Origin of the sequence: Enterococcus sp. 3G6_DIV0642, from assembly GCF_002140635.1 — a bacterium.
GTDB classification, from domain to species: Bacteria; Bacillota; Bacilli; order Lactobacillales; family Enterococcaceae; genus Enterococcus_D; species Enterococcus_D casseliflavus.
Genome location: NZ_NGLH01000001.1, coordinates 1,671,611 through 1,729,281, shown reverse-complemented (window position 1 = coordinate 1,729,281; position 57,671 = coordinate 1,671,611). Strand labels below are relative to the sequence as shown.

57 protein-coding genes (1 of these 57 cut by a window edge) are annotated in these 57,671 nt (G+C 40.4%); 11 read left to right on the top strand and 46 right to left on the bottom strand.

From position 1 onward, the window contains the following. The 9 genes from A5878_RS08215 to A5878_RS08175 all read right to left on the bottom strand — a co-directional run. Positions 1–225 carry the 5' end (the start) of an ATP-binding cassette domain-containing protein gene (locus A5878_RS08215; RefSeq protein ID WP_306297925.1) on the bottom strand. The gene continues 768 nt to the left of window position 1, outside the view, so the window shows 225 of its 993 coding nt (coding positions 1–225); the start codon lies at positions 223–225; its stop codon lies off the left edge, out of view. A 6-nt stretch (positions 226–231) separates the two neighbouring features. Then, the gene (locus tag A5878_RS08210; protein ID WP_060791898.1) at positions 232–1,128 is read right to left on the bottom strand and encodes an ABC transporter permease; all 897 of its coding nucleotides are present in this window, start codon (positions 1,126–1,128) and stop codon (positions 232–234) included. An 11-nt stretch (positions 1,129–1,139) separates the two neighbouring features. Then, the gene (locus tag A5878_RS08205; RefSeq protein WP_015509667.1) at positions 1,140–2,069 is read right to left on the bottom strand and encodes an ABC transporter permease; all 930 of its coding nucleotides are present in this window, start codon (positions 2,067–2,069) and stop codon (positions 1,140–1,142) included. A 61-nt stretch (positions 2,070–2,130) separates the two neighbouring features. Beyond that, the gene (locus A5878_RS08200) at positions 2,131–3,708 is read right to left on the bottom strand and encodes an ABC transporter substrate-binding protein (RefSeq protein ID WP_086295341.1); all 1,578 of its coding nucleotides are present in this window, start codon (positions 3,706–3,708) and stop codon (positions 2,131–2,133) included. Positions 3,709–4,386: 678 nt separating this feature from the next. Then, positions 4,387–5,115, bottom strand: a complete 729-nt coding sequence (locus A5878_RS08195) for a DUF554 domain-containing protein (protein ID WP_086295339.1) — start codon at positions 5,113–5,115, stop codon at positions 4,387–4,389. A 28-nt stretch (positions 5,116–5,143) separates the two neighbouring features. Then, positions 5,144–5,524: a RidA family protein gene (locus A5878_RS08190; RefSeq protein WP_086295337.1), complete on the bottom strand. Its 381-nt coding sequence runs from the start codon at positions 5,522–5,524 to the stop codon at positions 5,144–5,146. Positions 5,525–5,533: 9 nt separating this feature from the next. Further along, positions 5,534–6,235: a 4-carboxy-4-hydroxy-2-oxoadipate aldolase/oxaloacetate decarboxylase gene (locus A5878_RS08185; RefSeq protein ID WP_086295335.1), complete on the bottom strand. Its 702-nt coding sequence runs from the start codon at positions 6,233–6,235 to the stop codon at positions 5,534–5,536. Further along, positions 6,235–6,978: a PIG-L deacetylase family protein gene (locus tag A5878_RS08180; protein ID WP_086295333.1), complete on the bottom strand. Its 744-nt coding sequence runs from the start codon at positions 6,976–6,978 to the stop codon at positions 6,235–6,237. Before A5878_RS08180 ends, A5878_RS08185 begins: the two co-directional genes overlap by 1 nt. Before the next feature lie 54 nt (positions 6,979–7,032). Beyond that, entirely contained in the window at positions 7,033–7,986 is a 954-nt protein-coding gene (locus A5878_RS08175) for a catechol 2,3-dioxygenase (RefSeq protein ID WP_086295331.1), read from the bottom strand. A 336-nt stretch (positions 7,987–8,322) separates the two neighbouring features. Between A5878_RS08175 and A5878_RS08170 the strand changes: the two genes are divergently transcribed. The 3 genes from A5878_RS08170 to A5878_RS08160 all read left to right on the top strand — a co-directional run bounded on the left by A5878_RS08170 (position 8,323) and on the right by A5878_RS08160 (position 10,344). Beyond that, on the top strand, positions 8,323–8,976 hold the full coding sequence (locus A5878_RS08170) for a GntR family transcriptional regulator (RefSeq protein WP_074535900.1): 654 nt from the start codon (positions 8,323–8,325) through the stop codon (positions 8,974–8,976). A 137-nt stretch (positions 8,977–9,113) separates the two neighbouring features. Further along, positions 9,114–9,617, top strand: a complete 504-nt coding sequence (locus tag A5878_RS08165; protein WP_086295329.1) for a GNAT family N-acetyltransferase — start codon at positions 9,114–9,116, stop codon at positions 9,615–9,617. A gap of 226 nt (positions 9,618–9,843) precedes the next feature. After that, positions 9,844–10,344, top strand: a complete 501-nt coding sequence (locus A5878_RS08160) for a hypothetical protein (protein ID WP_010748304.1) — start codon at positions 9,844–9,846, stop codon at positions 10,342–10,344. A 174-nt stretch (positions 10,345–10,518) separates the two neighbouring features. Here the strand turns inward: A5878_RS08160 and A5878_RS08155 are convergent, their stop codons facing one another. From A5878_RS08155 to A5878_RS08090, 13 genes are all read right to left on the bottom strand, one after another. After that, entirely contained in the window at positions 10,519–11,208 is a 690-nt protein-coding gene (locus A5878_RS08155) for an ABC transporter ATP-binding protein (protein WP_086295327.1), read from the bottom strand. Positions 11,209–11,384: 176 nt separating this feature from the next. Further along, entirely contained in the window at positions 11,385–12,401 is a 1,017-nt protein-coding gene (locus tag A5878_RS08150; RefSeq protein ID WP_256925778.1) for a Tat pathway signal sequence domain protein, read from the bottom strand. After that, on the bottom strand, positions 12,398–13,501 hold the full coding sequence (locus A5878_RS08145; protein WP_086295812.1) for a hypothetical protein: 1,104 nt from the start codon (positions 13,499–13,501) through the stop codon (positions 12,398–12,400). The genes A5878_RS08150 and A5878_RS08145 overlap by 4 nt, the downstream gene beginning before the upstream one ends. 294 nt (positions 13,502–13,795) lie before the next feature. After that, a complete protein-coding gene (locus tag A5878_RS08135) occupies positions 13,796–14,830 on the bottom strand; it encodes an amidase family protein (RefSeq protein WP_086295324.1) in 1,035 nt (344 codons plus the stop codon). Between the two features lie 60 nt (positions 14,831–14,890). Next, the gene (locus A5878_RS08130; RefSeq protein WP_074535911.1) at positions 14,891–16,105 is read right to left on the bottom strand and encodes a phosphopentomutase; all 1,215 of its coding nucleotides are present in this window, start codon (positions 16,103–16,105) and stop codon (positions 14,891–14,893) included. A gap of 4 nt (positions 16,106–16,109) precedes the next feature. Then, entirely contained in the window at positions 16,110–17,264 is a 1,155-nt protein-coding gene (locus tag A5878_RS08125; RefSeq protein WP_086295322.1) for a YhfX family PLP-dependent enzyme, read from the bottom strand. A gap of 1 nt (position 17,265) precedes the next feature. Next, on the bottom strand, positions 17,266–17,619 hold the full coding sequence (locus A5878_RS08120; protein WP_086295320.1) for a PRD domain-containing protein: 354 nt from the start codon (positions 17,617–17,619) through the stop codon (positions 17,266–17,268). 105 nt (positions 17,620–17,724) lie between these two features. After that, a complete protein-coding gene (gene yhfZ / locus A5878_RS08115; RefSeq protein WP_086295318.1) occupies positions 17,725–18,648 on the bottom strand; it encodes a GntR family transcriptional regulator YhfZ in 924 nt (307 codons plus the stop codon). 4 nt (positions 18,649–18,652) lie between these two features. Continuing rightward, positions 18,653–19,756 carry an aminotransferase class V-fold PLP-dependent enzyme gene (locus tag A5878_RS08110; protein WP_086295316.1) on the bottom strand — a complete coding sequence of 368 codons (1,104 nt, stop codon included), beginning with the start codon at positions 19,754–19,756 and terminating at the stop codon, positions 18,653–18,655. Positions 19,757–19,766: 10 nt separating this feature from the next. Beyond that, a complete protein-coding gene (locus tag A5878_RS08105) occupies positions 19,767–20,639 on the bottom strand; it encodes a phosphotriesterase (RefSeq protein WP_086295315.1) in 873 nt (290 codons plus the stop codon). Between the two features lie 13 nt (positions 20,640–20,652). Beyond that, positions 20,653–21,969: a YhfT family protein gene (locus tag A5878_RS08100; protein WP_086292346.1), complete on the bottom strand. Its 1,317-nt coding sequence runs from the start codon at positions 21,967–21,969 to the stop codon at positions 20,653–20,655. Positions 21,970–21,993: 24 nt separating this feature from the next. After that, a complete protein-coding gene (locus tag A5878_RS08095) occupies positions 21,994–22,356 on the bottom strand; it encodes a DUF2620 domain-containing protein (RefSeq protein WP_074535920.1) in 363 nt (120 codons plus the stop codon). Positions 22,357–22,736: 380 nt separating this feature from the next. Next, a complete protein-coding gene (locus A5878_RS08090) occupies positions 22,737–24,770 on the bottom strand; it encodes a glycosyl hydrolase 115 family protein (RefSeq protein ID WP_179190660.1) in 2,034 nt (677 codons plus the stop codon). A gap of 430 nt (positions 24,771–25,200) precedes the next feature. Here A5878_RS08090 and A5878_RS08085 point away from each other — a divergent pair, with 430 nt between their 5' ends. Further along, positions 25,201–25,605 (top strand): hypothetical protein, encoded by a 405-nt coding sequence (locus tag A5878_RS08085; RefSeq protein ID WP_086295313.1) that lies wholly within the window; start codon positions 25,201–25,203, stop codon positions 25,603–25,605. Between the two features lie 18 nt (positions 25,606–25,623). Continuing rightward, complete coding sequence (locus A5878_RS08080) at positions 25,624–26,154, top strand: AAA family ATPase (protein WP_256925775.1); 531 nt, start codon at positions 25,624–25,626, stop codon at positions 26,152–26,154. 213 nt (positions 26,155–26,367) lie between these two features. On the opposite strand, the gene A5878_RS08075 is transcribed toward A5878_RS08080, so the two are convergent. The 3 genes from A5878_RS08075 to lepA form a co-directional block, all read right to left on the bottom strand. Beyond that, positions 26,368–26,619: a hypothetical protein gene (locus A5878_RS08075; protein WP_015509648.1), complete on the bottom strand. Its 252-nt coding sequence runs from the start codon at positions 26,617–26,619 to the stop codon at positions 26,368–26,370. 271 nt (positions 26,620–26,890) lie between these two features. Beyond that, positions 26,891–27,841, bottom strand: a complete 951-nt coding sequence (locus A5878_RS08070) for a zinc-binding dehydrogenase (protein WP_086295312.1) — start codon at positions 27,839–27,841, stop codon at positions 26,891–26,893. A 181-nt stretch (positions 27,842–28,022) separates the two neighbouring features. After that, a complete protein-coding gene (gene lepA, locus A5878_RS08065; protein ID WP_005226023.1) occupies positions 28,023–29,858 on the bottom strand; it encodes a translation elongation factor 4 in 1,836 nt (611 codons plus the stop codon). A gap of 145 nt (positions 29,859–30,003) precedes the next feature. On the opposite strand from lepA, the gene eis reads away from it, so the two are divergent. The 4 genes from eis (at position 30,004) to A5878_RS08045 (ending at position 32,883) form a co-directional block, all read left to right on the top strand. Further along, on the top strand, positions 30,004–31,218 hold the full coding sequence (gene eis, locus A5878_RS08060; protein WP_005226022.1) for an enhanced intracellular survival protein Eis: 1,215 nt from the start codon (positions 30,004–30,006) through the stop codon (positions 31,216–31,218). A 51-nt stretch (positions 31,219–31,269) separates the two neighbouring features. Beyond that, positions 31,270–31,755, top strand: a complete 486-nt coding sequence (locus tag A5878_RS08055) for a nucleoside 2-deoxyribosyltransferase (RefSeq protein ID WP_010748216.1) — start codon at positions 31,270–31,272, stop codon at positions 31,753–31,755. After that, entirely contained in the window at positions 31,756–32,421 is a 666-nt protein-coding gene (locus tag A5878_RS08050; RefSeq protein ID WP_005226020.1) for a hypothetical protein, read from the top strand. It abuts the gene before it with no gap. A 276-nt stretch (positions 32,422–32,697) separates the two neighbouring features. Beyond that, positions 32,698–32,883: a hypothetical protein gene (locus tag A5878_RS08045; protein ID WP_005226019.1), complete on the top strand. Its 186-nt coding sequence runs from the start codon at positions 32,698–32,700 to the stop codon at positions 32,881–32,883. A gap of 61 nt (positions 32,884–32,944) precedes the next feature. On the opposite strand, the gene lepB is transcribed toward A5878_RS08045, so the two are convergent. The 4 genes from lepB to clpB all read right to left on the bottom strand — a co-directional run bounded on the left by lepB (position 32,945) and on the right by clpB (position 38,943). Further along, positions 32,945–33,514 (bottom strand): signal peptidase I, encoded by a 570-nt coding sequence (gene lepB, locus A5878_RS08040; protein WP_060792036.1) that lies wholly within the window; start codon positions 33,512–33,514, stop codon positions 32,945–32,947. Positions 33,515–33,680: 166 nt separating this feature from the next. Further along, positions 33,681–34,634 carry an ABC transporter ATP-binding protein gene (locus tag A5878_RS08035; protein WP_086295310.1) on the bottom strand — a complete coding sequence of 318 codons (954 nt, stop codon included), beginning with the start codon at positions 34,632–34,634 and terminating at the stop codon, positions 33,681–33,683. Beyond that, positions 34,631–36,172 carry an ABC transporter permease/substrate-binding protein gene (locus tag A5878_RS08030; protein WP_086295308.1) on the bottom strand — a complete coding sequence of 514 codons (1,542 nt, stop codon included), beginning with the start codon at positions 36,170–36,172 and terminating at the stop codon, positions 34,631–34,633. The genes A5878_RS08035 and A5878_RS08030 overlap by 4 nt, the downstream gene beginning before the upstream one ends. A 167-nt stretch (positions 36,173–36,339) precedes the next feature. Then, positions 36,340–38,943 carry an ATP-dependent chaperone ClpB gene (gene clpB / locus A5878_RS08025; protein ID WP_086295306.1) on the bottom strand — a complete coding sequence of 868 codons (2,604 nt, stop codon included), beginning with the start codon at positions 38,941–38,943 and terminating at the stop codon, positions 36,340–36,342. Between the two features lie 309 nt (positions 38,944–39,252). On the opposite strand from clpB, the gene A5878_RS08020 reads away from it, so the two are divergent. Continuing rightward, positions 39,253–40,779 carry an ABC-F family ATP-binding cassette domain-containing protein gene (locus tag A5878_RS08020; RefSeq protein ID WP_010748209.1) on the top strand — a complete coding sequence of 509 codons (1,527 nt, stop codon included), beginning with the start codon at positions 39,253–39,255 and terminating at the stop codon, positions 40,777–40,779. A 38-nt stretch (positions 40,780–40,817) separates the two neighbouring features. Here the strand turns inward: A5878_RS08020 and A5878_RS08015 are convergent, their stop codons facing one another. The 12 genes from A5878_RS08015 to A5878_RS07960 form a co-directional block, all read right to left on the bottom strand. Then, positions 40,818–41,849 (bottom strand): lysylphosphatidylglycerol synthase transmembrane domain-containing protein, encoded by a 1,032-nt coding sequence (locus A5878_RS08015; protein WP_074535939.1) that lies wholly within the window; start codon positions 41,847–41,849, stop codon positions 40,818–40,820. A gap of 27 nt (positions 41,850–41,876) precedes the next feature. Further along, positions 41,877–42,149 (bottom strand): DUF1294 domain-containing protein, encoded by a 273-nt coding sequence (locus A5878_RS08010; RefSeq protein WP_010748207.1) that lies wholly within the window; start codon positions 42,147–42,149, stop codon positions 41,877–41,879. A gap of 33 nt (positions 42,150–42,182) precedes the next feature. After that, positions 42,183–43,091, bottom strand: a complete 909-nt coding sequence (locus A5878_RS08005; protein ID WP_086295304.1) for a diacylglycerol kinase family protein — start codon at positions 43,089–43,091, stop codon at positions 42,183–42,185. Between the two features lie 99 nt (positions 43,092–43,190). After that, positions 43,191–44,423 (bottom strand): peptidase T, encoded by a 1,233-nt coding sequence (pepT, locus tag A5878_RS08000; protein WP_005226010.1) that lies wholly within the window; start codon positions 44,421–44,423, stop codon positions 43,191–43,193. A gap of 11 nt (positions 44,424–44,434) precedes the next feature. Then, positions 44,435–45,553 carry a Nif3-like dinuclear metal center hexameric protein gene (locus A5878_RS07995; RefSeq protein ID WP_306297924.1) on the bottom strand — a complete coding sequence of 373 codons (1,119 nt, stop codon included), beginning with the start codon at positions 45,551–45,553 and terminating at the stop codon, positions 44,435–44,437. After that, the gene (locus tag A5878_RS07990; protein WP_086295301.1) at positions 45,550–46,245 is read right to left on the bottom strand and encodes a tRNA (adenine(22)-N(1))-methyltransferase TrmK; all 696 of its coding nucleotides are present in this window, start codon (positions 46,243–46,245) and stop codon (positions 45,550–45,552) included. Before A5878_RS07990 ends, A5878_RS07995 begins: the two co-directional genes overlap by 4 nt. A 95-nt stretch (positions 46,246–46,340) precedes the next feature. Beyond that, entirely contained in the window at positions 46,341–46,802 is a 462-nt protein-coding gene (locus A5878_RS07985) for a hypothetical protein (RefSeq protein WP_086295299.1), read from the bottom strand. 24 nt (positions 46,803–46,826) lie between these two features. Beyond that, positions 46,827–47,756, bottom strand: a complete 930-nt coding sequence (dnaI, locus tag A5878_RS07980) for a primosomal protein DnaI (RefSeq protein WP_086295297.1) — start codon at positions 47,754–47,756, stop codon at positions 46,827–46,829. Beyond that, entirely contained in the window at positions 47,756–49,132 is a 1,377-nt protein-coding gene (locus A5878_RS07975) for a replication initiation and membrane attachment family protein (RefSeq protein ID WP_086295295.1), read from the bottom strand. The genes dnaI and A5878_RS07975 overlap by 1 nt, the downstream gene beginning before the upstream one ends. Before the next feature lie 13 nt (positions 49,133–49,145). Continuing rightward, positions 49,146–49,616 (bottom strand): transcriptional regulator NrdR, encoded by a 471-nt coding sequence (gene nrdR, locus A5878_RS07970; protein WP_005226004.1) that lies wholly within the window; start codon positions 49,614–49,616, stop codon positions 49,146–49,148. 203 nt (positions 49,617–49,819) lie between these two features. Continuing rightward, entirely contained in the window at positions 49,820–50,473 is a 654-nt protein-coding gene (locus tag A5878_RS07965) for a FusB/FusC family EF-G-binding protein (RefSeq protein WP_086295293.1), read from the bottom strand. Positions 50,474–50,722: 249 nt separating this feature from the next. Continuing rightward, positions 50,723–51,061, bottom strand: coding sequence for a hypothetical protein (locus tag A5878_RS07960; protein WP_016609515.1), 339 nt, complete (start codon positions 51,059–51,061; stop codon positions 50,723–50,725). Between the two features lie 168 nt (positions 51,062–51,229). On the opposite strand from A5878_RS07960, the gene A5878_RS07955 reads away from it, so the two are divergent. Further along, a complete protein-coding gene (locus tag A5878_RS07955) occupies positions 51,230–52,009 on the top strand; it encodes an ABC transporter ATP-binding protein (protein ID WP_086295291.1) in 780 nt (259 codons plus the stop codon). A 174-nt stretch (positions 52,010–52,183) separates the two neighbouring features. Here the strand turns inward: A5878_RS07955 and coaE are convergent, their stop codons facing one another. The 5 genes from coaE to A5878_RS07930 all read right to left on the bottom strand — a co-directional run bounded on the left by coaE (position 52,184) and on the right by A5878_RS07930 (position 57,562). After that, positions 52,184–52,777, bottom strand: coding sequence for a dephospho-CoA kinase (coaE, locus tag A5878_RS07950; RefSeq protein WP_015509632.1), 594 nt, complete (start codon positions 52,775–52,777; stop codon positions 52,184–52,186). Continuing rightward, positions 52,774–53,616, bottom strand: coding sequence for a DNA-formamidopyrimidine glycosylase (mutM, locus tag A5878_RS07945; protein ID WP_086295289.1), 843 nt, complete (start codon positions 53,614–53,616; stop codon positions 52,774–52,776). The genes coaE and mutM overlap by 4 nt, the downstream gene beginning before the upstream one ends. 15 nt (positions 53,617–53,631) lie before the next feature. Then, entirely contained in the window at positions 53,632–56,277 is a 2,646-nt protein-coding gene (polA, locus tag A5878_RS07940; RefSeq protein WP_086295287.1) for a DNA polymerase I, read from the bottom strand. Positions 56,278–56,403: 126 nt separating this feature from the next. Then, the gene (locus A5878_RS07935; protein WP_086295285.1) at positions 56,404–57,096 is read right to left on the bottom strand and encodes a Bax inhibitor-1/YccA family protein; all 693 of its coding nucleotides are present in this window, start codon (positions 57,094–57,096) and stop codon (positions 56,404–56,406) included. After that, positions 57,089–57,562 (bottom strand): MaoC/PaaZ C-terminal domain-containing protein, encoded by a 474-nt coding sequence (locus tag A5878_RS07930; RefSeq protein WP_005225996.1) that lies wholly within the window; start codon positions 57,560–57,562, stop codon positions 57,089–57,091. Before A5878_RS07930 ends, A5878_RS07935 begins: the two co-directional genes overlap by 8 nt. Positions 57,563–57,671 lie beyond the last annotated feature (109 nt).

The window sequence follows — 57,671 nt, the reverse complement described above, 5'->3', positions numbered from 1 at the left end:
GTAAAGGGTCGAGCCTCCGGTTTGTCGTTGGAGCTGAATAATCGTGCGTCCAAAGGTCGATTTTCCACAGCCACTTTCACCGACGATGCCTAATGTTTCTCCTTCATATATATCGATCGTAAGATCTTTATTTGCTTTCACATAGTCTTTTCCCACCCCAAAAAAGTTTTTCTTCTTCACAGGAAAATACTTTTGTAGATTCTTGACGCGCATGATCGTGTCCATAACTGCTTACCTCTCTCTCATCTTCGGATCGATGGCATCTCGGATTCCGTCACCGATCAAATTGAAGGATAAAATGGTCAACATGATCGCGATCCCTGGATAAATCGTCAGGTAGGGATGTGTTCGGATATAGCCTCGTCCAAAATTTAACATCGTTCCCCATTCCGCAACGGAAGCCTCCATACCTAAGCCAATAAATCCTAAGCCAACAGCAGATAAAATTGCTGTGGCAACGCCCATTGATGAATGCACGATGACTGGTGAAAGGATATTTGGCAAGATGTGTTTAAAAATCAGCAATCCATTATTTGCGCCCAGCGCTTTTCCAGCTTCAATAAATTGCTTCTCTTTGACCGCCATCACACTTGCCCGAATAATACGAGCAAAAATGGGGATATTCGCCAACCCGATCGCCAAGATCATGTTCGGCAGACTGGATCCCAAAGAAGCCACGATGGCGATTGCCAACAAAATGGAAGGGATGGATAGTAAAATGTCACAAAAACGCATAATCAGCGTATCGATCCACCCTCTGAAATAACCGGATAAGACACCTAAGATGCCACCAAAAAAGAGTGCCAGTAACACCGCACAAACGCCTACAGTCAGCGATATTCTCGTGCCGTAAATCAAACGAGACAATACGTCACGTCCCAAGTCATCTGTCCCAAACCAATGAGAACGACTTGGAAATTGCAATGCATTGGCTAGATTTTGCTCCCTCATACCATAGGGAGCTATAAAGTCTGCAAAAATCGCAGTAATCGTCAGTAACGTGATAAATAGTAACCCAAACATTGCTCGGCGATTTGCTTTTAAGGAAAGCCAAATCTCTTGTTTCGATCCTTCTGGTACGCCTGCAAGTGCTTGCGTTTTCGCTATGGCCTTTTTTCTAGAAAACATGAGTTCCTCCCTTAATCATATGAGGTTTTAATTCGCGGATCGATATATGCATAGAGAATATCGACACATAGATTAACCATCGTAAAAATAAATGCAATAAATAAAACGCCGCCTTGGACGATCATTGTGTCTCTTGTACGGATCGCATTCACCATCAATGTCCCGATCCCATTGATACTAAAAACAGTCTCGGTCAATACAGCCCCACCTAATAAAGCCCCAAACTGCAAACCAATGACTGTCACTACGGGAATCAAGGCATTTCTTAAGGCATGATGGAACGTCACCTTTGAACCATTTACTCCTTTGGCTTTTGCCGTACGAATATAATCTTGGTCTAAAACGTCCATCATACTCGACCTTGTGATCCGGGCGATCGTGCCAATTGATGAGGAAGCCAATGCAAATACTGGCATGATCATTTGCTGCCAAGTATCAAAACCAGATGCTGGCAACCAGCCCAGGGTAGAAGTAAAAAGAATAATTAAAAGGAGTGCCTGCCAAAAGGTTGGCATAGAAACCCCAACTAGTGAAAGAAACATCACGAAATTATCAACCTTGGAATAAGGTCTCGAAGCAGAGATCACTCCCAGTGGAATACCAATCAGCGAGGCAAATAACACACTCCATACTGATAATTTGATTGTGTTGGGCAAACGGACTAGGATTTCATCCATGACCACCCGGCCAGAAACATACGATCTCCCAAGATCAAATTCGACAACAACATTTTTTATATAATGAAAAAATTGTTCGATAAAACTACGGTCAAGCCCCATTTGCACACGCATGGCCTCATATTGTTCAGGAGTCGCTCCTTCCCCCAACACCATCGTTACAGGGTCTCCAGGTGATAGATACATAATCGTAAATACAATAAAAGAGACGCCTAGCAGGATAGGAAACAACCACAGAATTCGTTTTACAATATATTGGAACATCTATTCATCTCCTCAAAATAAAGAGCCATTGCGGCTCTTTATTTTATACTCTCAATCCAATTTAGTTTTTTGACACCGTATCTAAGAAGTAACTTCCTGTTGGATGATGTTCGAACCCTTGCACCCAGTTGCGGATACCTGAAACATTTTCTCTGGTTTGTAAGTAAACCCAAGGCATCTCATCATTGATAATCTCTTGCGCCTCGTGATAATAGGCCAAGCGTTCCTCTTGGTCAGAAGTGCTACGAGCTGCATCAAGTAATTCATCTACCCGTTCATTATGATAGAACGTACGATTTCCAGCTTCGCCAAAGCTACTTGAATGGAACAGTGGATACAATCCATAGTCAGCATCTGTTGTGATCGTTGTCCAACCTAGTAAGAACATATCTGGTTCACCAGCTGCTGCAGCATCTAAAAATGCTCCCCACTCCATTTGGTTGACCTCAACAGTGATACCTAATTCTTCTAAAGCAGCGGAAACAACCTGCGAGACACGGATTCGTTCTTGATTGTTATCACCGACGTACAACGAAAGGGAGAACCCGCCATCTGGATAACCAGCTTCTGCTAATAGTTCTTTTGCTAATTCAACGTCATAAGGAGTAGCTTCCAAGTTTTCATTATATCCAAAAACCAATTCGTTGATCGGTCCACTCATTTGAGTCCCGATCCCCATATGAACCGTTTGGATAATCGATTCGACATCGATAGCATGGGCAATCGCGCGACGTACCCCTACTTCTTGCAACGGTGTATCATTTCGAACGTTGAAACCTAAGTATTCCGTTCCTAAATTTTCTGTCGCTAATAAAGTCAATTCATCGTTTTCTTCAACCTTTTCATTATCAGAAGGAGCGATATCATAAACAATATCGACGGTTCCTGACTCTAGTTCAATCAAACGAACACTTGAATCTGTAATTGTCCGAAACTCAATTCTTTCCATTCCCGCTGGCTCATCCCAGTGATCGTCAAATCGATCTAACGTCACGTGACTACCGGTTGCCCATTCAACAAATTCAAAGGGACCCGTTCCCACAACGCTGCTGATACCATAATCTTCACCAGCTTCTTCCACAGCTTTCTCACTCAAAATTCCAACCGCAGGATGTGCTAAATGAGTCAAGAAAGGCCCGAAGGCACCATTTGTCCCGATAAGGATCGTATGATCATCGATCACTTCGATCGTATCAGGATCGATCGAACCAATGATATGACTGATCGAAGGTGAGTCAACCGCCCGTCGAAGGGTGTAGGCAACATCAGAAGCTGTCATCGCTTCCCCATTATGAAAGACAACATCTTCTCGCAACTTGAACTCATAAAGGTTCTCTTCAATTTCTTCCCACTCTGTTGCTAACCCTGGCACTAACTCAAGATCGTTCGTCTGTTTGATCAGTGTTTCATAAATCTGTCTTGCTACCCTGGTAGTTGCTTGGTCGTTCGTTTGATGGATATCTAATGTCACTGGATCCGCACCTGATGCGACCACTAATACATTAGGATCAGAACTAGCTCCCCCTGACACATTCCCTCCCGAACTATCTGTTGGGTCTTGGCCTCCACTACCACAAGCACCTAATACCATCAGACTTGTTAACAATACGAGAGCCCAGCTTGTTTTCCTTTTTTTCATGTTATCCTCCATTTCGTCCCCTGTAACTTAAGGATTTTTTTTTGCGCTCTTCTTCATACCAGCAAATATAGAAATTAGACGCATTGGCGTGTAACTTGGATCGAAAACACATACGCTCGTCCTGTTTTCTATCAACTAACTATAAAAAATTTGCTCATAATGAAGAAGCTTTTATCTGAATGATGAAAATTTTCAGATAATAACAAACTTTAGCTTGGAAATGTGATAGATTTGTGATGAATACCTAAGAAAATTGTCATTTTGTTAGAATAAAATGAAGAATTGCGATTTATTATCATTAATTTGACTTTTTCTTATAAGCTTCCTCTTTTTTAGATGCCGTTTTATTCCTAATTCCCTTCTTTAAAATAGAGCGAACACTGATTCGTACAGAGAATCAGTGTCTTTAGCAAGACAAGAAGCTTTGCGAGTTTTTTTTCATCTCACCAGAACCCCGATCCCTCTAGACTATTTGGAAAAGCTGAAATCGCTATTCATTTGACAAGAACTGAACGAAAGAAGCGTTATGCAAACTTTCTTCAGTTATATTTAACTAACGCTCCTTTAATTGTCCAAACGATCCTTTTAAGTAGAAAAAAGTACAATGGGCAAAAATATGCCTCACTGTACTTTTTAGTAAAAACGATCACCCGAATCAGTTATTTCTAACAAGGACCATTAGATCAGTGGAACAATGAAGTTGGTCCAAAGATGACTGATAGGCATCGCTAAAATCATTGCTGGGATCATATCTGCTACTGGGAATTCTTTGACTTTCATCATCCGAAATCCAGTAGCGATCATAAGAAATGCCCCCGCCGCTCGAAAATCGTTGATCATTTCTGGCGTTGTCAAAGGTAAAATCTGTTTCGCCCCCAAAAACAACAGGAAAAAGATAATAAATTGCGGTAGAGCGATGATCGAAACCACATAACCTAAATTTGCAGCAAAAATCGCAGCAGTGAAAAGGTCCAGAATCGATTTTGAGATCAATATAGTGTTATCCCCTGTCATCCCAGCATCTAAAGAACCATATATGCCGGTTCCACTGGCACAAAATAAAACGATCGCTGTAGTTAACGCGGAGACAAACTCTTCTTGTGATAGTGTGCTTTCTTTGCTCTTTGCCATAGCAGCAATTGGTTTCTCCATCAAAGAGGCACCATGATTGATCCACTTACCTAATTTCAAAACCAATCCTAACCCTGTTCCAATCACCACCGCAAAGACCACGGCTGGCATATTCTGCATTAAACCTAAAGTAAAAATCCACATCGACATTGAACAAACCCCAAAGATTAAGGTAATCTGGGTCTTAAATTCTGCACTTAGCTTTTTTCCTGCTATCCCGCCGACGATTCCTCCAACGATAACAGATGAAACATTAATTAGTACTCCTGTGGGCATGCTTGGTTTCCCCTACTTTCACTTAATATCAAAGAACAGCGACCATCTCCACTTGAACGTGAACCCCCGGTTTCAATGAATGAACGGTGGTATGCCTTGCAGGTCGATTATCAGGGTCAGGGAATAGTTTTAGCCATTCTTTGTTTACAATTTCTTTGTATGATCGATCTGTCACTGATACGCTGAGATGGGCAATATTTTCGCTACTCCCACCTGCTTTTTCCATAATCTCAAGGATATAGGTAAATAGTTGTGCGACTTCTTCTTCTACAGTTTCTGGCATTTGTCCCGAAGAAGGATCGGTACCCATAAGTGCAGAAGTATAGACCATATTTCCAATTTTAACTGCTGTTGGTATTGGATTTTCATGCGCAGAACCGTTGATTTGAATCACTAGTCTTTTTGTCATGGTTATCACCTACTTGATTTCATCATCGACTTGGTCAAGATAAACGACCCCTTGCTCTGATAAACGCCCACGCAAATTATGGAAATCCATACTTAAGATACCTGCCGCAATTTGCTCTTTGACCGTTGCTTCTTTTCGCATTCTTTTTTCTGCGCTTGCTAAAGTTGCCGCTAGGTTTTCTTTTTGAACGACGACTACCCCATCATCGTCAGCCATGATCAAATCACCGCCCCGCACGACTTGTCCAGCACAAGCTGACGGTGCATTGACCCAACCACCTTTATTTTTGAACGTTCCTTTGGAGTAAATCGCTCTTGTCCATACTGGAAAACCTAGTTTACGAATTTGCGCAACATCCCGAGCAGCAGAATCGATCACCACTCCTTGTATACCGCGTTTCATCAAAGCAGTAACGATCAATTCGCCGATCATACCGCCGACATATTCGCCGCTGGTCGTCGTGATCACTAAAATATCTCCTGGCTGACAAACCTCGATCGCTGCATGAACCATAAGATTATCCCCTGGTGGACAGATGACTGTCACCGCAGGCCCTACGATTTGCTGACCTTCGATCAATGGTCGCATATAAGGCAACATCAGGCCAGTTTTGTCCTGTGCTTCATAGACAGTGGAAACATCATATTTCCGATAGTCCTTTAACGTATCTTCTGATGGGCGGTAGATATTTTTTAAAATATATTTATTCATTAGTTAAACGCACCTCCTACATATGGAAAGAAACGTGTGAATGCTTCTGCATATTGATAGTCGTTATTTCCTGAACAACGTCTTGCCTGATTGCCCCGCAGCAAAGCTTTGGCACTGTAATAGTTGATCAAATGTTCCTGTGCTTTGAAGCAGTTCATTGCTGCTTGTTTTTGCTCATAGGTTTCAGTAATATCAATGATTACTTCTGGTTGAAAGCCACTGATCTCTGATTGGTGTGGTTCAAACCCGAAAAGCCGACTTTGCTTGCATCGTTTTGTGTCATCGATCTGGATACCGTTTGAGGTGGACAAAACGCTCGCCTCAAAAACAAAGTTAGAAACAAGTTCATGATCAGGATTAAACGCATCTTTTGGTCCATGGGTCAAAATGATATGTGGTTGAACGTCGCGCATCTTACGAACCATTCGATCCATTTCGGCTTCGCCTACCGACATATGATAGTCTTGCAAATCCCATAGCTCATAATCCGTAACCCCTAAATGTTTTGCCGCTTTCATAATTTCTGAACGCCGAACTGATTTGACCTGCTCCAGCGTTTGACCTGGTTCATTCCATAAGTCGTTTGACTCACCTCGAGCGCCATAGCTCAAAACAACCAGTGAGACGTGCGCGCCATACTTGATGTATTTGGCGATCGTTCCGCCACTGCGCCAAATAAAGTCTCCGGCATGGGCACTAACAACTAATAGGCGTGTCTTTTCATTGATCAATGATGCTTCCAATTTTATTCCTCTTTTCTATGTTCTCTGTGGAAATGCTGCTTTTATTTATAAGGATTATTCCTCAACATGAGGTGTGCCGTACGTATGGAAGGTCGAAACAGTTTTATTGCCCCAAGCCTGTCCACGAGCACGTTCCTCTTCGTCCCATGAGATGACTTCCCAGTCCGGTTGCAATACTAAATATCCTCCTGCGGCGATCTCGATGCGATTTCCACCTGGTTCATAACAATAAACAAAATACGTTTGATTGATCGCATGCTTACTTGGTGCAAATTCGATGTGAATGTCATTCTCACAGAAAATATCAGCCGCACGTGCGATCTCAGCAAACGAATCGACCGCCATTGCAATATGATGGAAACGTCCTTTTGAAGCGGTTGCATCTTTTGTGAAAACAACCTCATAAGACTTGTTATTTGGACTGTACCAGACAGCTTGACGTGATCCGTCTTTAAATTTGATCTGTTCCGTGAGACGCATTCCAAGTAACTCTTCCATCATGTCGCCATCAGCCGGTGGGTTTGAGGACAAGAAATTGATGTGGTCTAAGTGTTTTACAGCTGCTCCCCGACCAGTAAATTTCTGCGGTTGATTTTTCAAACAAGGCTTAAGTTCAGGTGGCGCAACATATTTTACTGTTTCGTAGTAGAGCTCGTGGAGATGTCCATCGGGACCTTTAAAACGGTATGCTCGACCATGACCATAATCCCCTTCGATCCAGCCAACACCAAAACCAGCTCTTTCTAAGGCATTCGCTCGTCTTTCTAACGCTTCTGGACTAGTCGTTCGATACGCTGTGTGCTTGATTCCAGCAGTATTTGAAGCAGTCAAAATGACAGAATAAAGCTCATAGTCACCCCAACAACGTAAATAGACAGAGTTGTCTTTTTGATAGACTTCTTCCATTCCTAATACATCAATAAAGAATTTGGTGCTTTCGGATAACTTCGGTGTCAACAGTTCTACATGACTTAAGTGTGCAATTTCATGACTCATTTTCTGTTTCATTTTTCCACCTCATTATTTAATAGTTTTGTGTTCTATTTCTAGTACCAACCTTCTTACCTCCGGACAGTAAGCGATTACAAAAGTCTAAAAAATAAAACAACGGTTTTTCTTCTTGCTAGCAACGATCCAACAACGAATAACGTTAATCATTATTGTTGAACAATTTCATTCTACAATTCACTCTTTTCTTTGTCAACAGCTTTTGGTGATTCTTTTTTTGATCCATTTTTGTTCCCCCTAGAGGAAATCATTGACATACAACGGAAAATCCCTGTATAGTAAGTCTAGAAGATTGTTGAACAACATTTATCAACAATAAAAAAAGCAGGTGAAGAGATGGAACAAAAAGCAGCATTACCCGTTGATAAAGCCTATGAATATATAAAAACGCGCATCATGGATGGACGTTTTCATCCTTCTCAGAAATTAATTGAGAACGATTTAGCACAAAGTATTGGTGCCAGCCGTAATACCATAAAAAAAGCGTTGCTTAAGCTTGAACAAGAGAATCTAGTTATTTTGGAACCAAACAAAGGAGCAAAAATTAAAGCCTTTGAATTGCAGGAAATCAAGAATTATTTGGAAATTCGGGAGGTTCTAGAAGGTGCGATTTTGCGTCGGACCGCCAAGACGATTTCTACCTCCGATATCAAAGCACTTGAAGATCTGATTGAGCAAATGAAGGAATTTGCTGCCTCCAATAATCTGAATGGGTATTCACAATGCAATCAGCAGTTTCATGAAATTATTTATCGTGCCTCAGAGAATCAGGAGGCAGTTGCCTTAGTCAAACAAATCAAAACACAATTGCAGCGATTGCAGCTTCGAACGAATCTCGTTCCCGGACGAATTGAGCAATCGATCCAAGAACATCAGCAGATATTGGCAGCGCTGAAAGCAAATGATGGCAGTGCTGCTCAAAAAGCGGTCGTTGCCCATATCACCCATTTAATAGAAACGATCGATGCGAATTATCAACAGCTGATTTAAGTAGAAAAACGTCTATTCTGATAAAATATAGCGACTAGACAAGATGAACCAGCGCTTTCGTTTCTGCTATATGTTTGAATGTGAGTTTTTTGATAAGCAATCAGTCCGTCTATTAGGAAAATTAAGGAGAAGCACACATGAACATTTCTTTTCGCCCCCCGCTATTACAAGACCTTAAGTCTATAATGGAAATTGAGCGAGCTAGTTTTACGGTAGATGAGGCAGCATCAGAAAAAGCGATGAAAGAGCGTATTTCAATCATTAAAGATAGTTTTTTGGTTGCAATCAATAACGACGATCAACCGATTGGCTATGTTGTTGGACCGATTATCCAGGAGCGGTATTTATATGATGAACTATTCGAAAAAACCAGTCTAAATCCTCCTTCTGGCGGTTATCAAAGCATTCTTAGTTTAGCTGTTGCACCCGAGTATCGACAGTTGAAGGTTGGTGGAAAACTTTTGAAGCAACTTATCCTGCAGTGTAAGGAGCAGCAAAGAACTGGAATTACATTGACCTGTTTGGAGCCATTGATCCCTTTCTACAAAAAACACGGTTTTAGTTTAGAAGGTCTTTCTGCTTCACAGCACGCAAATGTCCCTTGGTTTAATATGGTTTTAGAACTGAAACGAAATGAATAAAAAAAGAGATCACTTCGATCTGTAATGGTCTCTTTTTCGTCTAAAGAGCTCGATAATCATTTCCTTTGTGAAACCTGAGGAAGCGAGAATACTGTTTAAGCAAATGAGACATAGTAAAAAAAATCTGAGATTCTTCATTCTATTTACTAGTAATTAGAATGAGATAGATGTATTATTAAGATAAAAGAAATAAGTTGGTATAATTTTACTTAAAAGGAGAAAATACATGAAAAAAATATTTATTGCCTATTTTTTATGTTCAATGTTGGGTCTTGCAGCTTGTAGCACAGGTACCTCGGATAGTGTATCAACCAAAGAAAGCACTACTCGCACTTCGCTTACAAGTGAAAGTACTCTTTCCAGTTCCTCTTCTACAAATGAATCAATAGCTGAAACAACAACTGGAACAATTCCCAGCCAATCATCTGTTACACAGAACACACAAATCCAATCATCAGATATTGCGACTGATTCAAATACACAAGCGAATGCTGACGCTACGCTTTCTATGGAAGATCAAGCATTAGAAATGCTGTATGCCGCTAGACCAGAAATGAAAAATGACGATTATACATTCGCATTTTTCGGGATGGTTGGTGCTGATTATCTTTTCCGGGGTACAAGCATTTCGATTCGTAATCAAGGCGGATCGGGGACAATAGGATTTTTCCGAGTAACACCTGAAGGCGCTGTGATCGATACCGACTCATCGGGAAATCCTTACTAAATCATCCGTTCTTAATGATTCAAAGTTACTATTAAAAAGTTTTGCGGATTTCAACATCCCCAGAACCGAATAGTTGGATATGTTTTTCATTTTTCGAAGAACAAAATGAATAAAGAGAGAGCAAAAAAGAGTTGTCTTTTGCTTCTCTCTTTTTAATTGCCGGTTGTCCTTTTATTATTGGTCCTTCACATAAATCTCCTGATATTTTTCCATCAATGATTTTTTAGGATCATTGTATTCAAACATAACCCCATCTTTCAGAAATAAGATCTGCTGAGAGATCTCCTCCAAATTATACAAAATATGAGAAGAAACCATGATCGCTTTTCCTTCTGCAGCCAGCTGCTGCAAAATAGTCGAAACCAATAAAACATTGGTAGGATCCAGTCCGTTCATCACTTCATCCATGAACATATATGACGTATCCCCGATTACTTGCATCGCAAAACAGAGCCGCTGACGCATGCCTAATGAATAGGTCACTACGCGGTTTTTTGCATAATCTTCCATTTGTAGCAGAGCAATGATCGTTTCAACCTTCTTTGATGACTTCCAAATACTTTTGTATAGCTCAAGATGTTCAATACCGGTAAATTCCTCAAACAATTCACTTTGATCTGGTAATAGAGATACATTTTCTAATAAACGGCTTTTTTTCTTTAGCGAAGTGAAATCTTCGCCGTTTAATGTTATCTCACCAGAAAAGCACGGTACTTGTCCCAGGATTGCTTTCATCATTGTGGTCTTGCCAGTACCATTTGGCGCTACTAAACCAATAATCGCCTTTTCTGGCAATTCAAAGGAAATATTTTTTAGGATCTGCTTATCTCCAAAATTGACGGATAAATTCTGAATGCTCAACATTTTTTTCGTCTCCCTTCAATCAGATAGGTAAGCAGAAGCAAACCCGTTAAACGAACGATCCAGGCTAATAAGACCCTGACTCCGAAATCAAAACGCATCCGAGGATCATAATAATCAAACCAGCTTCTCCCCAATACGACCTTCCCAATACTAACAAAAGAAGTGGGGAAAAAATGTCAGCTATTGTATGCTCCGCCACCTCGAACCAGATAAAAATTACTGGAAACAAGCAGCAGCAATGAAAACATCGCACTAATAATCTGAGAAGAAAACCACTTATTTAGTAAAAACGCAAATAGAAAACCAAGAATCAGGAACAACACATAGAGAGCAAGGCAACGAAGCAACACGCTTCCCAACGTCGATAAACCAAAATTCACTTCGATACCACTTGTCCAATAAACCGCCACTGGATAATCTAAGCGCCCAACTTCATGGGTAAAGCTATAGAGAAAAACGCAAGCCATGACTGGTAAAAGCAAGCTGAGCCCATACGCTAACCCAGCTGCAGCTTTGGCTAAAAATCTGCGGGACTTGCGCAATGGAAATGTCGCAAGCAGTGTCTCATGTTTTTGGTCCCGTGTAAAACTATCACTAATTCCTAAAATGAAAAAGAAAAGCAAAGCCATTGGCAAGATCGTTTCACTGCTTCTGAGCAAGGCCTGCAAAGCCGTTTTTTCCTCCAAGGCTTGTGCTGTCACCTCCCCCTCATAGCGGGCAAATTCCTGATATTTCAAGATATTTTTTTGATAGTCGTAATGTCCATCGATTTTTGCATTCGGATTATTGTTTAAATAATAAGGAATGTCGTAACGTAGAACCCCAATATCGTTTGCGAATAGCTGCTCGTCAGAAAATCGATACCATTCACTCGTGGCTTCAGCGTATTGCCGCCAATCATGATCATCGATCGCTGCTAATCGCATTTGATCCCATTTGTTCCAAATCGGAAATACACTCAGCGCATAATGAACATAAAAGTGAGTATTTTCATCCACAGTAGTATTTTCTAGAAATGTCTGTCTTTCCGCAATTCTGGTGTTGATAACAGGTCGATTGATTTTATCGATCGGCTCGAAAGTGGATGCGACCTGCAATGTATAGTAGACACCTAAGAAGAAAAGCAGGAAAAAAGAGACATACGTTCTTTTTTGGCGAAACTGTCGCTTTAATTCGAACATCCAGATAGTCATTTCCTTAATCCCCCTTTCACTCGTTGTGTGGTCAACCAAAAAAGAGCGACCGTATAGATGAGCAAGAGGATCAGAGCGAAATAGAAAGAATAGAATGACCAATCACTGGCAAAAGCATAGTCTCCTTGAAGCAGCTGGAAGACATTCAGAAATTGAAACGGTGTAAGCAGCCAGATCCGACTAGGAACAATCAGCGGTAATGCCCCAAGTAAACTAGCAAGTAAGCAGGTTTGTAAGACGTCTTTCGTTACAGTAAAAATGAACGAGGTCAAACAAATGGCAAAGCCAGTGATGACAATCGTCATCAGAAAATACAAGAGCAAAAAGAGAAGAAATTCAACTGCTTGAATTTCCCGCAACCAATAGGCAAAAGGATATGAAAAATCAACATGATCAAAAAAGAAAGAACAAAAAACAGCACTGATCAAAAACAAGCTGGTCCCTATGGTGCAAATTACCAGTCGAATGATGATAGGAATAAAAATTCGGTCTCGTTTTCTAAAAGGTACGCTGTTGGAAAACTGCGGTCGTTTCACTTCTGAAAGAAAAAGATCTGCTGACCAGAAAACAGTCAAATAAAAAAGTAGTGCGCCATAGAGTAAAAAAACGGTTTTCCAGTAGTCACTGAATCCTTGCTGATTCCAATGAAATTCTTTGTTTTTGGCAAGTACTTGTGTGAACTCACTTGTTTCTTGAACCACTGTTGACTGTTTTGGAAACAAGGATCGGTCACTTTCAGCGGCATACTGCTCATAGAAAGTTCCCATTTTTTCACCATAATCTATGCTGGCAAACAGATACCGTTGGCGATTTTCTAACATAGCAGATTGTGTCATGGTTGCTAAAGCGTTGGATTGATCGATAAGACTAAGGTAACGCTCATCGGTATTCTCGACATCGGTCAAATCAATTTTTTGATAACTTTGCAAGGCGATATCGATAGATGATAGTCGTGCCTGAGCAATATCTGCAACCGTTTCTGTCACATTTTTTTGAATGAAAACAAAAAATAGCGGCAATAACAGCAAGAATACTACTATAAAGCGATGCTTTAGGCTGTTTGTTTCTAATTTTAGGTAAAAGAGAAAGGTGTTTTTCAAAAGATGCTCCTTATGATTTTCATAGATAAACTTAAACATCACTACTTTCTACAAAAAGTTTAATGTATTTAAGTCTATTTTTTAGTTAAAGTTAAAGATAAACTAAAGCATTTTAATCACATTTCAAAACTTTCATCTTTATATTTTGTATAAAAAGCTATTTTAACCTTAATATTTTCTATTTCATCAGTCAACACATTTTGAACGAAAAAAACCAAAGACAAATAAATGTCAATGGTTTGACTAAATCTTATTGGATTTCGACTCGTTGCTATAATTTCAAAGATATTCGTTTTACAAATTATATCCATCGTCAAAATAAGAATGATGATCGAGAAAATAATTCTTCAACAATCTATCTTCTTTGGCGATAAGTTTTTTTGCTAAATGAAACATTTGTTGCTCAATTCCTGATTGAGGCTTTCCGATTATTAAGTACCCAGTAGCTAGACTTGTAGTTGGAACGATCAACCCGATAGCATTACACATATTGACAACTCTGATAAATCCTTTTTTACCAGCAACTTGATTTTCTCGCGTCTGATCATCAAAATGTCCGATGAGTGTTTCACCAATACCGTAAATGTCAATTGGTCCTTCTTTCGAAATAATTATATCTACATCTAAAAACAATCGTTCTACTTCATCAATTAATTTTTTACGACTTTCTTGATACTTATAGGAAAAATCCTTCGTAATTATTTTCATAGTCTCCATGTCTACTGATAAAAGATTCTTATTTATTTCTGAGTCTACAGCAACAGTTACTGTCTTTTCTTGGTCCTTATGATCAGTAAGGATTTGTGCTAATTGCTTTATGAGATCTATCTCACGACTAATAAGTCCGATGGATGGTGTGAAAGATATGCCATCTGTTGAAGATTTTACCATTTTTTCTAAACTGAGCATTTTCTTCCCCACTTCCGGATGGATATAACCAACTAAGTTTAAAGCTGCTGCTGGAGCTAAAACTGAACCACCTCCGTCCGTACCGATTCCAACATCATTAATACCTAAAAAAACGTTCACAGCTGTTCCACTCGATGAACCAGTCATTACACCACCAGTAATTGGATTTCTTAAATCTATATCTATCCCTCTTCCTTTATGACTTGCTTTGTCAATCGTGTGAAGATGGAAGCCATTTTTCTCCAAAAAATCTATAAAGAAAGATGTGAAAACTATAGAATCTTTCAGTCCAATATAATATCCAGAAGAGGAACTGATTTTCTCTATGCAATTGGGAAATACTTTAATGACGGAGTTGTAAAAATTTGCCATTGCTAAACTTGTTCGCTTGGAATACTCTTGAACTTTATTCTGCTCCATGTTATAAACTCCTTAAAAGGCTCGATTTTGGTTTTACTACCATTAATCGAGCCATTACATTTAATTAATAAATAATTCTGGCAAAAATGACTGACCATTTTGAGGAGGCGAAACGTTAAAGTAATCTGCTACAGTTGCGCCAACATCTGCAAGGGTTTGTCTATTTCCTAAATATTTATTATGGATACCTGGACTATAAAGCAATATGGGAACCTTTTCTCGAGTGTGATTGCTGTGCCCTATCGTGGGATCGTTCCCATGGTCTGCCATAACAATTAGGATATCCCCCCTTTTTAAGGATGGAAGCAATTCTTTGATTCGTTTATCACTAATTTCTAAACGATCAGAATAACGATTTACATCTTCCGCATGACCAGCCAAATCAGTTTCTTGAATATTCAGCGCAAAAAAACCATGATCAAGCGTTTTCACTTCATTGATCAAATCATCAAAAAGACGATTTGTATCAACTCCTGGAAATAAGCGTTTACTATCCGTCTGGATAATATCAGCGACTTTGCCCAAAAAAGAAACTGGGATATTTGCATGATCTAAGATTGTGGGAGTTTGAACATTTTTATTAATACCATATCCAAGATGAACGACTTGATAACCAGTATTATATACGCCAGATTGTGGAGCATCTACTCCTGCAATTTCTCCATTCCTTGTTTTTCTTGCTCCGAGTAAGTCTTTTAATGTTATGTTTTCACCACCAAAAGTAATGACTCTAGAAACCTCAACCACTTCCCTTACAACATGCCCAATTTTTGCCAAGTCATTAAAGGAGATCAAATCCAGACAAGCTGAAACATTATAAACTTGTCCATAATCTGTTTCCAAGTTATCACCGACCGTTGCAAGTTCATCTACAACTAAAATCTGTGTCCCGCTTTCACCCACTCTTCGAACTTGATGACCATACTTTATCAGATTAGCTTCGACTTCATCGATTTTTTGATTGAATGGTTGAATCAATGGAATCTTAGGTGTTGTGCCCATAATTTCTTGATGTCCTAAGAATGAGTCGGCTCCATAGTGTGCTAGGTCAGCTGTGCCATAATTTGCTGTCGGTGAAAATTTATGATTTTTTATCTCAAAACCAAGAGCATTCATCAAACCTAAGCTTTCCAACGTTGGTATATTAATTGACGGATTGGAGGCAATGATATGTGCAGCAGTGTTGCTTCCTAGATCTCTAGGTCGAACCTCCTTAACATCATCCATTGCGCCAACGCCAAAACTATCTAAAACGATAACAACAAATTTCCCCATTTTTTCACCTTCTAACTATATTTCCAAGGCTATCATATATACCTTCGACTTTTGGCGAGCCATTTTGAATACCTGAAACAACTGCTACATCACTTCTAGTAACAAAAATTTGTGTTCGAAATGCAGCGATAACGGTAGCTCCCACAGGGTGGGTGGATTCTGTTGAAAGATAATAATCAATATTTTCATTGCTAAAAGGTCGAACTCGGTCTTTTTTAACTGATTCCGAACTTACAATCAGGGCCGAGTCAAGATGTCCACGTCGATAATATCCACCACCATAAAAATAAGCATGTTTATCTAAGTTATGCGATATTTCGCTCACATAAACCATAGCTGGATGTTCCGGTAACATCATCTTTGAATGTAATGGTGTAGTTCCAGTAAGTGCATGTCCGGGTTCGCCTTGTGTTCCCCCAATTTTTTTTATGAAAGGAATAGTTTCGTGACAAGTTGCTGACGGAATATTCACTTCTTTTATTACGATCCCTAACTCTTCAAAATTTTTTTTCGCTTGCTGGATCGTTTTCACATTATTGGTAGGTAATAACTTCGATTCCCCATCAAATAAGAAACAAGGAAAAGAGGTCACACCTTCAATGGTCACATGGTCTGTTTGTCTAACTAATTCAACAATTGAAGATAACTCGTTTAAATGAAATCCACCAAATTGCCCCTCGTAAATCTGATCATCAGATTCAATGATTTTTACTAGAATCTTTTGTTTTATAGTAAGCTCTTCAGCTGCTTGAATGATTTGTTGTAACGCCTCCAAAGAATAAACCGTGATATAATCAGTTCCGTAATTCATGATTCTAGTTAAAAGATTCCGTGGTATTTGAACTAAATGACCCACATTTCCTAATGGTAGATTTTGTTCCATAAGAATCAATGCTTCTTTATAATCCACGACCACCGCTTTTTTGATTCCCGAATCATGTATCTTTTGTGCAACTAATGGGTTGCGGCCAAATTGCTTAGTCATATAAAACAAGTTTATTCCATGTGTCTTGGCATCTTCTGCTAAGCTTGCAGCATTTTTTTCAATCATATCAAGATCCAAGACATAGGTATCTGGAAGTATTTTTCCTTCTTTATGGAGAGAGATTGCAGCGTCAACCAATTTTTGATTTCTTTGGATGGTAACATTCAAAAACATGTTATTCCTCCCTCAACATATTGATGATATGAAGATAAAAGTAATCAAGCTCAGCTTCAGCAAATTGCTTTCCTTTTGTCATTCTTTGAAGATCCTGCCATAATTCTTTCGAGTGAAGAAATTTTGGATCAGATTGGATTTCCTGACTGATAAAAGATTCGAGGTCATTTATCGTCTCATTTTGCTTTCGTCGTTGGTCTGCCATCGCTAGATGAGTCAAAAAGACATCCGCTTTTTTATCATTATCAATAATTTTTTGCTGTAGTAAATAATCTAATACGTGCAAAACATACTCATAAGTATTTTCATCGATTACTTTTGAACTTAGTAATATTGCTAATTTTTCTCTAATCATCTAATCCCCCTATTTCACTCAAAACACAAAAACATATTCTATCAAGCAATGGATAAGAAACTAGGTTTCCTGATTGCCTGCCTTGGTATACAGCTATAAATGAAATCAATACTGAGGAATTAAACGCCCTTCACAAACCTCTTTTTGAATAGCAAGAATTTTTTCTTTATCTACGCTTTTTTGGAAGAATGCTTTCATAGACGTTTCTTCCGTATGGGTAATGATAACGGAAGTACTCATTTCTTGCTCCATTTCACTTCCTTCTAATGGAACAGCATAGAGCCCTTGATGGTTTTTATCTCTAATTTCATCAAAATTCCAGATCCCAGCATCAATACTACCATTTTGTAAAGAAGATACGATTTGATGCCCTTGCATTTCAACAAATTCAACTTGTGTCTCATTAACGACTGCTTTCGTTAATAATTGTTGGTCAATGGAACTATAGTCAATAGCAATCTTCATCCCTTTTTCAATTGACTTTTTTTTCTTGTCCCTAAATAGCAACACATGCTCACTAAGATAAGTATGTTGTCCAAAGTCCAATGTGATTTCAATCGGTTCTCCATTTTTTATTGCTTGATTTGCCGCAAATTTTGAAACAATTGCAAAACGATACGTTTTATTCAAGATTGATCGAACACGCTCTTTTGATCCTCGAATATATGCAAGATTTAATTTAATTTTATTTTCTTTGAAGGCTTCATATATTCCTGTTGCTAATCCCTCATATAGACGTGAATATGGTAAGGTCATTGTACCGAGAATCGTATCTGATAACGCATATTCTTGCAAAATATTATAATTAATTTCTTCTATAAATGTACCCATGTGACCGTGACTTTTAACTTTTATTGCATCAATCTCTTTTAAAAAACTCCAAGCATTTTGAACAGTCCCTCTGGCTACTTTATATTTCTTTTGATATTCCGTAACACTCTGAACTCGATCGCCCTTTTTCTTTTGTAAAAGATCTGATGCTAAGTAGTTAACTATGATTCCTTTTTTCTTTAAAAATTCTTCTCCCATAGACTCACACCTCTTTTTCAACAACATCCATTGCCTGTTTTAAAATCCGCATGATCGTGTCTGCACCTGATCGATTGGGATTTATACGAATCATGAATTGTTCAGCATCTGGATCAGCTGCTCTAAATGTGCCAGAAACCCGATAGACAAGTGGAGAGAACTCATATTTTGATTCTGCTCCTACTGGATTGGGTAAGGCACCAAAACTTGTAGCTTGTTCAATGACTTTTTTTGCAATTGGCTTTTTTAATTTGACGACAATTACCTTCGACTGAGCATTGATTAGAAATGCTTTTTCAATCCCTCCAATTTCTTGTTGATTGATTCGACCACAAACCTCTTCACTTACTTTTGCTGATATAGCCAATGAGACCGGTGCATAGATCAATCCTTTTAAAACGTCTATTGCTTCATGACCTTGAACCTGCCCACCACCAGAATAGTTGTCATTCTTCAGGCGTTGAATCGCTTTTTTTTCACCAACAATACAACCAATACCTTCAGGACCAAGCAATTTGAACGTAGAGAAACAAGATAGATTGGCACCGAATTCGGAACCTAACCCCTTAGTTTTTAGAGCCGAATAATTATCATCAGTAATGATCTGGATAGTTTTATCAAACGCTCGGATAAAGGCAATCAATGATTTTAAATCATAGGAATCATCAAATTTTTGTCTTGTTACTTGAATCAATATTCCGTCTACTTTATTATTTAAAAGTTTTTCTTTGACTTCCTCGAGATGATTATAATCAGCAAAAATTGTTTTTAATCCTAACATCTCAATCGATACTTTTGACGTAGGATAGATTGGTGCATCATGAACCATTAAAGTTTTGTTAGTTCCTAAAAGAGAATATAATGCTAACCTGATGGCATTCGTACCAGAACCGCGTACAAGCATCGCAGCCTCAGCATTAAAAAAATCTGCCAAAACCTTTTCAACTTTTTGAGTAGTCCTCGGCTGATTTAACCCTTTTACAACACCAAGATCCCCTCGTGTTAGAATTTCTTCACCTGAGAAGTTTCTGGTTATAGCATCTACAAAGCGAAACTGCATTTGAGTCGCTTCTTCTATCGACAAACTTTCTAAAGGGAATGTCTCCATAATTTCGCTCCTAATTCATAAATATTCTTGGATTATCTCGTAGCATTTTATCGATAAAATTCTCAGATAAACCATTTTCAAGTGCAAGTGGAACAAATGTATCCAATAAATAAGAATACCCTATTCCACCTCGATATGCTAAATTTGACTTTCGAGTAATATCCATTGAAAGAAATACTTTGTCTTGATAACCACGTTTTTCAATCTCTTTTAGCATCTCTATTCTTAGCAGATCTGGTTGATAGTTCTCTTTTCCAATCGTGTCAAATTCTACATATACCCCTTGATCTAACATTCTTAAAATATAATCACTATTACCGGTCAAATCCACGTGTCCAATCACCACTTTATTTAAATCAGCCCCATGCTCTTTAAAAAAGTTTACTTGTTCATGGCCAAAGGTTCCCAATGTTGTGTGAGTCGATATAGGAACATTACAATGTTTTTGAGTGAGGACAGCAGCGATAAATATTTTTCTTTCTCGTTCAGTCATATGGTTTTTACTTGTCCCTATTTCACCGATAAGTTGTGCTTTGATACTGGTTTCCGCAATTCCATTTTCTATCTCATTTACCATAAAATCAGTCAACTCTTCAATCGTAGCTGACGTCACAAATTCGGGTAAAAATTTATCTTGGTAAAATCCTGTTGCTTGGACAATATTGATTTTAGATAGCTCAGATACTTGCTGAACATATTTGGGATTTCTTCTCATGTCCATATTTGTCAGGTCTACTATATTACGAACTCCCTTAGTATACAATTTTTTGTATTCTGAAACAGTCTCATCAAAACAATTTAAGTTCGTATCATCATCTTTCTTCAAACGTGAAAGATCGATCGTAGTATGTTCGTGCATATAAGTTATACCGTCTAACAACATCACTTCAATCCTCCTAGTTTGCAACTATTGGTGCGAATAATCCCAATAAATACAAAATGTTGACAATAACGCCTAAACTGATTGCAGCAATAGGACCCACGGCTAATTCTACGACTGGCTTTTTCGCTTTTCTATTCAAAAGCATCAAACCGATGACCCAGAAAAAACCTATTCCTGGTGCAATTTGCTCAGATGCCATCGCTCCCCCAATTAAAAGAGCAACTTCTAATACTTTATTCATAGCTGTACGAATATGTTCACCCATTTCGCGTATGCCTGGAAATTTGTCAAGGGCTTTTGCCATTAAGGTCAACAATTGTACTTCAACAAACATTAGCAGTGCACCCACTAGAAAAGCAACAAGAGGATTACCATTCAATAAGATTCCTGCGACAAATACAAAAGTCGTGCCAGCTGGGCTATACACACCTGTAACGATTGCAGTTGAAAAAACTAAGGGAATGAAGCCAATTCCGCGAGCAAAAGCAGCTAATGCAGCTTCACTCATTTTTCCTTCTGAAAGCAAATTTAATGAAATAGGATCACCTGCAATAATCATCAAACTTGTTGATGCCGCCACTAAGCCCCCTGTAACGGATAACCATAACCAGTTCTTCTTAATACGATTCACACGTTCTAAAAATACACTTACAAGGCTCTCATTTGAGTTACTACCATCGCTTTTCACTTGAATGGCATAAACAATCATGAAGAGCATCCCAACAAGTAAGGACATTCCTTCTGCACTAAGTGTTAATGTCGCGCCATTTCCTAAATCAAATGTACCAAAACGTTTTACAACAAACAATGTTAAAAGCGTAGCGCTGAATGAAATCGCACCTTTTTTGAATCCATGTTGACTAGCGATTGCAATCGCTGGAAAAATACTAAAACCAATAACTACAGGAGCACCTACTTGCGAAAGTGAGTCCATAAAGTTCACCGGCATCATTGCAAAGAGATCAACAACCGCTTGGAGCCCAATAACTAATCCAACACCATAAATAGCTCCTACACTAGCAGCAACAATAACTCCGATTTTGCCTTCCGGTGCCCAAGATCCGATAATATCTGTCATTAATAATACACTATGGACTAATAGAATAGATGCACCTATTGAAACAGGAATGCCAAATCCAATGACTAATCCAAAACTTAAAGCAAAACTTGTCGCTGCAATTTCTTTCTTACCAATTTTTCCTTCTAAAAATTCCGGAATGATTGGCCTTAATCCGTCATTAAAAACAGCGATTCCCTTATTTGCTAACACTGCACAAAGTCCCCCTAAAAGTGCAATAGCAATTAATTCAACAATTTTCGACGATTCCATCTCTTTTCCCCCAAATTATATAATCTATTGTTTTTTTAGTTCGTCCATAATGATAGGTACTACTGCTTCTTTATGCTGAGCGGTAAATCCAAAAGCTTTTTTTCCTGAACTGACATGTTCTCTTATTTCAGATTCCGGCATCACTTTTCCAGGCATAGAAACAGTTACACAGTTATCATGGCCTAATAAAGCTAATGCCATTGCCAGAGCACCCCCACCACCAGTATTACATGCCCCAATGTAATAGTCAGCTTGTTTATTTTTGACTGCCATCGCAGCATCTAAATCACTTTTGATAACAATCTCGAACTGATCATCACCAAACGTTTCGACTAATGCTTTCACCTCGTCCTTATCGATTTGACCGCCGATAACTATTTTTTTCATCAAAATTTCCTCCTTATGAATGTACATTTTTTTGTATATTGATAAATAATCAATAATTACAAATTGATTGTAACCGGAGACACAATCAATTGCAAGCCCTTTCTAAAAATCATTTGAATGAAAGTTTGTTTCAACTCTGCCCTTTTTTAAAACTGTTTTATGAAAAACCTACTTCGCTTAGCGTATATTCACACCAAAAAAAGTAGGTTTCTTTGTTCCTCTTAGTCACTTATTCCTATATTTCTATTCTCGAATTTTTTGGGGCAGTATAATTTTGACTATTGTGTTGTCGTAGTTTTTATTTGCAACTAGAAACAAAATGCAACTTTATAAATAAAAAAATGTAAAGAGGTCTATTCGCATCTTTAAAAGTACTTATTTCAATACCTTAAGGCTGCTCTGATTTTTCTTGCTAACTTTTCATCCGTCAGCGCTTTTTTAGTATTTGAAAGCAACATAACTCTTGATTCAGTGGGATCCATAATATATTTTCTCTCCCACTGATCTTGATCTGGACCATCGCCAATGATGCGAATGTAAGACAACAGACTTTTGATCATCTCTTTTGTCAATGTTAGGTTGGTATAGCCATCATTTTCATAAAAATCATACCATGTATCACTAGGATTTTCCTTCAGTATTTGAATTAGTTGATGGATTTCTTCTAATGCATCGAAAACTTTTACAAATACAAAGACCATTTCTTCCCGATCAATCATCTGATAAGCGTCTAACAAATGGAGCAGTGCTTTTAATGTTTTGCATTGAACGGCTACTGAGAGGTAAATATCATTAAAAAAGCGAGCATTTTGTGCATGTTTATCCTGAAGGGATAATGTAATCTGCTGACATCTCAGCAATAGATTCTCCCAGGCTGCTATCTTTTCTCCTACCATAGAGAAAATTTCTGTGACTTGCTCCTTGATTTTTTGATCACCCGTCAACCATTCTATCCTCGGAATTTTTGTTTCTTGCTTGAGCCAGGATTGAATAATTTTTCGAATCAAATAACAGGCAAACTCGTCCCCAGCGGTTTGATCCTCATGTGTTCCATAGCGAATAACCGCTTCAAAGTAAGCTTCATAGACAGCTTGGATCTCTTCTTGCTGATTTTGATAGTATTGTGTTACATGCTCTGAAATTATCTCTTGATTGGTTCGTAACTGATAATCTGCTCGCCAGAAATTCGCTATTTCTTGTAAGAACAAAATATGCGGTTTTATGTTGCCTGTATTAACTAAGACAAACTTATCCATCTTGACTTCTCTAACCGCCATTAACTCTCTAGAAACAAATTCTGGGCTATTAGGCAAGATCGTCAAGAAATTAGATGCTTGTAAATCATGAAAGGCAACGTGATAATAGATTCCTCTTGATTGATTTGGTTTTGGTGTGTTTGTTAACACCTCATCTCGAGGATCGTGATTCCCTTGTCTACGAGAAACCATTTTGCCATAACCATTATCCGCCCAAATCTCAATCACATCATCTGGAAGCTCAAGTAAGCCAAGATTAAATAATTCCGTCATCTCCCCATAAATATTCATTGAACATACTGCATGGGGATCGACTTCTTTAACCATATGATATTGCAGATAAACGATTTCGTTGATCACTGCTGCTTTTTCCGCTGCAGACCACTGTCGATCAAGATCTTCTGCCCAAAAAGGACAATCCCCCTGTCCACGAAAACCGAGTGTGTAAATGACGTTGGTACCTTTTTGCTCGTGTAAGGCTTTTTTCCATAATTCCTGAAACAACTCAAAATGTTCCTCGTATGAAGCCTTTAAACCGGGATACCTTCTAGCAAACATCTCAGCGCCTAATGGCTCGGCATGATGATGTGTATAGATCAACCCCATCGCTTGCGCATTTTCCCGATGTCTATGACTGTTCTTATCTGTTCCCGGGATGATAACATTTCCGCCTAAACGTAACAATGTTTCATAAATACGTTCCCAGACATATTCATTTGAACCATTATCTTCCCAATGATCCAGCAACAACTCATCATTGACAAACCAGCCCCGGTAGTCCGTTGCAAAATCAGGCAATGTTAAATCAAAATCTGTCCATTCAATAAATGGCTTTTTTATTGGGGGAATATCCATGAAATACCAAAAGGGTTGAACATCTAAAATTTTATGAGAGATTTCAAGAACCCCATACATTAATCCTAACGGTGTTTCAGCACACACTTTTACTTTATCTGGCGATACGAAAAGTATATGAAAAGCATCTGTTTTATTTTTTTCATCAAGTAAAACCAATTCAATTGCATTTGTCTTCCTCGTATCTGTCACAACGGTTAATATGTCACGTTGCAAGATCTCGCAAGCATGTCCAATCACTTCATTTTTCAGCTGTTTTGACGTGACAGAAGTATTTTTCGAAATGAAAAATGTTGTTTCCATGTATTCACCCATTTCATCGATTTCTTTCATTTATTTTAACTCTAAAGAAAATCCAACTACTGTATTGTAACTAATATTCTATCCATAACTTCACAGTCACTCTACTTTTCTCTTAGAATAAACAGAACTACATTCAAATAATTCCCATTTAAACACTTTGATATCGTTTACAAGTATAGAATAAAGGAAACCTTTACCCAAAAAAATAGAGAAAATCGATGAAAAAACTAAAAAAACAGACTTTTTTCGTATTGTGGTTTTAATCGTATTCTTTTAAGCAAACCCGTCTCTCATAGACAGATTACTTTAACTCAATCAACAATTTCGTTCTTCCCATTACCAGATTGGCGATACAAGTTACCTAAAATTTCCCTCGCTTAGCACCTTCCTACTGATATAATGAAGTAAATCAACGACAAGGAGCCACAACATGTCAAAAATAATTATTTCTGGAAGTATCGCTTTTCAAAAGGATTTTGAAGAACTAACGAATACACTTACTGAAAACGGTCATCAGGTGATCAATTATCCAAAAGCCACGGACGATCTTTCTACTCAGTTTCCAACCTTATTCGTAGACTTTTATAAAGACATAGAAAAAGCCGAGATTTTTTATTTGTATAACAAAGAAAAAAATGGCATCTGTGGTTATATCGGTGCAGCTGGCTTTGCGGAAGCAACCTTTGCTTTGACTCGAAAACTACTGTACGGACAGAAAATTCAATTGTTTTTGCATGAGGAACCGAGTGAAAAAGTAGCTTGTTCTGAAGAGATTGGGCTTTGGAAAGAGAATGGTTGGATCACAGTTAAAAATCTAAACACGTTTTTGGATTGAGAAAAAAACACTTTTTATATGAAAGCTGGCGGTAGTCTGATGAAAAAGCTTATATTGATCAGTGGTACGATGGGAATTGGTAAATCAACTATAACTGAAGAACTATCCAAACAAACAAGGCAGTCTGTTTACCTTGACGGGGATTGGTGCTGGATGATGAATCCATTTGTCGTCAATGAAAAAAACAAGGATATGGTGATCAACAATATCCATTTTCTGTTAAACTCTTTTATCAATAACTCTATGATCAACGTCATTTATTTTTGCTGGGTTATGGATGAGCAAAAAATTGTGGATCGAGTCTTGAACGGCATCGCATTGGAAGATATTGACGTGCAACACTTCTCATTAATTGCCTCGCCAGAAAAATTGCAGAAAAACTTTGAAGGAGATATAACCACCGGGAAACGAACACTATCTGATTTACAGCGTTCACTGGATAGGTTACCAAAATATACTGAATTGCGTTCAAGAAAAATTGATATTTCCCATTACTCTGTTGCGGAGACCGTTTCAAAAATAAGAAAAATAATTTTGGCATCTTCTTAAATATTCCTTCAATTAGTAAATTTTGGCCCATGTTTTTTAACGCAACTATTCTCAGAGAGCTACTTCTTGTGACTGACACAAATAAGCCCACACTCATAAGAGCATGGGCTTATTGAGATCATTGTCAATTCTATATCTTCAATTGAAATCTGGCTTTTATCAGTTCAGATTTCAATTGCTGAATAATGGTGACAATTTCTTATTATTCTTCAATTACATATACTTCTCAACTTCATCAATTTCTTTTTGTAGTGCTTTTTCATCGTACTTTTCATACTTACCGGCTTCGTGTGCGATCTTTTTGATTTCATGAATCGCTTTTTTCTCAACGATCCATTTCTTCATACTATGTTTTTTTGCATCTGCATCTAGTGTGTCTAATTCAGCTAAATTTTCATCTAACTTATCAAGAACCTCTGCAATCTTTACCAATGCTTTTGCTTCCTTTTCTTCATAGTTTGTCATAGATATCACTCCTTAAGTATTTGATATATTTATCTTACTGCTGTAATTAAATATTTTCAAATTAAATGTACTGTGTATCACAAAGTTTTATCTTATTCTCACTGAATAGATAAAAACTATAATTTTTTTGCAATATTCTATTCATTTTACATTTATTTTTATCCTTAAAGATGTATCATAAGAGAACTATCGATTATATAAAAAATGCCTTAGTGAAACATCAAACATTCGGTGTATCGTTTGCAATAAAAACATCTAGTTTTTTACCTTCTTATGGTTGCAGCAGAATTTTACCGATACTTTTTCCAGATTCTAAATAATCATGGGCAGCTTTTCCGTCAGCTAATGAAAAAATGGTTGGTTGACTGATTTTCATTTGATCCTTGCTAAAGTAGTCAAACAATCGAGAGCTTCTTCTCTCCCGCTCTTGAAAACTTGTCAAGTAATCCCAGAGATCTCCTGTCAAAATACTTTTTGATTTAGATAGCAAGGGAATAAAGTCGATCGCTGGCGGATTTCCGCCGGCCATGCAAAAAAAGACAACCTTCCCTCTATTTTTGAGCAAATCGACACTTTCGGCTAATGTAAGCCCAATGCCATCATAAACGGTATCAAAGAAAGAAGTGTAGGTATCTTGCCATTCTGTATTTCTTAAAAAGACTTGTTTTGCTCCTTGGTCTAAAGCCAGTTGTCGCTTTTCTTCCGTAGAAGTGACGCCATACACTTCTAGACCATCAGCCGTCAATAGTTGCGATAAAATTTGTCCGACGCCACCACTTATCCCATGGACGAAGACCTTACTATGATTCACATTATTGCCAAGATCATGAGCTAAAAAATCAGCTGTCAACCCTTGCAGTCCAATACTGGCTGCTAATTTAGGTGGTATACCTGATGGAATACGGATGGCATTTTCCTCAGGAACAGCCACCAATTCTGCATTAGCAAAAGGAACATCCACAAAAAGAATCGTTTCCCCTAGCTGAAACTTGGAGACAGATGTTCCTTTTTGAATAATCCTCCCTACCCCTTCATAGCCATTAATAAGAGGCTCTCGGGATTCAATATGATAGGTGCCCTTTCTCCGATAAATATCAGCATAATTCAATCCAATATACACCATTTCTACCAATAGCTCATTTTCATGAATGATGGGATCAGGCAAATCCCCATATGTTAAAACAGTTGAATCACCGAATTCATTAAAATACAACGCCTTCATGCGCAAATCATCTCCGATCTTCAATCTATCAAAAGCCACGCATCAATCGATTGAAACTATCTACTAAACAACCGACGAATGTCCCTTCGGTCATTTTAGATTATTCTTTTTGATCAAAAAAAGCACCTTCTCTCGAAGGTACTTTCATTTTATTCCTCTTACTGACATCCGTCAAAACAGATTATTTCTTCGGTTCATCCTCATCCATCTTCAGAACTGCCATGAAGGCTTCTTGCGGTACTTCGACGGAGCCGATTTGTTTCATCCGCTTCTTCCCTTCTTTTTGTTTCTCTAGGAGTTTGCGTTTTCGAGAAACGTCACCGCCGTAACATTTCGCCAATACGTTCTTACGCAAGGCTTTGATGTCGGAACGCGCAACGATTTTTTGTCCGATGGCTGCTTGGATCGGTACTTCAAATTGTTGTCGTGGGATCAGTTTTTTCAGTTTTTCAACGATGGCTTTACCGCGTTCATACGCAAAGTCACGGTGAACGATAAAGCTTAACGCATCGACTTTTTCAGTATTCAGCAAGATGTCCATCTTCACTAGCTTGCTAGTTCGGTAACCAGACATTTCGTAATCGAGTGATGCGTACCCTTTGGTGCTGGATTTCAATTTATCAAAGAAATCAAAGACGATTTCCGATAGTGGGATCTCATAAACGACGTTCACTCGATAATCATCCAAGTAATCCATCGTGACAAAGTCTCCCCGTTTGCGTTGGGACAATTCCATTACAGCACCGACGTAATCATTAGGCACCATGATTTGTGCTTTGACGTAAGGTTCTTGTACGTTTTCAATCGTGACTGGTTCAGGAAATTCTGCTGGGTTATCAACGACCACCATTGAGCCATCTGTCTTGTTGACATGATAGATTACGGATGGTGCAGTCGTAATCAACTCAAGGTTAAATTCACGTTCTAGCCGTTCTTGCACGACATCCATGTGTAATAGGCCTAAGAAGCCGCAACGGAACCCAAATCCTAATGCTTGAGAGGTTTCTGGTTCAAATTGCAATGCTGCATCATTCAATTGTAATTTTTCCAATGCTTCTCGAAGGTCGTTGTAGCGTGAAGTATCGATTGGGTACAATCCGCAATAAACCATCGGATTCATTTGACGATAACCAGCTAAGGCTTCTTCTGCTGGATTGTTGGCTAATGTCACCGTATCCCCGACTTGGGTATCTTTAACGGTCTTGATGGCAGCAGTGATATACCCAACATCGCCCACCATCAACGCATCTCGTTGAATGGCTTTTGGTGAAAAGACACCAACTTCCGTAACATCAAAGGTCTTGCCATTGCTCATCATTTTGATTTTATCTCCAGGTTTGACCATCCCGTCCATGATGCGGACGTTTAAGACCACCCCACGATAGGAATCGTACACGGAGTCAAAGATCAACGCTTTTAGCGGTGCTTCAATATCACCTGCTGGAGCTGGGACATACTCAACAATTTGTTCCAAAATGTCTTCGATCCCAATACCTGCTTTGGCACTTGCTAAAACAGCTTCACTGGCATCGATACCGATCACATCTTCGATCTCTGTTCGTACTCGCTCAGGATCGGCAGCTGGCAAGTCTATTTTATTAATGACTGGTAGGATCTCTAAATCATTGTCTAACGCCAAGTAGACGTTTGCCAATGTCTGTGCTTCGATCCCTTGAGCTGCATCAACGACGAGCACGGCGCCTTCACAAGCAGCCAAACTGCGGGAAACTTCATAGGTGAAATCGACGTGCCCTGGAGTGTCGATCAAATGGAAGATGTAGGTTTCGCCGTCTTTGGCGGTATAGTTAAGTTCCACGGCATTTAATTTGATTGTGATTCCTCGTTCACGTTCAAGATCCATGGAGTCTAATAATTGGTTTTGCATTTCCCGTGACGTCACCGTATGGGTTTGTTCCAAAATACGGTCCGCCAGTGTTGATTTCCCATGGTCGATATGGGCGATAATGGAGAAATTACGAATCTTCTCCTGTCGTTTTTTCATTTCTTCTATGTTCATGGATACGTTCCTCATTTCTTTTAGTCAGCTTTTCTATTATACCAACGAAACGCCAATAGATAAAGTATTTTTCTTAACCGTTATTTAGACATATTCATTCAGGTTTTGCTATACTAGAGCTAGCAAATAAATTGGAGTTGAAAGAATGGACAATAATTTTCATCAAAATCTACATATTCGAGCGGTGGAAGAAAAAGACGTTGATCAGTTCAATGAACTGTTAAGCTATGTTTTTCAGATCACTGAATCGGATATTGAAGAAAGCGGCTATGAGAGCAAACGGGAAATGATTAAATCTAAGCGCCCGATCTTAGAGCTTTCCAAAGTCTTTGGCTGGTTCAATGAAGACAAGTTGATCTCGCAAATCGCCGTTTATCCTTGTGAAGTCAATATACACGGCAAATTGATCAAAATGGGCGGAGTGACCGGTGTTGGGACCTACCCTGAGTATGCCGGGCATGGCCTGATGAAAGACTTGATCAAGCTTGCCTTAGAAACGATGCGGGAAGATCAGCAATGGATCTCCTACCTTTACCCTTATAATGTGCCCTACTATCGTCGCAAAGGCTGGGAGATTATGTCCGACAAGCTGACCTTTAAAATTCGTGATACCCAGCTTCCGAAAACCAAAGAAGTCCCTGGGATCGTAGAGCGCAAAGAAGTGGATGACCCTGATGTCTTTACTGTCTACAACCAATTCTCCCGCGACAATCATGGTGCCTTGCAGCGGACCTCTTTTCACTGGGAAGAGTATTGGCGCTATGAAAATGAAGAAGAGCGCACCGCGGCTGTTTATTACAATGCCAGTGGTCATCCGACTGGTGTACTTTTTTATTGGGTAGCCGAAGAAGTCTTCCATGTAAAGGAAATGTTCTACTTGAATCAAGAAGCCCGCAATGGTCTTTGGAATTTTATCTCTGCTCATTTCTCAATGGTTTATTGGGTCAAAGGAGACATTTATTCAAATGAACCCCTGTCCTTCTACTTGGATGACAGCCAAATCAAAGAAACCATCGAGCCTTATTACATGGCGCGGATCGTCGATGTTGAACAGTTTTTGAAAAACTTCCCATTTGAAGCCTTCCAAACACCCTTTCACTTTGTTGTTTCCGACCCAGTTGCCGATTGGAACAACGGGATCTTCGGTGTCCAATACAATCACGGGGAGATCGTGGTTTCAAGAGAAGCCATCGGAAAAGCGGTCCAGCTGGATATTCAGACATTGTCTTGTCTATTGATGAATTACCGCCGCCCAGCTTACTTAGAGCGTGTGGAGCGGCTAAATACCGATTCAGAAACACTGGCATTACTGGAATCGATCATCCCTGATATGGAAGCCTATTTCAGCGATTATTTCTAAACAACGAATCAACAAAATGTACAACTATGAATGATTAAGGAGTGTTTTTGAATGAAACTATATTTTGCTGCTCCCCTGTTTGCTGCTAGTGACCTGCGCTACAACGCCGAACTTGTTGCGTCGATTCGTCAGCAGTATCCGCAGCTGGAGATTTATTTACCTCAAGAAAATGCCGCGATCAATGATAAATCCGCCTATGCGGATAGCAAAATGATCGCTTTGGCAGATACCGAAAAAGTGCTGGAAAGTGATTTAATGATCGCATTGCTGGATGGTTTGACCATCGATGCTGGGGTTGCCTCTGAGATCGGTGTCGCTTATGCTAAAGGCATTCCCGTTTTAGGGCTTTATACGGATAGTCGCCAACAAGGTGCCGACAATCAGCAAAAGCTGGCAGCATTACAAACCGTTGCGGAAAATCAGTTCCACTATGTCAATCTTTATACGGTGGGTTTGATCAAGCTAAACGGGGAAATTTACTCCTCTGAAGCAGCCCTTTTAGCTGGCTTAGCCGACTATCTTTCGGAGGACAACTAAATGGGGCAAAATTATCAGCGACTGCAAAAGGTATTCACTATTTTTGGTATTCTCGTGTTTTGTTTTTCTTTGTGGGAATTTTTCCGTGGTGTCTATCCGCAAACACAAGGATTGATTTTCCTCGCCCAAGCCTTGCTTGGGATTTTATTGATCTTCGTCCCAGAAATGAGTAAAAAGTTCTTGAAAATCCAGCTACCAAACGCCACCGTCTACTTTTATTGGTTTTTCTTGCTGATCTCTGTGTTTATGGGGACGATCTTACATTTGATCGAAACCATTGCATTCTGGGATAAAATTCTACATGCGGTAAGCCCAATGGTCTTGACGGCTGTCGGCTATGGATTGATCTGTCTGCTACTGAAAGAAGTCAAAGTTTCAAACGTCTCTCCCTGGTTATTCTTACTGATGGGCTTTGCTTTTGCTGGCTTGTGTGGTATCTTCTGGGAGTTTTGGGAGTTTATCTGCGATTCTGTTGGTGGAATGAACCTCCAACGTTATGCCACACTGGATGGCACCCCGTTTATCGGTCGTGAAGCATTGATGGATACGATGGGCGATTTACTAACCAACACGATTGGTGCTGCCTTGATGGGCGTGATCGCATATGTTCAAGGACGAGGCAAACCTGATTACTTTGAAAGTTATCGAATTAAAAAATTATCATAAACGACCATAAAAAGCTTGTTGAAACCATCGTTTTTCAACAAGCTTTTTTCTTTTGTTCTTTTATTCATAAAGAAAAATTTATAAAAATACTTAAATAACACATCTTATTTTTATAGATTCGCTGTCTATCAAGGTTTGACCTTTCTTACACTTCCCTATAAAACGATTACAACCACAAAAAAATTCCCTCGTTTAATCATTTTTATTTCCCCAAAAAACCATGGTCTGTTATAATTACATTATTCATTTGACGTTGCGTCAGTAAAGGAGAGGCTTATGGTTCTAACAGTGTTTTTTATTTTATGCTGCTTGATTTTTTCATCGATCACCTATGCGTTCTCTAAAGATGCTCGAAAATTTGTCCAACCTTTATCAATCAAAATTATTTTTATTGCATCAGCTATTATTGCGGTTTGGACAATGTTCTTTTCAATGGTTGCATTTGTCGCTTGGGTCATCTAAAAAACATTCTTGTCAGTTGCGATCGTTTTCGCTGCACTGGCAAGAATGTTTTTTCTTTTGATTAAAATAGTTTGATTTGATTCAATGGCCAAAAGCGCAGCAGCACTTTCCCTTCCATTTGATCTTCCGTTACAACCCCGAAACTGCGACTGTCTCTAGAGATCAAACGATTGTCTCCCATCACAAAATAGCTGCCTTCAGGAACCGTTACCGTAAAATCATCGGTAAAGTGTTCGGCACCAGCCGCGATTTGCTGAAACATTTCGCGATAAGAATATTCGTCTTGTAATTGATCGTCTGCAAATTTCTCTTTAAACTCATCTAAATAGGGTTCTTCGTATACTTCTCCATTGATCGTTAGGACATCATCTTTCATCTCGATGGTATCACCGGGTAAACCAATCAACCGCTTGACAGCGATTTTACTTGGATCATCTGGTTCAACACATATCACGATGTCTTGTCGGTCATAGGAGGAGATTTTTGATGCAATCAAACGCTGTTTATCTGCCAACGTCGGGTCCATAGAATGGCCACTGACTTGAACAGGGGTCAGGACAAACAGACGGATGAGAACCACGGCGACGATAAAGAAAAGCAGTAACCAATTTTCTTTGAGAATTTTTACCATAGCTGCTCTTTCGCTCCTTTACTGCATCTTTTGTCATCAGCGAAAGCTTGTTCTGCCATTTTGACAAAAGATATCTTCCTCAATCTTACGTGGAATATTTGCTTTGAGCAAGAGAAATCATCGATTTTAAAAAATTTATGATATTTCTCGTTGCGAAAAGAATCGTTTACGTTCGATCACGACTCAAGAAAGCAAACACATCTTTTCGACGTAGACTCCCTATCAGTTGGTGATTTTCTTCGATCACCACCGTCTCATGACTCGCAAATAAAGTATACAACTCATTTAATGGCGCAGATGCTGCAATTTTCGGGTCAGCTTGATTGATATCATTGCTGAAAAAGTTCATCCGTATCAAATCTCCTGCTGTGACCAGTTTTGCTTCATCTTCCCCGGTTTCTTCAAAGAAGCTTTTCACAAAAGCGGTCTTCGGTTGTGAAACGATGACTTCTGGTGTATCGCATTGAACGATCTTCCCTTGATTCATCACAGCGATGCGCGTCCCTAGTTTTACCGCTTCTTTCATGTTATGCGTGACAAAAATAATCGTCGTCCCAAGCTCTTTGTGCAGATCGAGGACTAGCTCCTGTAAAGAATTACGAGAAATTGGATCAAGGGCACTAAAGGGTTCGTCCATCAGAATGATTTCGGGATTGGCAGCTAACGCGCGCAAGATCCCGATCCGTTGCTGTTCTCCACCAGACAATTCTTTCGGCATTCGATGACGGTACTGCTCTGGGTCAAGTTTGACCTGTGTCAGCAAACGATCCACGGCTTCTGAGCGATCTTTTTTTGACCACCCTAACATCTCTGGGATCACTTCAATATTTTGTTTGACATCCATCGTCGGAAACAGAGCGATTTGTTGGAGAACATACCCCATTTGCCAACGCATCTTTTGAATATTGTATTCTTTGATGCGTTTTTCTTTGAAGTAAATATCACCATCTGTCGGTTCTGACAAGGCGTTGATCATCTTCAAAGTCGTCGTTTTCCCACTCCCAGAAGGACCGACCAAAACAAAGATTTCTCCTTTATTGATACTCAGATCTAATTGATCGATCACTAGTTTTTGATCAAACTTTTTACTGACGTTTTTAAATTCAATAATTGGTGTCATTCTTGTCCCTCCTTAATTAATCCTTCGTCTATCAGGAAGGTACGTGCGACTTCTGCTGGATTTTTTCCTTCGACATTGACCTGATAATTCATTTCACTCATTTGTTCTTCGGTGATTTTCCCTGCCAACTTTTCCAATGCACAGACGACTTCTGGATGTTCCTTGGCAAAGGCTTCTTTCATCAAAGGCGCTCCTTGATAAGGTGGAAATAGTTCCTGATCGTCTTCTAGAATAACTAAGCCATATTGACGCAATTCACTGTCCGTGGAATAGGCATCCAGTAGATTGATATCACCATTATTGATGGCTTGGTAACGCAATGCTGGTTCCATACTTTGGACACTTGGAAAATCTAGCCCATAAAGTTCTTGGATCCCCGCATATCCGTCCGTCCGATCAATGAATTCGAGAGTGAAGCCAGCTTTGATTTGATTTTCGATTTTCTTCAAATCAGAGATCGTGGTTAGTCCATTTTCCTCAGCAAATTCTTTTTTGACAGCCAACGCATAGGTATTTTGATACGCCATCGGCTGAAGCAAGGTCATCTCAAACTGATCCTTCAATAGATTGACTGCTTCGGTATAGGTTTCGTCGGAGTCAAGGTTTTGACTCGCAAGCTTTTCTGGTACCTCAACTAAGCTCTCCAACACGGTACCAGTAAACTCTGGATATATATCAACTTGACCATTGTCCAATGCGCTGAATAAGAAAGAGGTTTTTCCAAAATTTGGCTCTAGTTCAACTTGGGCATCAGGGTCTTCTTGTTCAATCAATTCTTTGTACATGTTGATCAAGATATCAGGTTCAGACCCTAGTTTCCCTGCGATCGTAATGGTTTTGGGAGCAAAAAATCCGCTTTGTGAGAAGGAAACCCCACCAATCAGCAAGATGATTGCTGCCAACGTGATCAAGGTATAGCGCGGTTTTAAATGTTGCAGGTAACGGATCAGGGTACTGAAAACAATCGCCAACAAGGCAGACCCGATCGCACCAATTAACGTTAACTCAGGCGCATTTCGATCGATCCCTAACAAAATAAAGGAACCTAACCCGCCAGCGCCAATCAAAGCGGCCAAGGTCGCTGTTCCGATGATCAAGACCAGCGCCGTGCGAATCCCAGAAATTATGACAGGCAAAGCAATCGGCAACTCGACTTTGATCAATCGGCGCATCCGAGACATACCAAATGCCGCAGCAGCTTCTTCGATTGATGGATCGATCTCCGAAAGGCCAATATAGGTATTTTGAAAGATCGGCAATAATGCATAAATAACTAATGCGATCAATGCAGGTGGCGTTCCGATCCCCACGAATGGAATCAATAAACCTAACAGTGCCAGTGATGGAATCGTCTGCAACACACTCGTTATTTGTAGGCCGACTTCCGCTGCCCGTTTATGATTAACCAGCCAAATAGCTAAAGGAACAGCAATAACGATCGCCACGAGCAGCGCAATGATCGACAATGATAAATGTTCAAAGACAGCTGTCAGCAATTCCCCTTTTCGCTCATTCAACGTTTCAAAAAAAGTATTCATCTTTTCATTCCTCTCCTACTCCATAAGAACAGTATAATCGAAGTGCGAATTTCCTCCAAACAACAAGCAAGGAGAACTTTTTTGTCTTATGTTGAGCGACAAAAAAACGATGGCTGCCAATGAAATGGCAACCATCGTTTTGTATTTATTCATTTGTTCTCTTTTTATTATTCGGTCATTGGCGTATTTTCAAAAACCAGCTGATCGTTCAATAATTCGATGGTGACTTGGGTCTTTGGTAAGACTCTGCCAGCAACGATTTCTTTTGCCAATGGGGTTTCGACTTCTCTCGTGATAAACCGACGGAGAGGACGCGCACCATACGCTGGCTCATAAGCATTTTCAGCGATCCAGCGTTTGGCTTCTTCAGTGATCGTCAACAGTATATCTTGGACTTCCAGTCGTTGTGAAAGCTGTGCGATGATCTTGTCGACGATGCCTGTCACATCGTTTAGACTAAGCGGTGTGAATAAAATCGTATCGTCGATCCGATTTAAGAATTCTGGTTTGAAATGCCCTCTCAAGAGATTACGGACAGTTTCTGCGACAGTTTCTGGGATCGTTCCTTCTGCCGTTACACCATCTAGCAAGACTTGAGAGCCGATATTGCTAGTCATGATCAAGACGGTATTTTTGAAATCAACGACGCGTCCTTTTGAGTCTGTCAAACGGCCATCATCAAGCACTTGCAATAAGATATTGAAGACATCTGGATGGGCTTTTTCGATCTCATCCAATAAGACGATCGTGTATGGATTGCGTCGAACGGCTTCAGTCAATTGTCCACCTTCTTCAAATCCAACATAGCCTGGAGGGGCACCGACCAAACGAGACACCGAATGTTTTTCCATGTATTCGCTCATATCGATCCGAACCATATGCTCTTCAGAGTCAAAGAGGTTGACCGCTAACGCTTTCGCTAATTCGGTCTTACCGACGCCGGTCGGTCCTAAGAACAAGAAGGAACCTAATGGTCGATTTGGATCTTGCAGACCAGCTCGGGAACGAATGACTGCGTCACTGACGGCATCGACTGCCTCATCTTGTCCGATCACTCGTTGATGCAAGGTCTCGTTTAATTTCAACAGTTTTTCTCGTTCGCCCTCCACTAATTTCGCAACAGGGATTCCTGTCAAGCGGCCCACGACTAAGGCGATCTCATTTTCTGTCACTGACTCTTGAACCATTCGAATGCCTTCGTCTTGGTTTTTTTCTTCCAATTCAGCGAGTTCTTTTTCCAGTTGGGGAATCGTCCCATGACGAAGAACAGCTGCCCGTTCCAAATCATAGTTATTTTCAGCATCTTCCAACTCATGCTTGGCTTTATCGATCTCTGCCCGTTTATTGGAAACTGCATTGACTTCTTCTTTTTCCGTTTCCCACTGCATTTTCATGGTATTGACTTCTTCACGCAATTCCGCCAATTCTTCTTGTAAAATGCCTAAACGTTTTTTCGATGCATCATCAGATTCTTTTTTCAGTGCGGCTTCTTCGATCTCCAATTGCATCAAACGTCGAGTGACCTGATCGAGCTCGGTAGGCATCGAATTCATTTCTACCCGAATCGTGGCACTTGCTTCGTCGATCAAATCGATGGCTTTGTCTGGTAAAAAGCGGTCCGTGATATACCGATCAGATAAGGTCGCAGCAGCAACAAGCGCATTGTCATGGATATTGACGCCATGATGGATCTCGAACCGTTCTTTCAAGCCACGTAAAATCGAAATCGTATCTTGAACGGTTGGTTCCTGTACCAGCACTTTTTGGAAACGACGTTCCAAGGCTTTGTCCTTTTCCATGTATTGACGGTATTCATCAAGGGTGGTTGCGCCAATCGTATGCAATTCTCCCCGTGCCAGCATTGGTTTTAGTAAGTTTCCAGCATCCATGCTGCCTTCCGTCTTACCAGCACCTACAATATTGTGGATCTCATCAATAAAGAGAATGATCCGTCCATCGGCTTTTTTCACTTCTTGTAAGACGGCTTTCAAACGCTCTTCAAATTCACCTCGGAACTTGGCACCTGCGATCAAGGCACCCATATCCAGAGAAAAGATCGTTTTGTCTTTTAGGTTTTCTGGGACGTCTTTTCGCACGATCCGTTGAGCCAATCCTTCAACAATGGCTGTTTTACCAACCCCCGGTTCACCAATCAAAACGGGATTGTTTTTTGTTTTCCGAGAAAGGATGCGAATCACGTCGCGAATTTCTTCGTCTCGTCCGATAATGGGGTCCATTTTTCCGCTGCGGACTTGTTGGACCAAGTCAACGCCGTATTTTTCTAATGCTTTGTATTGTTCTTCTTGATTTTGTGAGGTCACACGATCCCCTCCTCTTAATGTTTCGATCGTTTGCTTGATTTCTTTTGCGGTGATTCCTTGTTTCTTTAAATACACCGTCAATGGATGATTTTTCAATTTCATCAACGCATAAAGGACGATTTCTGTGGAAAGATACTCGTCTTGAAATTCATTTTTTAATTGATCTGCCTCAGACAAAAGATGAAACAGATTTTGACTCATGGATTGACCATAACGAACATTTCCTCCTTCAACCGAAGGCAGTTCATCTAGTAGCTGGTCGACTTCCTTTTCAAATGCATCGACATCAAGGCCTGTATCCGTATAAAAATTGCGGCCGAATTGATTGGCTTGCAATAAAATCTTCCATAAATGCGGAATATCGATTTCTTGGTGGTGACGCGTCATGGCAATCTGCTGTGCTTCCGCGATGGCACTCTGTAATGTAGTCGTCATTTTTTCTGGGTTCATACTTTTCCCTCCCAAAATGGTAGTCAGAAAAATTAGTACACTGCAAGCAGCATCCTTTTTTCTACTCTTCTATTATACAATATTGGTCAGTAATGGTCAAAAGATTTCCCTCGAAGATCAAGATTTTTTTCAGTATTCTTTCATGAAAATTGACAGATAGGAAGCCGCAATGGTATGCTAGGTCCTGATTGGTCAGGAACAATCGATTTTCCTGATCCTTTTGATCGCTCTTTGGCGATAGTTATTCAGTAAGATTATCTACTTAGCTGTAACGTCTACTGTTTACAGCTTTTTTATATGGAGGAAACGATGTTAACATTAACGAATATTAGCCAACAATTTGGCGACAAATTGCTTTACGAAGATGTTTCCGTTCAAATCAACCGTGGGGAAAAAGTCGGGTTGATTGGACGGAATGGCGCCGGCAAAAGTACTTTAATCAAAATCATTACAGGAGAAATTCTCCCAGACGATGGCTTTGTTCAATTTCCGAAAAATTTGAAAATGGGCTATTTGGATCAATATGTCAATGTTGATGAAACGCAATCGATCCGTGATTTTTTGCGCTCTGCCTTTGCAGAAGACTTCGAAAAAGAACAACAGATCGCAGATCTTTATACTGCTTATGGCGAAAGTCTTGACGATAAGCTTTTAGAAAAAGCCGGCGAATTGCAAAATCAATTGGATCAAGGAAATTTCTACCAAATGGATACATTGATCGATGATTTAGCAGAAGGATTAGGTATTTCGGTTCTCGGCATGGATACCCCCCTTGCTTCTTTAAGTGGTGGTCAACGCTCAAAATTGATCTTAGCAAAAATGCTGCTAGAAAAACCCGACATGCTGATTTTAGATGAACCGACCAACCACTTAGATGATGAGCATATCAAATGGCTGGTTGAGTTTTTACAGGACTTTACTGGTACCTACTTAGTCGTTTCTCATGATCGTCAATTTTTGAATGAAATCACGACCCATATCATTGATATCGAATTTGGCAAGCTTTCTAAGTATACGGGGAATTTAGACAAAGCATTAAAGCTAAAAACGCTGCAAAATGAAAGTTATATGAAGCAATACGAAGCACAACAAGAGCATATCAAGAAAACCGAAAGCTATATCCGTAAATACAAAGCTGGTTCTCGTTCAACAATGGCAAAGAGTCGTGAAAAACAATTGGCAAAAATCGAACGTTTGACCCCACCCCAAGATGTCCCTAAACCGCATCTAGGATTTGATTTGGCACCGATCGTTACGACCTTGGCATTAGAGACGACCAATCTAGTGATCGGTTATGACCAAAAGCCTTTACTATCGCCAATCAACCTAACGATCCGCTATGGCGAAAAAATTGCGATTCGGGGATTTAATGGGATCGGTAAATCGACGTTGATCAAAACAATACTTGGTGTGATCCCTGCAATTGAAGGAACCGTTTCTTACCCACAGCATACAAAGTTTAATTACTTTTCTCAAGATCTTGACTGGGAGTATCCATTACAGACGCCTCTGCAATACCTCGAGGATCTTTTCCCAAAGGCAACCAACAAAGAATTGCGACGACAACTTTCTCGTGCGGGATTACCTAGCCAGCTTGCTCAAGAGGAATTGAAATTATTAAGTGGTGGCGAGCAGACAAAAGTGAAGTTAGCTGAAATGATGTTGATCAAAAGCAACTTTTTGATTCTTGATGAACCGACCAACCATATCGATCAAGACACGAAAAACAATTTGGAAGAAACCCTGGCAGCTTTTCCCGGAACCGTTCTAATCGTTTCCCATGAAGCTGAATTCTATGAATCCTTTGTTGATCGGATCATTGATTTGAAAGACTAAAAAAAACGCTTATCCTCTACTCGAAGATAAGCGTTTTTTTAACTTTCCACTTTTTCTTTTCTAAGCTCTGTCAGCTCTTGGCTAATGTCTTTGCGCTTTTCTTTCATTACATATGCAAAGCCAATAATGAAGGGCCAAATGAATGTCGCTAAGCGATACAGCAGCATAGAAGATGCTGCATCGACTGTGCCGACTAATGGACCAAAAAGCAGCATATAAATAAATTCAAAGGAACCGATCCCTGCCGGTGTTGGAATCACCCCGGACAAGACGACGGCAAAGCTGATGAAGGATAACGTCAACAAGAAATCGATCTCTGGGTGCTGCACGACAAGAATCACATAAGGGATCACGTACCAAGGCAGCATCTTCAAAAGATTCCAAAGGTAGATGCGTAAGAAAGCGGTCCGGTCGGTAATGATTGCATTGACCGTTTCTCGCAAAGAATAGATCTGGGTGTTGCATTTGTCAACGATCCCTCTTAACGCTGCACTTTTGAATAGCTTATTGCTGACGATCACAAAAAAGACTTGAATATTGATACTGACAGAAAGTGCCAATAAAGCGGCTATGATCAAAAAGACGAGTACGATCCCCGCCAATATCACCCAAATCATATTCGGCGCATTGTCATAGAATAACGAGAATTGAATGATCAACCCAGCGATCGCATAAGTCAATATGGCAAACTTATACATCACCATGTGTAAGGTGGTGACCCCAACCCCTTGTGACAACTGCAAGCCATTTTTACGATAAAAATTCACCTCTGAGATCAAGGTGCCCGCGCCAAACGTCACGATCCGATAAAACCCACTGTAACAGACGGTTAGAAACCCCGCCTTGGTGGTGAATTCCGGTTGAAAAGTCACTGCGATCTCTTTGACTGTTCGTCCTTCAATCACTAAGTACAATGTGCCAAGCCCCATAACCAGTAAGACGACGAGAAAGCTGGTCTCTCTTAGCCCCGCTAAAATTTCCATCATCGAGTTACGGACAAAAAAATACATCACACCCAGAATGCCTACTAGTAAAAGTAAATTAAGGGCGAACTTCACTTTAGTTTTCATATTAACTCCTTGCTTGTTAAACCGAATTTATGCAAAAAAGACCATCAGCAGGATAGCAAAAACGGTGCCGAAAGCAAAAAAGAAATAAAACTTCTTCTTTCTTGTTTTATGGCGAAACACGCGTTGCGCGATCAAACCGCCTAATCCGCCGCCAATCGCCCCCATAAAAAGGAGATTTGCTTCGGGAACCCGCCAACCTTGTTTTACTGCCTGATATTTATCATAACCCATCAGACAGAAAAGATAAAGATTGACTGCAATTAAATAAAACCACAATGGATTGTAAATCAGTGCATCCATCCATTTCCTCCATATGATTGATCGTAGGGACCATTATTTTGATTCTTGTGCTTCCTCAGGTACCAACATCGTCAACCCGTGCTTAATGACTTTCATCTCGATTGGCAGATCATCCGTTGGATCGCCGTCGGTCCGAGTATGAACCGTTTTTTCTTTCGCCTTGATCGAGACCTTTGCGGCAGTAAAATATTCAACACTTGGTACTTTGGCAATTCTACCCCGAATAATTCTTGGCAAATACAAAATAAACCGTAAAATGTTCAATTTTGGCAAAAGAATAACATGGAACAAGCCATCGTCAGGCTTTGCTTCTTCATCAAAGTTCTTAAACCCACCTGCTGAATTCGACATGACGATCGTCAGTAATTGACTTTTCCCCTGCCATTTCCGTTCGTCAGCGATGACTTCCAATTTGTATTGTTTCTTTTTGATCAACAGATGAATGAACCGTTTCATAAACGCCAACGGACCGTACTGTTGTTTTTCTTCTTGGGAAGTTGCGGCGGCGGTATCTGCCAAAAGACCAATGGTCATCGTCGAGATCATTACTTGATCATTGACCATCCCATAATCGATCGGACGTTCAACCCCTGTTAAAATATTCTCAAACGCTTCTTCTGGCTTGACTGGTATACCCAACATTCGAGCGAAGTTATTTACCGTTCCTCCAGGAATGATCCCGATCTTCAGCTCATCCAGCTTTTCTTTGAAGGTTTGCAGCCCATGATGGATCGTTCCATCCCCACCAATAATAACAATCGTATCGACCGCATGTTTCTTGGCTGCCTCTTTAACATCCGCAGGGTCAACATCGGGATTTGACGCTTGTAAAAACACTTGATGCTCATCGCCTTGTTCGTTCACATAGGCTTGGAATTTTTCTGCTGTTTCTTTTGCTTCACTTTTCCCCGCTGTATCGTTGTATAATACGAGAATTTTCATCCTATTCACATCCTAATAAAAGGCCGGGCCTTACGCAAGACCTGCGTGAAGAGTTCCCAGCCCTAAAGTTGTTCTTTTCTTTCAATGAAGAAGCTGCTGCTATGCTTGCGCATTCAATTCGGCGATTTTCACGATCACATCGGTCGCTTTCATCATTGATTGTAGTGAGACGAACTCATAACGTCCATGCATATTTTCTCCACCAGCAAAGATATTCGGGGTTGGAATCCCTAGATAGGAGATTTTCGAGCCATCCGTACCACCACGGACAGGTTCTGTCATCGGTGTGATTCCAACTGCTTTCATCGCATCTTTCGCTAAATCAATGATGCTCATATCTTTTTCGATGATTTCTTTCATGTTGTAGTATTGATCATATAGATGTACGTGCACTCGTGGTTCATCAAAGCGGGCATTCAAACTTTCTTGAACCGCTAATAATTGTGCTTTTCTTTCTTCAAAACGACTCCGATCATGATCTCGAATAATGTATGCCATTTTCGCTTCTTCTACTGAACCACTAAGGCTCATCAAATGGAAGAACCCTTCTGTCCCTTCGGTTTTCTCAGGAACTTCATCAGCAGGTAGCGCATTTTGAAAATCGACTGCTAATTGCAAGGCGTTGATCATGGTGTCTTTGGCTGTTCCAGGGTGGACATTTTTTCCTTGGATCGTAATTTCAGCTTGCGCCGCATTGAAGGTTTCGTATTGCAATTCTCCTACTGGACCGCCATCCATTGTATAGGCAAAATCAACATTGAAATCTTCAACATCGAATTTATCGGCACCAACACCAATTTCTTCATCAGGTCCAAATGCGACTTTGATTTCCCCATGCTTGATCGTTGGGTTTTTCAGTAAAATTTCCATGGCTGTCATGATTTCTGCAATACCTGACTTATCATCAGAACCTAATAAAGTGGTACCATCAGTAGTGATCAAGGTTTCGCCAGCATAATTTTTTAAATTCGGAAAATCTTTTGTGTTTAATGTGTATTTTCCTTCTTTATCTAATTTAATGGTCGATTCGCCATCGTAATTTTCGATGATCTGCGGATCAACATTTTCTGCATTAAAATCGGCGGTATCCATATGGGCGATAAAACCGATGGAGCGCACGTCATGATCGACGTTACTTGGTAATGTTGCGATCACGAAACCATTGGATTCATTGTAATGAACATCGCTTAACCCTAGTTCTTCAAGTTCTTTTTGCAGTTCTTTAGCAAACGCGACTTGTGTTTGGGTGGAAGGTGTTGTGGTGCTTGTCGCATCTGAGCGAGTTTCTGTTTTGACATATTTTAAAAAGCGAGGCAATAAATTTTCGTACATAAAAGATTCTCCTATCTATAGTCAAATGGATTTGTTGAAGTGGTGGAAGGAACAAAGGTCACAGCCCAGTTCTCTTCTGCTTTCCACTGATTGAATTTCTCAATAAACCAAGGAATACATTCCTTTTCGATGTTGTGCCCTGGATCGATCCCGATCAACCCATTGGCTTGCATGTCATGGGCGAAATGGTAACTGATATCGCCAGTGATGTACACATCCGCTTGATGGCGTAAGGCATCGGAATAAAACGATTGACCACTGCCGCCACAAATGGCGATTCGCTGAATTTTTTCAGGTGCATTAGGAAAACTGACAACCCGTAAAGCAGTCAAACCAAACCGCTCTTTGACACGTGCGACAAACTGATCAATGGAAAGAGGCTCAGCGAGGTTGCCAACCCGTCCGATTCCATAGGTCTTCGGCAAATTGTCTAAGGCATACAGATCATAAGCTGGCTCTTCGTAAGGATGAGCAGCGATCATTGCCGAAAGGACCTTTTTCTCGATCGTTTCTGGAAAAATGACTTCGATTTTCGCTTCTTGCACCTGTTCTTCTTTTCCGATCTCACCGATGGCAGGATGCGCCGCTTGCTGTGGTGTAAAGCGACCGGTGCCAATCAATGAATAGCTGGTGTTTTGGTAATTGCCTTGCTGACCAGCACCAGCTTTTCCTAATGCCTTTCGCAATGCTGGTGCCGATTCAACAGGTGTAAATACAGCTAGTTTCTTCATTTTTACTTGATGGGTTTGCTTCAAGTACGTATCTGGTTCAACTTCTAGCAGTTCACAAAACCAATCGTTCAAACCGTCTTCAATAATATCCATATTGGTGTGGGCGGCGTAAACGGCGATATCATGCTTGACGAGATCCATCAACATCTTTTGTTGCGGATCATCGGTCAGCAAGCGGTTCAAAGGGCGAAAGATCGGTGGATGTTTCGCGATGATCAAGTCGATCTTTTTCTCGATGGCTTCGGTTACCACTTCTGGACGTACATCAAGGGTCATCATGACTCGCTCGAGGGGTTTGTTTAATGTACCAACATGCAGACCAACAGGATCGCCTTCTTCTGCCAACCATAACGGGCAGTATGCTTCAAAGCGTTTGATAAATTCTTGACCAGAAATCATGCCAGTACCTCCTTGATCCATTCGATTTGTTCTTTCAATTCATTCATTTTCTCAGCAGGTGGTTCTTTGGCTTTCTCTAACTCTTTGACCACTCGTTGACGCTGCTTCAATTCATGCTGCCATTTTTTATAAAAAACTGGATTTTTTTCTTTTAATAAAAAGGGACCAAAAAATAATTGCTGGGTCGTGTACGTCGCTTTTCCAGTTTCCGCAACGATGATTTCATAATTTTTGTCATTTTCTTCTAACAGCACTTCATGAGTGATCGTAAAATTGTGATCAACGAGCCATTCCCGCAAGGTCCTTTCGCCAACATTCGGTTGTAAGACCAAACGTTTGACCCCCGCTAAGCGATTTTTTCTGCTGCCTTCTTCTAAAATAGAGCGAATCAAAGTTCCCCCCATTCCAGCAACAACAACCGTGTCGATCTTATCTGCTGGCTGAATAGCGTCCAATCCGTCTGCTAAGCGCACCACGATCTTCTCTGTTAGCCCGTTTTTACGTACTTGTTTACTGGCAGAATCATAAGGTCCTTGAACGACTTCTCCAGCTACAGCATAAGTGATTTTGTTCTGCAGCATCAATGCCACAGGTAAATAAGCATGGTCGGAACCGATGTCGGCGATACGTGCTTGATCGGGAATTTGTTCCCCCACGCAAGCCAAACGATCCGATAATGCATGTTCGTTCATATTGTCACTCCTTCTTTCGTAGTATAACACGCTTTCCATAAATAGAAAAAAATGTGCGTCTTGACTGTGGTGCCATTGCCAAGGCGCACATTGCATTAATCGTTCACTAATTCAACCTTTTGAATCGAGTTACCGGGAATTTGCGGTGGGATCGACATCGTCATGATCGGGACGCCTTGCAGCGACACTTGGACTTTGTCTCCTTCAACTAACTCCTCGATCTCTCCTGAATAGGCCTCGATAGGGACATGGAGAATGACCCCATCATTTTGAAAACTTTGGACGACTTGATCCTCATCTTCAACTGCCGCTACGTCTTTCAAAAATAATTGAAAGGTATCATCTGAACCTGCTCGGGCATCTTCTTGGATAATACCAGTAAAAACCGTCGCTGTTTCGCTCTCTGAAGAACTATTGGCAACGGAACTAGCATTCTCACTTGATTCAGAAGGCGTGTTATCGCCACTTGATGCATTATTGTTTTCGGGACTGCCACAAGCCGTTAACAGCAGCACTGCTGTTAAGGACAAGCCTAGAATCACTTGTTTTTTCATCATCTTCTTCCTCCAGTAATGGTTTTTTTAGGCATCATTTCGTCGATTTTTGCCCGTCATTTGGATCTCTTGTGTCAAGTAACGAATACGCTCCATAATACGTTTGGCTTTCAATGGTTCGGATTCGCCGCGTTGCGTTACTGAAAGATGCTGCTCCAACTCATGCATAGTAAAATTCGAGGTGAAGAACGTCGGGAGTTGCTCTTGCATTCGGTATTGTAGAATCACACCGAAGACTTCATCACGAATCCAACTGCTCATCGCATCCGCACCGATATCGTCCATCATTAAGATTGGGGCTTTTTTCACTGCGTTCAGCTTATCCCCCACCTGATCTTTGCCGATTGCTTGTTTCATCTCTACTGCAAATGTCGGGAAGTGAACCAATGTCGTCGTGTAGCCTGCCTCCGCTAAATCTCTGGCGATCGCGCCAAGCAGATAGGTTTTTCCGATCCCAAAACTCCCCACAAAGTAAAGTCCTTTATGAAACTCCTGTGGATTGGCTGTCAACTCACTAATAAAATCAACGGCAGCTGCGATGGCCTCCATTCGGCCAGGCGTTTGCTGATAATCTGCAAAACTTGCTTCTTGTATATCTTTAGGCATATCCATCGCTTTGATGCGACTGCGGATCTCTTCTTGTTTCTGATATGCCAGTAGTTCTTTGGTTGGTACATAGGTGACGTCAATAAAATGAAAATTTAACGCTAAGCGCGGCTCATAGCCCGGTGCGATCATGGATGGATCATTGATGCGGAATTTCCGCTTTTCTTGGACGAACTCATACAGTTTCGCATAGCTTTTTTGAATATCTGCTTCGGTCAATACCCCTTCATTTTCGGCAATAAACGCTTTGACATCAGGATCTTGTAAAACTTCTGCCATCATTGCTGAAAACTGATCACGGTAATTGCGTTTATCCAATAGTTTTCCTAAGTTTTTCCCTACATCTTCCATTACTTGTCACCAGCTTTCTTATGCAAGTAGTTTTGCAGTTTTTTATCTAATTCTGCTTGTCGCTCTGGCGTTAAGGCTGTCTCTTCCACTGGTTTTTCAGCCCAAGAAGGCAGCTTTTCTTCGCGAATGATTTTTTTGCCGCTGGTTTGTGGTCGGCTGCGTTTTTCCTTGGCACTTCGAACAAGGCTCCGAACATGTTTGATGGCATCTTCTGCCGTGCCAATTTTTAATTCTGACCACTGGGCGGCGATATTGTTCACATAATTCCCTGACAAAGCGGCATTGTTTTGGACCACCAAGACATAATGAACCAGAACATTGATCACACTATTTGGCAATGGTGACCGTTCGACAAGGCTCTTGATCAGCCATTGTTCTGAATCCGTCATGAAACTGTTCTTCTCCGCTTTGATCGCCTTGAGAAAAGCGATCGGTGCATTGTTCTCACTTTCTTGAATCAATAATACATCATTTTCTGAAAAACCATTCTGTTTTAAGGTATTGAAGCGGCGCAACTGACTTTCCGCTTGGGGATCTTCTCTTTTTGATGTTTTCGTGAATGTTTGTCGTGATTTCTTCACGATAGCTTGTTCCAGCTTCTTCTGGTCGACCTCGCCTGTTGTCAAAGAAACATTGTCCGCCATCAAATCCAACAATTCCAACACATCATAGCCATATAAAGAATGGTATAGAACTAACTTTTGTCGAAAACTTGGCGTGAAATTAGCGGCACGGATATACCGACGCTGAGCTTCATATAAAAGAAAGTCCCAATCCAACTGCTTTTCGTCAAGCATCAAGTTCGCCTTGGTTTCTTGAAAAGAATCACTGACTGCCTGTAACGTTTCTTCATGTGAAGCAAAACGTGCGGTATTTAACCCATAGGCGGCTGAGAAGGATTGAGTCACTTCCTGATAATCGGTCAAGGAACACTGCTTTGGTTGATACAGCTTGACCAGCTGATCAAATTTACGCTCCCCGACTCTTTCCAACAACAGATAAGCATACAATTCATCTTGAAAAAACGCTGCTGGATGGACCGGTTCTTGCAACCAATACAGATACGAGCTCCCGTTTTGAGCATCTGCTTTCTCATAAGACTTTAGCAAGCCGATGCCCTCTAAGTTTTGCTTGGCTTTTATGAAGCGAGGCATTCCCGCATTCATGGCATTCAAGATATCTAGATGCACGGTCGTCATCGACTCCTCGCCAGAAAAGCTTTGGGCTTGGACATCGCTTGCGAGTGTCAAATACAACGCTAAAGCATCACTTTCAATAATTGGTTGATACAAATAAATGAGGGCGTCTTTCCCTTCCGTTGTAAGTGGACGGCTTTTGAACACTTTGTACGATTGATTCGGTAAACTATTGCCCACTTGTTGTCCCCCTCTATTCTTGTGGTTCTTTCGCTTTTTCGACGATGTCTTGTAGTTCTTTTAAGAAAACTGACATGTCTTTAAACTGGCGATAGACACTGGCAAAACGGATATAAGCGATCTCGTCTAAATCAACTAAATCCTCCATCACATACTCACCAATCTGTGTTGTAGAAATTTCATTTTCACCAAGAGCACGAACACGACTTTCCACATGATCGACGATCGTTTCCATCTGATCCATTGTCACTGGACGTTTTTCTGCAGAACGAATCAAGCCCCGTAGGATTTTTTCGCGATTGAATTCTTCACGGGCACCATTCTTCTTAATGACAAGTAGGGGTGCCTCTTCGATACGTTCAAATGTTGTAAAGCGATAGCCGCAATTTTCGCATTCACGACGGCGGCGAATCACACGTCCATCATCGGCTTGTCGACTATCAACCACCCTAGAATTGTTATGATGACATTTTGGACATTGCATAGTTCCACCTCATTTTCTCTCTTATGCGCTTACGTATTTACGTAAAGTCATCGGTTTCTATGATTAATTATAACATGAAATCCGTTGGTACAATAGCCAAAGTGGTTTATTCTGTTCATTTAATACAAAATTTAAATAATGTTATAACTACTATTTTTTTGAATTTGAAAAAACGACAGAAATTTTTCTGCCGTTTCATTTCGTTATTTATCTTTCATTTGCAGCAAAGAAACAAAGTCATGCAAATTTGCTGGCTGTTCCATCTGCTGATTGCACCGTTGGCTATCACGGCAAATATAGTTCCCCCGTTTGGTATACGTTCCATCGCCATTGCTTTTCGTCAGAGAAAGAAACATCGAGACATTCCCTGAGACATTCCCTTCATGCTGGCACAAGGGACAGATTCCTTTCTTGACCTCGGTTGAGACATGACCGTGAAGTCCTGTAAAGCCCTGCTCAGTGGCAATGATCATAAACTTGCTTTGACTACCGATATCCTCCCAAGAAAGATAGGTGGTCTCTTTTAAATCAACGGAAGCAAAATCAGGTATTTTCAGTTTTTTTACTTTCCGAAACATTTTTTCAATTTGTTTTGTTGTCGGTACGTGAAAGGGTCGGACGTACTCTTTGAGCTCTGTTAACAGCTCATTGCTGCGACTGATCGTCATCCCCGGTTGAAAGAAAGCAGCTAAAATTGCTCGGGGCGCTGTTTCTTCTTCAGGAAAAAATTGTTCTATGGCGTCTTTTGTCATCGTTTCAACCGTTTTGATCGTTCGAGGATCATTGACCGATTGATACGTTCGTACTAATTGGTATACTTGATGTTTAATTGAATGAAATTGGTAAGGTTCGATCATAAAAAAGCCTTCTTTCTAATTTTTCGTTTCCTATTGCGGCTGTTCTACTTTCTTGACAGTCGTACACAATGCATAAATAAGCATTTGATGACCACCTCCCAATTTCTTTGCTGCTTTCCATGCGATCTTAATGGATTATAATGAGAGGTTGAGCAATTGTCAACTGTGTAGGTGTTTGTCTTTCAACCTCTCTTTGGTCTCATTAACCAAAAAATGCCTCGTCTAGAAGACGAAGGCATCCATGTTTGTTTATAATTTATCTTCAATTCCTGTGTAATGCTTCAACTGGTCTGCATCCCGTCGATCATTCGAAGAAATTTTATTTGCATCGGGATTTTCAGCTCGCAATAATTCTTCGCTGCTGACATTTTCAGGGGTGGTTCGATCATTGCGGGCATCACGCTCATCATTTTGATCATCTAGTTCATTGACTCGTTTTTGATCGTGCTCTTTCTTGATTTGACCTTCTTGTGCTTGTTCTTTTCCAGAGTGGGCAAGTTCTTCATTGTTGGTCCACTCACCGATTTTTTCTTTGGCTTTGCCAACGATCACATCTTTTTCATCTTTAAAAGTACCCATAGTTATCATCCCTCCTGTATACTTTCATCATAACAAGCATTCTGATTTCTGACAAAAGATATGAATACGATACCAAACAGTCAGCAAAATGCTTTTCTTTATGCTATAATATGAGCGATTATTTTCTGAATATTCATACAACTGGAGGTGAAGAACCTGTCTAAGGTTCGACAATAGATGACAATCCTCGATTTCCAACAGGTTTCTTTCGTTCGCGACAAGAACTATTTATTAAAAGCAATCAATTGGCAAGTGAAAAAAAATGAGCATTGGGCGATTTTAGGGCTGAATGGTGCTGGCAAAAGTTTATTACTCCAAATGATCACGGGAAGCTTATGGCCTTCTTCTGGTCAACGAACGGTCTTAGGTGAGCGTTACGGAAAAACGTCTGTGCCCGATCTTCAACGGCGCATTGGTTGGGTCAGTTCAGCGCTGCAAAGCAAGTTTTATGGTCGCGATCTTGCCGAAGAAATCGTTCTTTCGGGGCTTTATTCCAGTATTGGTCTTTATGCGTCCTACGAAGAAGAGCAGCTGATCCAAGCAAAAGAGCTTTTGGCTGACTTAGGTTTGTCGCATCTGATCCATCGTTCCTATCATGTCTTTTCGCAAGGGGAAAAACAATTTGTCATGATCGCACGTGCCATGATGGCACAACCAGAGATCCTCATTTTGGACGAACCTTGTACGGGCCTTGATTTATTTGCGCGAGAAGAACTGCTAACCCGTCTGCAGGCTTTTTCACAGCTGCCGAATACGCCGACTCTTCTTTACGTTACCCATCATACGGAAGAGCTACTACCGATTTTCACTCATTTGCTGATGTTAAAAAACGGCAAAGTCCACGCCGCTGGTCAACGAGAGACGATTTTTACTGAGGAGGTTCTCACCTCTTTTTATGATCAGCCGATCATTCTTCACCCCTTTTCCAGCAATCGCGTGATCGTGACCCCAAAATAAATCAGGGCTGGTACTTTGATATTTAACCATTCATACACGATCGTCTTACTTTCCAAACCAAACAGTTTCCGACATGTTTCAGCGCCAGTTGTTTTTGGAAATGATAGGGCTAGGTTTGCTATTGAAAGATAAAATAGCAGGTTCCCTTTTACTGAAGGGAACCTGCTGTCTTATCTATTTGTTTAAGGATGCTAACCAATCATCGATCTGCTGATTGAGTTGGGCGATCGTTCCTTGATTATCAAAGACAATATCTGCCCGTTGTTTCTTTTTCTCAATGGAAAGCTGACTGTCGATTCGTTGTTGCGCTTCTTGCTCACTCAGTTGATTACGTGCCATCAACCGCTCTTTTTGAAGCGCTTCTGGCACATAAACGACTGCGGTTTGATCCATGTATTGGTCGTAGTCGGCTTCATAAAGCAAAGGAATGTCAACGATCAACAAGGGCACTTGCTGCCTTTTTTCTTCGATCTGAGACAAAATCTCTTGTCGAATAAATGGCGACAGCGTCTGATTCAGCAAGCGACGTTTTTCTGGATCATTAAATATCAGGGCACCGAGGGTTTGCCGATCCAGGTGTCCGTCATCGGTCAAAATCTGCGGACCAAAGGCTTGTGTCACCGCCTGCAAGCCCTCCGTATTCGGTTCAACGACTTCTCTGGCGATGATATCGGCATCAATAATCGGTAAGCCCAGTGAGCGAAAATGCGCGACTGCGGTACTTTTCCCAGTGGCGATCCCGCCAGTGACCCCTAAGACAAAACTCATTTGCTGGACCTCACATGCAATTTTTGGCACTGAGGACAAAAGTGCGTCCCCCGTTGGGCAACCTTGGTCTTGACGATTGGTGTCCCGCATCGCCCGCAAGGATTGCCCGTTTGGCCATAGACATTTAATGACATTTGGAATTTTCCTGCTTCGCCCAATGCATTGAGATAGGTCCGAATGGTTGTCCCCCCTGCTTCAACGGCGCGTTCCAAGACATCGATGATCGCTTGATGCAACACGTTGGCTTCTGCTGGGGTGAGCGAATCTGCTGGTTGTTCAGGATGGATCTTCGCTTGCCATAGCGCCTCATCTACATAAATATTGCCCAAACCAGTCACAAGTTTTTGATCTAACAAAAGGGGTTTGATGGCTTTTTTAGACCGCTTCAATCCTTGCTCAAATGCTTCTAATAAAAACAATTCAGGCTTAGGCTCAGGACCTAATTGCATGATGCCTTTATAGGCTGCGCTTTGGTCTTTATCCACTAAAGTCATACGACCAAATTTTCTTACATCATGGTAATTTAACTGACTGCCATCCGTAAAATGGAAAATGACATGTGTATGTTTATCGACAATCGGTTCTGACTCAAAATACTCGTACTTGCCTTCCATTCGTAGATGAGAGATCAGATCATAATCTGTCAATTTAAAAATCAAAAATTTTCCACGTCGTTCAAATCTTTCAAAACGTTGCCCTTTCAACAGTGCCGAAAAGATCGGCACTTCAGGACTTTCGATGATTCGTGGCCAAAGGATCTCGACCGATTCGATCGTTTTATTTAAAACAAGTTTTTCAAGTCCTTTGCGGACCGTTTCAACTTCTGGTAATTCAGGCACCTCTGTTCACCTCATTTATTTTGCATCGTACCATGTTTTGCCCCAATTGCTGTCTGTCAGTAAAGGGACATGCAATGCAACGGCTTGCTCCATCACTTCTTTCACTAAAGCGTCAAGACGAGGCAATTCAGATTCAGGTACTTCAAAGACTAGTTCATCGTGTACTTGCAGCAGCATCGTTGCTGCTAATTTTTCTTCTTTCAAACGTTTCGCCAAATCGATCATGGCAATCTTTAAGATATCCGCCGCACTGCCTTGGATCGGTGTATTGATGGCGGTTCTTTCAGCAAAAGTCCGAATATTGAAATTGCGCGAATTGATATCAGGTAGGTAACGACGGCGATGATACAAGGTTTCAACGTACCCTTTGTCCTTCGCCTCACGAACCACATCCTCCATATACGTTTTCACACCAGGATATTTTTCAAAATACGTATCAATATATTGTTGGGCGGCTTTTCTGGTGATTCCTAGATTCTGGGATAAGCCATAATCGGAAATACCATAAACGATACCAAAGTTGACCGCTTTGGCTTGACGACGCATATTTGGTGTCACATCTTCTGCTTTTTCGATACCAAAGACTCGCATCGCTGTGCTTGAGTGGATATCTTGACCTTCGATAAAGGCTTCTTTCAAATGGGTATCATCTGATATATGTGCCAACACTCGTAATTCGATTTGAGAGTAGTCAGAAGAATAGATCACCCAATCAGCTTCTCGTGGCACAAAGGCTTCACGGATCTTTCGACCTTCTTCTAAACGAATCGGAATGTTTTGCAGGTTCGGATCGACAGAACTTAATCGACCAGTTTGGGTCAAGGTTTGTACATATCGTGTATGGACTTTGCCATCCCCTTGGATCACTTTTAATAATCCTTCTACATAGGTTGATTGGATCTTAGCGATTTGACGATAAGTCAAAATGTCTTCAACGATCGGTGCTTGCTCTTTTAGTTGTTCTAACACATCGACTGCTGTCGAATAGCCAGTTTTGGTTTTTTTGATGACTGGTAAGCCCATTTTTTCAAATAAGATCACACCCAATTGTTTCGGTGAGTTTAAATTGAAGGTTTCACCAGCTTCGGCATAGATTTTTTCTTCAATTTCATGCAACCGTTGCGCAAATTCGCCCTTCATCTGATGCAAGCGAGACGCATCAACTTTGATTCCAGTAATCTCCATCTCAGCTAAAATCATTGATAAAGGCAATTCCATTTCTTCAAATAGCGCTGTTTGATTCTTCGCTGCCAATTCTTCCGTAAGCTTTGGTGTTAGGTTCGTAATCGCTGCTACTTTACGGGCTAAATGAGCAAAGAAGTCTTCCTCATCCGCTGGCAGACCTTTTTTCGCACCTTTTCCATAAATCGCTTCATCCGATTGGATCGCATCATAGCCATAGTGAGCGGCAACACCTGCGATGTCATTATTCGTATCATTCGTGTCTAAAAGATAAGCTGCCAATAAAACATCAAAAGCGATTCCTTTTGGTGCTGTCGTGTATCGGTTTAATGCCACATACGTGCGTTTGGCATCATAGACGAATTTTTTACGTTCCTCGTCTTTTAACCAATTGGTAAAGACTGGACTTTCAAACAATTCTTCACGATTGCTGACATAAATTTTTTCTTGATTGCCCCAAGCAACACCGACGATGTCTTCCAAATGATAGTTATCCCCCATCATCTCGACATACAATGCCGTGTCTCCTTGGAACATATCTTCTGTTACTTCTTCAACGACCGAAAATAAAATGTCTTCCATCTCAACTGGTTCGGCTGTAATCTGCAACTTCTCTAAGAAGCTATTAAAGTTCATTTCTTGGTAGAATGGCACCAATTTCTCTAAATCTTTGCCTTCATATTTCAGTTTGTCGACATCGACCTCAATGGGCGCATCCACATCGATGGTTGCTAATTGTTTTGAAAGAAAGGCGATCTCACGGTCATTGATCAGGTTTTCTTTCATCTTGCTTTTTTTCATTTCATCGATGTGTTCATAGATCCCCTCAACGGAGCCATATTCCTTCAATAGCTTGATGGCTGTCTTCTCACCAATTTTGGTGACACCAGGAATATTATCGGAAGCATCGCCGGCTAGTCCTTTCATGTCGATGATTTGTAAGGGCGTTAGGCCGTCATATTTTTCAGCCACATGAGCGGGCGTATAACTTTCAATTTCGCTAACTCCTTTGACCGTAATGTCAACTTTCACGTGCTCCGTTGCCAGCTGGGTCAAATCGCGATCGCCAGATAAAACGACGACATCAAACAGCTCTTTGTCGACTTTATTTGCCAATGTGCCAATGATATCATCGGCTTCGTAGTTATCTAATTCGTAGTATTGAACACCTAACGCGTTGATCAATTCGCGAATGTAAGGCATTTGTTCTTTGAATTCCCCAGGGGTTTTTGAACGTCCACCTTTATAGTCTTCATACATTGCTGTTCTGAAGGTGGTTTTTCCAGCATCAAAAGCCACTAAAACATGTGTTGGCTGTTCTTTTGCCATCACATTTTCAAACATAGTATGAAACGCATAGATGGCATTTGTGTGCAGCCCATTGGCATTTTTAAACCGTTCTAATGAATTATGCAACGCAAAAAACGCGCGAAAAGCCACACTATTCCCATCAACGAGTAGTAATTTATTTTTTGGCATTTGATTACTCCTTTTCTCAAAAAGTTCCTCTTTATTCTATCAAAGAACGGGCACAAAAGCGATGAATTGCTTTGTTTTCTCTCTTATTTTATGCAAAAAAAAAGGCGAGTTTCCTCGCACTTTTTTTTAGTTGTTTTTCCCAAAGATTCGCAATAACGCAAGGAATAAGTTGATAAAGTCCAAATACAGTTGTAATGCCATGAAAACGGCCATTCCTGTATTTGCGCCACCATTCGTTGCGAAATATACATTGCGGATTTGCTGATTGTCATAGGCGGTGATTCCCATAAAGACAAAGACGGTCACGATCGATAAGAAAAAGTCAACCGGTTGACTGCGTAAAATAAATACATTCAAGAGCGTTGAGATGATGATCCCGATCAACAGACCATAGCCGATACGACCAACCACACTTAGATCACGTTTAGTCATGATCCCAAATGCTGACATGACACCAAAAGTGACAGCTGCTGAAACAAATGCTCCCACGATCGATCCAAAGTCATAGATCATCAGTGTCACAGACAAGGTCAATCCATTCAAGAGCGAATAGACTAAAAAGCCAGCAACGGTCAAGGACGGATTTTTCTGCGCCTTCACCCCTAATACAATAACTAGAATGATCTGTAAGATCCAAAGACCAGTAAATCCTAGCGGAAAGTTGCTGATAAATTGTAGGGTTTGCGCTTGAAAGACTTCCCCAAATATATAGGCTGAGATCGCACTGATCGCAAGTCCAACGCCGAAGAATAAATACACTTTTGAATAAAAGCGATTTAAGCCTTGGGCTTGGACGGTTTCATTATTTAAATTATTCATCTTGTTGTTCCTCCTCATTTTCTGCTACTGCTTTTGGCGGCTGGACCATGACCACAGCATCTAAAATACGATGATCTTCTGTGTTGATCGCTTCAACCGAAATAGTTACCACGTCTTTCATTTTATCCACTTTGATCACTTCGAATTCAAAGGTCAACGTTTCATAATGATATACAGGTTCAATAAAGTTTACCGAAAAATTGACTACATGAGAGCCAGGACCAGGCAAATGTTTCGATACGGCACTGGTGATGATCCCCATCAACATAATGGATGGTACGATGGGACGCTGGTACTCAGTTTTTTGCGTGTAGTCATGTTGTATATACAAAGGATTGGCATCATTAGTCAGCCCTAAATATAACAACAGTTGATTGTCTTCGATCGATTCTGTTAAGGATAACGAATCGCCTTCCTCGATATCTTCAATACTTTTTCCTATTTTTCGCGGTTTCCCTATATTCAAAATTTAATTCCTCCAAAAAGAATAGTTTCATCTGAGTATATTCTATCAGATGCCGACAAAAGTGCAAGTTCGCGGTGCTGCTTTTGCAAAAACTTCAGATGTAAAAAAC

Coding starts and splice junctions, on each gene's coding strand:
- lepA (WP_005226023.1), bottom strand. CDS start 29,858: ATGAACATAGAAGAAATGAAAAAACGACAGGAGAAGATTCGTAATTTC.
- lepB (WP_060792036.1), bottom strand. CDS start 33,514: ATGGTAAAAATTCTCAAAGAAAATTGGTTACTGCTTTTCTTTATCGTC.
- A5878_RS08195 (WP_086295339.1), bottom strand. CDS start 5,115: ATGCCCACAGGAGTACTAATTAATGTTTCATCTGTTATCGTTGGAGGA.
- A5878_RS07995 (WP_306297924.1), bottom strand. CDS start 45,553: ATGATTTCTGGTCAAGAATTTATCAAACGCTTTGAAGCATACTGCCCG.
- A5878_RS08090 (WP_179190660.1), bottom strand. CDS start 24,770: ATGGAAACAACATTTTTCATTTCGAAAAATACTTCTGTCACGTCAAAA.
- A5878_RS08050 (WP_005226020.1), top strand. CDS start 31,756: ATGGGGCAAAATTATCAGCGACTGCAAAAGGTATTCACTATTTTTGGT.
- A5878_RS08105 (WP_086295315.1), bottom strand. CDS start 20,639: ATGTTGTTAGACGGTATAACTTATATGCACGAACATACTACGATCGAT.
- A5878_RS08095 (WP_074535920.1), bottom strand. CDS start 22,356: ATGAAAAAAATAGTTATCGGCGGTCAAATCGATAAGGACGAGGTGAAA.
- A5878_RS08165 (WP_086295329.1), top strand. CDS start 9,114: ATGAACATTTCTTTTCGCCCCCCGCTATTACAAGACCTTAAGTCTATA.
- A5878_RS08125 (WP_086295322.1), bottom strand. CDS start 17,264: ATGTTTTTGAATGTTACCATCCAAAGAAATCAAAAATTGGTTGACGCT.
- nrdR (WP_005226004.1), bottom strand. CDS start 49,616: ATGCAATGTCCAAAATGTCATCATAACAATTCTAGGGTGGTTGATAGT.
- A5878_RS08205 (WP_015509667.1), bottom strand. CDS start 2,069: ATGTTCCAATATATTGTAAAACGAATTCTGTGGTTGTTTCCTATCCTG.
- A5878_RS07960 (WP_016609515.1), bottom strand. CDS start 51,061: ATGATAACTATGGGTACTTTTAAAGATGAAAAAGATGTGATCGTTGGC.
- A5878_RS08210 (WP_060791898.1), bottom strand. CDS start 1,128: ATGTTTTCTAGAAAAAAGGCCATAGCGAAAACGCAAGCACTTGCAGGC.
- A5878_RS08120 (WP_086295320.1), bottom strand. CDS start 17,619: ATGATTAGAGAAAAATTAGCAATATTACTAAGTTCAAAAGTAATCGAT.
- clpB (WP_086295306.1), bottom strand. CDS start 38,943: ATGAACCCAGAAAAAATGACGACTACATTACAGAGTGCCATCGCGGAA.
- A5878_RS08045 (WP_005226019.1), top strand. CDS start 32,698: ATGGTTCTAACAGTGTTTTTTATTTTATGCTGCTTGATTTTTTCATCG.
- A5878_RS08030 (WP_086295308.1), bottom strand. CDS start 36,172: ATGAATACTTTTTTTGAAACGTTGAATGAGCGAAAAGGGGAATTGCTG.
- A5878_RS08085 (WP_086295313.1), top strand. CDS start 25,201: ATGTCAAAAATAATTATTTCTGGAAGTATCGCTTTTCAAAAGGATTTT.
- polA (WP_086295287.1), bottom strand. CDS start 56,277: ATGCCAAAAAATAAATTACTACTCGTTGATGGGAATAGTGTGGCTTTT.
- coaE (WP_015509632.1), bottom strand. CDS start 52,777: ATGAGTTTTGTCTTAGGGGTCACTGGCGGGATCGCCACTGGGAAAAGT.
- dnaI (WP_086295297.1), bottom strand. CDS start 47,756: ATGGAAGATGTAGGGAAAAACTTAGGAAAACTATTGGATAAACGCAAT.
- A5878_RS08175 (WP_086295331.1), bottom strand. CDS start 7,986: ATGAAACAGAAAATGAGTCATGAAATTGCACACTTAAGTCATGTAGAA.
- A5878_RS08075 (WP_015509648.1), bottom strand. CDS start 26,619: ATGACAAACTATGAAGAAAAGGAAGCAAAAGCATTGGTAAAGATTGCA.
- yhfZ (WP_086295318.1), bottom strand. CDS start 18,648: ATGGGAGAAGAATTTTTAAAGAAAAAAGGAATCATAGTTAACTACTTA.
- A5878_RS08080 (WP_256925775.1), top strand. CDS start 25,624: ATGAAAGCTGGCGGTAGTCTGATGAAAAAGCTTATATTGATCAGTGGT.
- A5878_RS08150 (WP_256925778.1), bottom strand. CDS start 12,401: ATGACTATCTGGATGTTCGAATTAAAGCGACAGTTTCGCCAAAAAAGA.
- A5878_RS08170 (WP_074535900.1), top strand. CDS start 8,323: ATGGAACAAAAAGCAGCATTACCCGTTGATAAAGCCTATGAATATATA.
- A5878_RS08200 (WP_086295341.1), bottom strand. CDS start 3,708: ATGAAAAAAAGGAAAACAAGCTGGGCTCTCGTATTGTTAACAAGTCTG.
- A5878_RS08160 (WP_010748304.1), top strand. CDS start 9,844: ATGAAAAAAATATTTATTGCCTATTTTTTATGTTCAATGTTGGGTCTT.
- A5878_RS08155 (WP_086295327.1), bottom strand. CDS start 11,208: ATGTTGAGCATTCAGAATTTATCCGTCAATTTTGGAGATAAGCAGATC.
- A5878_RS08010 (WP_010748207.1), bottom strand. CDS start 42,149: ATGGATGCACTGATTTACAATCCATTGTGGTTTTATTTAATTGCAGTC.
- pepT (WP_005226010.1), bottom strand. CDS start 44,423: ATGTACGAAAATTTATTGCCTCGCTTTTTAAAATATGTCAAAACAGAA.
- A5878_RS08185 (WP_086295335.1), bottom strand. CDS start 6,235: ATGAATAAATATATTTTAAAAAATATCTACCGCCCATCAGAAGATACG.
- A5878_RS08110 (WP_086295316.1), bottom strand. CDS start 19,756: ATGGAGACATTCCCTTTAGAAAGTTTGTCGATAGAAGAAGCGACTCAA.
- A5878_RS08135 (WP_086295324.1), bottom strand. CDS start 14,830: ATGGAGCAGAATAAAGTTCAAGAGTATTCCAAGCGAACAAGTTTAGCA.
- A5878_RS08015 (WP_074535939.1), bottom strand. CDS start 41,849: ATGAAAACTAAAGTGAAGTTCGCCCTTAATTTACTTTTACTAGTAGGC.
- A5878_RS08130 (WP_074535911.1), bottom strand. CDS start 16,105: ATGGGGAAATTTGTTGTTATCGTTTTAGATAGTTTTGGCGTTGGCGCA.
- A5878_RS07985 (WP_086295299.1), bottom strand. CDS start 46,802: ATGATGAAAAAACAAGTGATTCTAGGCTTGTCCTTAACAGCAGTGCTG.
- A5878_RS08020 (WP_010748209.1), top strand. CDS start 39,253: ATGTTAACATTAACGAATATTAGCCAACAATTTGGCGACAAATTGCTT.
- A5878_RS08190 (WP_086295337.1), bottom strand. CDS start 5,524: ATGACAAAAAGACTAGTGATTCAAATCAACGGTTCTGCGCATGAAAAT.
- A5878_RS08035 (WP_086295310.1), bottom strand. CDS start 34,634: ATGACACCAATTATTGAATTTAAAAACGTCAGTAAAAAGTTTGATCAA.
- A5878_RS07965 (WP_086295293.1), bottom strand. CDS start 50,473: ATGATCGAACCTTACCAATTTCATTCAATTAAACATCAAGTATACCAA.
- A5878_RS07955 (WP_086295291.1), top strand. CDS start 51,230: ATGACAATCCTCGATTTCCAACAGGTTTCTTTCGTTCGCGACAAGAAC.
- A5878_RS08070 (WP_086295312.1), bottom strand. CDS start 27,841: ATGAAGGCGTTGTATTTTAATGAATTCGGTGATTCAACTGTTTTAACA.
- eis (WP_005226022.1), top strand. CDS start 30,004: ATGGACAATAATTTTCATCAAAATCTACATATTCGAGCGGTGGAAGAA.
- A5878_RS08100 (WP_086292346.1), bottom strand. CDS start 21,969: ATGGAATCGTCGAAAATTGTTGAATTAATTGCTATTGCACTTTTAGGG.
- A5878_RS08055 (WP_010748216.1), top strand. CDS start 31,270: ATGAAACTATATTTTGCTGCTCCCCTGTTTGCTGCTAGTGACCTGCGC.
- A5878_RS07990 (WP_086295301.1), bottom strand. CDS start 46,245: ATGAACGAACATGCATTATCGGATCGTTTGGCTTGCGTGGGGGAACAA.
- A5878_RS07935 (WP_086295285.1), bottom strand. CDS start 57,096: ATGAATAATTTAAATAATGAAACCGTCCAAGCCCAAGGCTTAAATCGC.
- A5878_RS08005 (WP_086295304.1), bottom strand. CDS start 43,091: ATGAAAATTCTCGTATTATACAACGATACAGCGGGGAAAAGTGAAGCA.